Source organism: Shewanella sp. 30m-14, assembly GCF_052977125.1.
Window position 1 is genome coordinate 115,344 of record NZ_JBRILW010000009.1, and the last position, 48,446, is coordinate 163,789.

44 protein-coding genes (1 of these 44 only partly in view) are annotated in these 48,446 nt (G+C 44.9%); 26 read left to right on the forward strand and 18 right to left on the reverse strand.

The window, feature by feature from the left end; translation table 11 throughout:
- On the forward strand, positions 1–1,924 hold the 3' portion of the coding sequence (locus ACVBIU_RS08980) for an efflux RND transporter permease subunit (RefSeq protein WP_447162324.1). The gene continues 1,181 nt to the left of window position 1, outside the view; 1,924 of the gene's 3,105 nt are visible here — the last part of the coding sequence; the start codon falls outside the window, past its left edge; its stop codon occupies positions 1,922–1,924.
- A gap of 336 nt (positions 1,925–2,260) precedes the next feature.
- On the opposite strand, the gene ACVBIU_RS08985 is transcribed toward ACVBIU_RS08980, so the two are convergent.
- Entirely contained in the window at positions 2,261–3,205 is a 945-nt protein-coding gene (locus tag ACVBIU_RS08985) for a LysR family transcriptional regulator (protein WP_447163568.1), read from the reverse strand.
- A gap of 134 nt (positions 3,206–3,339) precedes the next feature.
- On the opposite strand from ACVBIU_RS08985, the gene ACVBIU_RS08990 reads away from it, so the two are divergent.
- On the forward strand, positions 3,340–4,152 hold the full coding sequence (locus ACVBIU_RS08990) for an enoyl-CoA hydratase/isomerase family protein (RefSeq protein ID WP_447163569.1): 813 nt from the start codon (positions 3,340–3,342) through the stop codon (positions 4,150–4,152).
- A gap of 133 nt (positions 4,153–4,285) precedes the next feature.
- Entirely contained in the window at positions 4,286–5,176 is an 891-nt protein-coding gene (locus ACVBIU_RS08995; RefSeq protein WP_447163570.1) for a radical SAM protein, read from the forward strand.
- Positions 5,177–5,275: 99 nt separating this feature from the next.
- Here ACVBIU_RS08995 and ACVBIU_RS09000 read toward each other — a convergent pair whose 3' ends face one another.
- From ACVBIU_RS09000 to ACVBIU_RS09020, 5 genes are all read right to left on the reverse strand, one after another.
- The gene (locus ACVBIU_RS09000; protein WP_447163571.1) at positions 5,276–5,998 is read right to left on the reverse strand and encodes a hypothetical protein; all 723 of its coding nucleotides are present in this window, start codon (positions 5,996–5,998) and stop codon (positions 5,276–5,278) included.
- Between the two features lie 156 nt (positions 5,999–6,154).
- The gene (locus ACVBIU_RS09005; protein ID WP_447163572.1) at positions 6,155–6,784 is read right to left on the reverse strand and encodes a nucleotidyltransferase family protein; all 630 of its coding nucleotides are present in this window, start codon (positions 6,782–6,784) and stop codon (positions 6,155–6,157) included.
- A 137-nt stretch (positions 6,785–6,921) separates the two neighbouring features.
- Entirely contained in the window at positions 6,922–7,320 is a 399-nt protein-coding gene (locus ACVBIU_RS09010) for a YbaY family lipoprotein (protein WP_447163573.1), read from the reverse strand.
- A gap of 30 nt (positions 7,321–7,350) precedes the next feature.
- Positions 7,351–8,217, reverse strand: coding sequence for an acyl-CoA thioesterase II (gene tesB / locus ACVBIU_RS09015; protein ID WP_447163574.1), 867 nt, complete (start codon positions 8,215–8,217; stop codon positions 7,351–7,353).
- A gap of 212 nt (positions 8,218–8,429) precedes the next feature.
- Positions 8,430–9,365, reverse strand: coding sequence for an SDR family NAD(P)-dependent oxidoreductase (locus ACVBIU_RS09020; RefSeq protein ID WP_447160522.1), 936 nt, complete (start codon positions 9,363–9,365; stop codon positions 8,430–8,432).
- Positions 9,366–9,702: 337 nt separating this feature from the next.
- Here ACVBIU_RS09020 and ACVBIU_RS09025 point away from each other — a divergent pair, with 337 nt between their 5' ends.
- Positions 9,703–10,587, forward strand: a complete 885-nt coding sequence (locus ACVBIU_RS09025; protein ID WP_447160523.1) for a 1,4-dihydroxy-2-naphthoate polyprenyltransferase — start codon at positions 9,703–9,705, stop codon at positions 10,585–10,587.
- 80 nt (positions 10,588–10,667) lie between these two features.
- On the opposite strand, the gene gndA is transcribed toward ACVBIU_RS09025, so the two are convergent.
- Together gndA and ACVBIU_RS09035 are read right to left on the reverse strand one after the other, a co-directional pair.
- On the reverse strand, positions 10,668–12,215 hold the full coding sequence (gene gndA / locus ACVBIU_RS09030) for an NADP-dependent phosphogluconate dehydrogenase (protein WP_447160524.1): 1,548 nt from the start codon (positions 12,213–12,215) through the stop codon (positions 10,668–10,670).
- Between the two features lie 388 nt (positions 12,216–12,603).
- Entirely contained in the window at positions 12,604–14,508 is a 1,905-nt protein-coding gene (locus ACVBIU_RS09035; protein ID WP_447163575.1) for a propionyl-CoA synthetase, read from the reverse strand.
- Positions 14,509–14,870: 362 nt separating this feature from the next.
- On the opposite strand from ACVBIU_RS09035, the gene ACVBIU_RS09040 reads away from it, so the two are divergent.
- From ACVBIU_RS09040 to ACVBIU_RS09085, 10 genes are all read left to right on the forward strand, one after another.
- A complete protein-coding gene (locus ACVBIU_RS09040; protein ID WP_447160526.1) occupies positions 14,871–15,269 on the forward strand; it encodes a MerR family transcriptional regulator in 399 nt (132 codons plus the stop codon).
- Positions 15,270–15,403: 134 nt separating this feature from the next.
- Positions 15,404–16,573 carry an isovaleryl-CoA dehydrogenase gene (locus ACVBIU_RS09045; protein WP_447160527.1) on the forward strand — a complete coding sequence of 390 codons (1,170 nt, stop codon included), beginning with the start codon at positions 15,404–15,406 and terminating at the stop codon, positions 16,571–16,573.
- Between the two features lie 85 nt (positions 16,574–16,658).
- Entirely contained in the window at positions 16,659–18,266 is a 1,608-nt protein-coding gene (locus ACVBIU_RS09050) for a carboxyl transferase domain-containing protein (RefSeq protein WP_447160528.1), read from the forward strand.
- A 60-nt stretch (positions 18,267–18,326) separates the two neighbouring features.
- The gene (locus ACVBIU_RS09055; RefSeq protein WP_447160529.1) at positions 18,327–19,208 is read left to right on the forward strand and encodes an enoyl-CoA hydratase-related protein; all 882 of its coding nucleotides are present in this window, start codon (positions 18,327–18,329) and stop codon (positions 19,206–19,208) included.
- A gap of 1 nt (position 19,209) precedes the next feature.
- Positions 19,210–21,315 carry an ATP-binding protein gene (locus ACVBIU_RS09060; protein ID WP_447163576.1) on the forward strand — a complete coding sequence of 702 codons (2,106 nt, stop codon included), beginning with the start codon at positions 19,210–19,212 and terminating at the stop codon, positions 21,313–21,315.
- A complete protein-coding gene (locus tag ACVBIU_RS09065) occupies positions 21,312–21,470 on the forward strand; it encodes a 3-methylcrotonyl-CoA carboxylase (RefSeq protein ID WP_447163577.1) in 159 nt (52 codons plus the stop codon). The genes ACVBIU_RS09060 and ACVBIU_RS09065 overlap by 4 nt, the downstream gene beginning before the upstream one ends.
- Positions 21,471–22,367 carry a hydroxymethylglutaryl-CoA lyase gene (locus ACVBIU_RS09070; protein WP_447163578.1) on the forward strand — a complete coding sequence of 299 codons (897 nt, stop codon included), beginning with the start codon at positions 21,471–21,473 and terminating at the stop codon, positions 22,365–22,367.
- A 91-nt stretch (positions 22,368–22,458) separates the two neighbouring features.
- Positions 22,459–23,229: a CoA transferase subunit A gene (locus ACVBIU_RS09075; protein WP_447160533.1), complete on the forward strand. Its 771-nt coding sequence runs from the start codon at positions 22,459–22,461 to the stop codon at positions 23,227–23,229.
- A 12-nt stretch (positions 23,230–23,241) separates the two neighbouring features.
- Positions 23,242–23,898 (forward strand): 3-oxoacid CoA-transferase subunit B, encoded by a 657-nt coding sequence (locus ACVBIU_RS09080; RefSeq protein ID WP_447163579.1) that lies wholly within the window; start codon positions 23,242–23,244, stop codon positions 23,896–23,898.
- Between the two features lie 172 nt (positions 23,899–24,070).
- Positions 24,071–24,334 carry a putative quinol monooxygenase gene (locus ACVBIU_RS09085; protein ID WP_447163580.1) on the forward strand — a complete coding sequence of 88 codons (264 nt, stop codon included), beginning with the start codon at positions 24,071–24,073 and terminating at the stop codon, positions 24,332–24,334.
- A 144-nt stretch (positions 24,335–24,478) separates the two neighbouring features.
- On the opposite strand, the gene ACVBIU_RS09090 is transcribed toward ACVBIU_RS09085, so the two are convergent.
- Complete coding sequence (locus ACVBIU_RS09090) at positions 24,479–24,910, reverse strand: DUF4156 domain-containing protein (RefSeq protein WP_447160536.1); 432 nt, start codon at positions 24,908–24,910, stop codon at positions 24,479–24,481.
- Positions 24,911–25,031: 121 nt separating this feature from the next.
- Positions 25,032–26,066 carry an alpha/beta hydrolase gene (locus ACVBIU_RS09095; protein ID WP_447163594.1) on the reverse strand — a complete coding sequence of 345 codons (1,035 nt, stop codon included), beginning with the start codon at positions 26,064–26,066 and terminating at the stop codon, positions 25,032–25,034.
- A 212-nt stretch (positions 26,067–26,278) separates the two neighbouring features.
- Here ACVBIU_RS09095 and ACVBIU_RS09100 point away from each other — a divergent pair, with 212 nt between their 5' ends.
- Positions 26,279–26,776 (forward strand): type II secretion system protein, encoded by a 498-nt coding sequence (locus ACVBIU_RS09100; protein ID WP_447163581.1) that lies wholly within the window; start codon positions 26,279–26,281, stop codon positions 26,774–26,776.
- A 230-nt stretch (positions 26,777–27,006) separates the two neighbouring features.
- Here the strand turns inward: ACVBIU_RS09100 and nrfA are convergent, their stop codons facing one another.
- Positions 27,007–28,392, reverse strand: a complete 1,386-nt coding sequence (nrfA, locus tag ACVBIU_RS09105; RefSeq protein WP_447160538.1) for an ammonia-forming cytochrome c nitrite reductase — start codon at positions 28,390–28,392, stop codon at positions 27,007–27,009.
- Positions 28,393–28,759: 367 nt separating this feature from the next.
- Here nrfA and ACVBIU_RS09110 point away from each other — a divergent pair, with 367 nt between their 5' ends.
- Positions 28,760–29,197, forward strand: coding sequence for a hypothetical protein (locus ACVBIU_RS09110; protein WP_447160539.1), 438 nt, complete (start codon positions 28,760–28,762; stop codon positions 29,195–29,197).
- Positions 29,198–29,286: 89 nt separating this feature from the next.
- On the opposite strand, the gene ACVBIU_RS09115 is transcribed toward ACVBIU_RS09110, so the two are convergent.
- Positions 29,287–29,634, reverse strand: a complete 348-nt coding sequence (locus ACVBIU_RS09115) for a RidA family protein (RefSeq protein ID WP_447160540.1) — start codon at positions 29,632–29,634, stop codon at positions 29,287–29,289.
- Between the two features lie 192 nt (positions 29,635–29,826).
- Between ACVBIU_RS09115 and ACVBIU_RS09120 the strand changes: the two genes are divergently transcribed.
- Complete coding sequence (locus ACVBIU_RS09120) at positions 29,827–30,324, forward strand: hypothetical protein (RefSeq protein WP_447160541.1); 498 nt, start codon at positions 29,827–29,829, stop codon at positions 30,322–30,324.
- Positions 30,325–30,424: 100 nt separating this feature from the next.
- Here ACVBIU_RS09120 and ACVBIU_RS09125 read toward each other — a convergent pair whose 3' ends face one another.
- The 5 genes from ACVBIU_RS09125 to ACVBIU_RS09145 form a co-directional block, all read right to left on the reverse strand.
- Positions 30,425–31,150, reverse strand: a complete 726-nt coding sequence (locus tag ACVBIU_RS09125; RefSeq protein WP_447163582.1) for a TorD/DmsD family molecular chaperone — start codon at positions 31,148–31,150, stop codon at positions 30,425–30,427.
- A gap of 87 nt (positions 31,151–31,237) precedes the next feature.
- Entirely contained in the window at positions 31,238–31,903 is a 666-nt protein-coding gene (locus ACVBIU_RS09130) for a DMSO/selenate family reductase complex B subunit (protein WP_447160543.1), read from the reverse strand.
- A gap of 14 nt (positions 31,904–31,917) precedes the next feature.
- The gene (locus tag ACVBIU_RS09135) at positions 31,918–34,440 is read right to left on the reverse strand and encodes a DMSO/selenate family reductase complex A subunit (protein ID WP_447163583.1); all 2,523 of its coding nucleotides are present in this window, start codon (positions 34,438–34,440) and stop codon (positions 31,918–31,920) included.
- A 39-nt stretch (positions 34,441–34,479) separates the two neighbouring features.
- Positions 34,480–36,504, reverse strand: a complete 2,025-nt coding sequence (locus tag ACVBIU_RS09140; RefSeq protein ID WP_447163584.1) for an MtrB/PioB family decaheme-associated outer membrane protein — start codon at positions 36,502–36,504, stop codon at positions 34,480–34,482.
- Positions 36,505–36,521: 17 nt separating this feature from the next.
- Complete coding sequence (locus ACVBIU_RS09145; protein ID WP_447160546.1) at positions 36,522–37,448, reverse strand: DmsE family decaheme c-type cytochrome; 927 nt, start codon at positions 37,446–37,448, stop codon at positions 36,522–36,524.
- Positions 37,449–38,186: 738 nt separating this feature from the next.
- Between ACVBIU_RS09145 and ACVBIU_RS09150 the strand changes: the two genes are divergently transcribed.
- Positions 38,187–38,600, forward strand: coding sequence for a methyltransferase family protein (locus tag ACVBIU_RS09150; RefSeq protein ID WP_447163595.1), 414 nt, complete (start codon positions 38,187–38,189; stop codon positions 38,598–38,600).
- A gap of 266 nt (positions 38,601–38,866) precedes the next feature.
- On the opposite strand, the gene ACVBIU_RS09155 is transcribed toward ACVBIU_RS09150, so the two are convergent.
- Positions 38,867–40,285, reverse strand: coding sequence for a DUF1176 domain-containing protein (locus tag ACVBIU_RS09155; protein ID WP_447163585.1), 1,419 nt, complete (start codon positions 40,283–40,285; stop codon positions 38,867–38,869).
- 241 nt (positions 40,286–40,526) lie between these two features.
- On the opposite strand from ACVBIU_RS09155, the gene ACVBIU_RS09160 reads away from it, so the two are divergent.
- The 8 genes from ACVBIU_RS09160 to ACVBIU_RS09195 all read left to right on the forward strand — a co-directional run.
- The gene (locus ACVBIU_RS09160) at positions 40,527–40,922 is read left to right on the forward strand and encodes a ribosomal maturation YjgA family protein (protein ID WP_447160548.1); all 396 of its coding nucleotides are present in this window, start codon (positions 40,527–40,529) and stop codon (positions 40,920–40,922) included.
- A gap of 561 nt (positions 40,923–41,483) precedes the next feature.
- A complete protein-coding gene (locus tag ACVBIU_RS09165) occupies positions 41,484–42,167 on the forward strand; it encodes a hypothetical protein (protein ID WP_447163586.1) in 684 nt (227 codons plus the stop codon).
- Between the two features lie 55 nt (positions 42,168–42,222).
- Positions 42,223–44,325, forward strand: coding sequence for a BRCT domain-containing protein (locus ACVBIU_RS09170; RefSeq protein WP_447164942.1), 2,103 nt, complete (start codon positions 42,223–42,225; stop codon positions 44,323–44,325).
- A gap of 114 nt (positions 44,326–44,439) precedes the next feature.
- Complete coding sequence (locus ACVBIU_RS09175; RefSeq protein WP_447164943.1) at positions 44,440–44,763, forward strand: YceK/YidQ family lipoprotein; 324 nt, start codon at positions 44,440–44,442, stop codon at positions 44,761–44,763.
- 45 nt (positions 44,764–44,808) lie between these two features.
- Positions 44,809–45,687: a hypothetical protein gene (locus ACVBIU_RS09180; RefSeq protein WP_447163588.1), complete on the forward strand. Its 879-nt coding sequence runs from the start codon at positions 44,809–44,811 to the stop codon at positions 45,685–45,687.
- Between the two features lie 30 nt (positions 45,688–45,717).
- A complete protein-coding gene (locus tag ACVBIU_RS09185) occupies positions 45,718–46,746 on the forward strand; it encodes a PA3715 family protein (protein WP_447163589.1) in 1,029 nt (342 codons plus the stop codon).
- Positions 46,747–46,819: 73 nt separating this feature from the next.
- On the forward strand, positions 46,820–47,665 hold the full coding sequence (locus tag ACVBIU_RS09190) for a PA3715 family protein (RefSeq protein WP_447163590.1): 846 nt from the start codon (positions 46,820–46,822) through the stop codon (positions 47,663–47,665).
- Between the two features lie 418 nt (positions 47,666–48,083).
- On the forward strand, positions 48,084–48,446 hold a 363-nt coding region (locus ACVBIU_RS09195), incomplete at its 3' end, for a tetratricopeptide repeat protein (protein ID WP_447163591.1).

Consider the following 48,446-nt stretch of genomic DNA (forward strand, 5'->3'; position numbering starts at 1 on the left):
GATAGGCTTAGTGGTTGATGATGCTATTGTGGTGGTGGAAAATGTAGATCGGCATATCAAAATGGGGGCAAAACCTTTAGAGGCGGCGTTGGTTGCGACCCGAGAAATCGCTGTGCCCGTTATATCCATGACCATCACTTTAGCAGCCGTCTATGCGCCGATTGCATTGATGGGTGGCGTCACGGGTTCATTATTTAAAGAGTTCGCCCTCACACTCGCAGGTGCTGTGGTCATTTCTGGCTTTGTTGCTCTGACTCTATCGCCAATGATGTGCTCAAAGATGCTCAAACCACACACCCAACCAGGAAAGTTTGAAGAAACCGTTGAACGAGTGCTCGGTGGCTTAACCAAGCGCTATCACAAGACGCTGATTGCGGTGCTTGATCATAAGGGGGCAATCGTCTTCTTTGCAATCATAGTGCTTATATCCTTACCTATAATATTTAACTTCATACCTTCTCAGCTTGCTCCAGATGAGGATCAAGGCGTTGTGGTCGTGATAGGAACCACCCCATCAACCTCTAATAATGACTATATCCAGGCTAATATGGAGCTAATTACTCAAATTATCTCCAAGCAGCCACAAGTAGAGGCATCATTAGCATTAGTTGGCGTTCCTACAACGAGTCAAGGGCTAGCCATCGCGCCGCTTGTCCCTTGGAGTGATAGAAAATTAAGCCAAAAAGAGATCTCCGCAAACGTTAATATAGAAGCCAAAAAAATCCCTGGGATTACCGCTACAGCATACCAAATGCCCTCTCTTCCTGGCGCCTCAGGAGGATTGCCTATTCAATTCGTTATCACTAGTCCTGCCAGCTTTGAAACTCTATACAGCATTGGTAATAAGCTATTAGAGAAAGCCAAAAAGAGTCCACTTCTTGTCTATACGGATTTGAATCTAAAATATGATTCGGGCTTGGTAGAACTCAAAATTGATCGCGAGGCTGCTGGTGCCTACGGCGTGACCATGCAGGAGATAGGCTCAACACTCGGTACCATGATGGGTGGTGGCTATATTAACAGGGTGAATATTGATGGTCGCTCCTATGAGGTCATTCCCCAAGTGGAGCGTGTCTATAGGGCTAATCCTAAGTTAATTGACCAGTTTTATGTCACCGCACAAAATGGTTCTGCCATCCCGCTATCAAGCCTTGTCAGTTATAGCGTCAATGGCAACGCAAAATCGTTACCTCATTTCAATCAAATGAACTCAATCTCAATTGAGGCGGTACCTGCACCGAATGTCGCAATGGGCGATGCCATTGCCTATTTCGACCAATTGGCAAAAACAGATTTACCTCCGGGCTTTACGTACACCTTTATGGGGGAAGCACGCCAATTCGTCGAAGAAGGTAGCTCTTTGTATGTCACTTTCGCCCTTGCTCTTGCCATCATCTTTTTGGTTTTAGCCAGTCAATTTGAAAGTGTACGCGACCCATTAGTGATCATGTTCACTGTGCCACTTGCTATTAGTGGTGCGTTAATCGCCCTTGGGTGGACACATATATCGGGTGAAACCTCACTCAATATCTATTCACAAGTTGGATTAATTACCTTAGTTGGACTAATAACCAAACATGGCATTTTGATGTGTGAGGTGGCCAAAGAGGAGCAAATATTTAAAGGCGCATCAAAACATGATGCCATCATTGAAGCAGCCACAGTGAGACTTCGCCCGATCCTTATGACTACCTCTGCCATGATTGCAGGGTTAATTCCATTATTGTTTGCTAGCGGAGCGGGCGCTGCTTCGCGTTACAATATTGGTTTAGTGATCGTTGCTGGACTTGCAGTAGGAACACTGTTCACACTGTTTGTTCTGCCCGTTATGTACACGTACATCGCGAGTAATCATAAACTCCATGAGGGACTTGATGAGCAGCAAAGCAATATAAGCGATGACGCTCAGCTGACACCGCATTAACACCAAGACAATTACCAAATTAACGCCCAAATAACGCAACAATAACCCAGAGCCCTTTACCATTGTGAGTAACGATAGCAATGGTAAAGGGTTTGGCGGCATACTAAAAACGCCCCTCCCCCAAAAATATAAAACACAAAAAGCCAATACAGCAAATCAATACAAAACCAATACAAAGACTTAAGTAACAAAAGCCAAGCCAGATTTTCAATCGCGACTTCGGCTTCTACAATCAAATAGCACGACAACTTGATGAGTCACTCAGTGCGTAAAACTCATCCAAAGACAGCAAACTTGCTACAGCAGAGCTAAAGATGGGGGGGGTTATCAGCTTGCTCAATGCCCATACATTTTATCGAAATTGGGGATTTTCTGTTCCCATATTGGCACCTCTTCTCCAATGATAGCTTTGAGCGTGTTAATAAATAATTTAGTTTTAATTGGGGCGTCTCGGTGCGGATACACGGCATAAAACGTACCGAGATCATTTAAATGTAGCTCAGTCATAATAGGAACAAGCTTCTGCTCTAGAATTTCGTTATCAATCATCTGCGCAGTAACAACTGCCAGCATATTGCCCGCGACAGCCGTTTTGGTGATCATTTCAACATCGTTAACTTTATAAACCACATTCAATTGCAGCTGCTTAGTTTCGCTGTTGGCATCAAGATAGGAGAACTTATCAATCAGCAGCCCAGGCGCTGCGTAAACTGCAGCGGGTAAAGTTTCTAGTTGTTCAAGCGTCTTTATTTCGCCGTGTTTTTTGATGAACTCAGGAGCCGCCACAATCAATAATCGGTTTCGTGCAATCTTTCTGGTAATAAGGTTTGAGTCTTTTGGTTTGCCGATACGAAAGCCAATATCAAACCCCTCTGCAACCATATCGATGAGTCTATCTTCTAAACGCAGTTCAATATCAACATCTGGATATTGTTGCTGAAAAACCAACACTGCTTGCTGTACATGTTGTCGACCAAACAGAGTCGAACTCGTGATCCGTAATACGCCTTTGGGTTCAGAATGATAATACTGTGCCAATCGATGCGAGTCATTTAACAGCATGCGCAATGATTTTGCTTGGGCCACCATCTCATGACCCACTGCGGTTAAAGAGAGCGATCGTGTGGTGCGATTTAGCAAATGTACGCCAAGTTCATGCTCTAGCCGGCTGATTTGTTTCGAGATAACAGATCTATCGACATTTCTTTGTTCTGCCACCTTACTAAATGAGCCCAGTTCAGCGACTTCAAGCAGTAGTAATAATCGACTTGGAAAATCCATACACCCTCTTTGTTGCATTTTTGGCACCAATAAGGTGCCAGTTTACGCATTTTTCTTAGCTTATAACAACCTTATAGTAGCTACACTTTAACGGCTTAAACAAACTGAGCCACTAAATCCATGAGGAAGACATTATGAGCAAGTTAGCAATTAGCCACAGCGAAGGCATAGCAACGGTTAGCATCAATAATCCACCATCGAATGTAATCACCAGTGATTTGATCAATGAAGTTAACGCCTTTGTTTTATCGTTAAAATATGATCGTGATACCAAAATAGTGGTGTTTAAGTCACTCCATCCACTGTTCTTTTTAGCTCACTTGGACTTGCATGTGATCAACGGTACGCCCGCAGGGCAAGCTGCATCGATTGAGTTTAATCACATGATCACCAACATTAAAGCCATGAAGCAGCTTTCAGTTGCTGTGGTGGATGGCGTCGCTCGTGGCGGTGGAGACGAATTTGTGATGGCCTGTGATTTGGCTTATGCGACAGAAAATGCTGTATTTGCTCAACCTGAAATCCATGTGAATATCCCAACGGGTGGCCAAGGCGCGGTGCAGTATGCTCGCAGAATGGGTAAAAACAAAGCACTGCAGGCCTTATTACTAGGTAATGACTTTACCGCTCAACAAGCTGAAGCGTTAAATATCATTACTCAGTACGTTCCCAAGGCCGAAATAGATGGCTTCTTAGCCCAGGTGCTTGGTGTTATTAGCCAATTAGAAATTCGTAATATTGTGATGTACAAAGAGATCATCGCGGCATCGATAATAGATGAAGATGCTGGCGCCGAGCTAGAGCTACGCTATTTTCTAGAGCGCGAAAAAGAGAATAAAACACAAGCCATCATAGATGCATTTATCAAACATGGTGGACAAACAGACCGCGAAGCAAAAGATATTCAAGGGATCTTTGTCGATACGGCTGCAGAGCTTGCCAAGTAGTTCAGCGGCTAGAAGCTCATCTGTATGGGCATCGATAAACAAACCTATGGCTGCCATATTATCTAAATTTTGAATTGCTAAAAAACGTTATTAAATAATTGGATGACCGTAAACCGGTTAAGTAAAGGTAAAAGTGAGATACGAAGGTAATATTTATCGTCCACCATTAGAGGCGGACGCTTACATACTGCAATGCACGATTGGCTGTTCCTACAATAAATGCACCTATTGCTCTATGTACAAAGACGTGCGCTACCGAGCAAGGTCTATCGATGAACTGATAGAAGATATTCAGATGGCAAAACGTGCTTTTGGCGCCAATATTAACAAGATAGAAAAAGTATTCCTAAGTGATGGTGATGCAATTTCACTGCCCACCAACATGCTATTAGACATACTGGCAGAGCTGTACGCTGCATTTCCAAACTTAAGCCATGTCAGTACTTATGCTGGCCCACAAAGTACACTGAGTAAGACTCAAGAAGAGTTAACACAATTAAGGCAAGCTGGACTCACTATGACCTATTTAGGAGTTGAATCCGGTTCAGATGAAGTACTCAGTACGATTCGTAAGGGCGTTGGCGCTGAAGAGATGCTTGTCGCAGGCCGTAATATTGTTGCTTCAGGCATCAAACTTGTCGCAATGGTAATGATTGGTATCGGAGGCCGTGGTGACATATCGCAGACTCACATAAAGGAAACTGCGAAATTAATCAATCAGATGAAACCTTATCTACTGGGCACATTAACCACTGTTGCCATTGAGGGCACTGCTTTATGTAGGCAAGTTGCCAAAGGTGAGTTCAATTTGCTCGATCCTTATGAAGTACTAGAAGAGATGAAGATGTTGCTGGAACATATTGAGTTACCAGACCTATATATTGATGGTACTCATGCATCTAATTTATTACCAATAAAAGGCATATTTAAAGATGACAAACTTGACATGCTAGCATCTATAAATAAGTACTTAATCAACAAAGATGAAAGTTTAATTGGTAAAGCTTACGTTGGCCGATTTTAACGTCAGAGATTTTAAAGACAAAGTAATACCTATTCGACATAAAAAGGGCTTTATAATCAGCCCTTTTTTGTTATTAATTCAATCACACATTAATCTCTATCAACTCGCATATTTGTGAGAAATGGGATCGGTAATCACAATGGTGTCACCTCGTAGCATGTAGTTGCCTCCATGCAAGTCCATTACCCCATGGTCATCAATAAAGCTTAGCACCTCAAACAAGGTTTTCAGTAGCTCTTCATATTCGTCAATGATGTTATCTTCAATCACCACAGGCTTGCGCTCTGCGGAATTCATATAGAAATGCGAACGTGGCTCTTGGATCTGCTCAACAAACTCATCGACGCTTTGGACCTCATCGGTAAAAGGCTTCTGTGGATCGGCAAATGGCAATGTCATTGTACGCAAGGTGCCCCAAAGCTTGCCAAAGTCATCATCGTGAAAATGGCTGGGACGGGTAGGCTCTGTACCATCATCGGTGATGTCTTCTAGTCGCTCAAGCACATAAAAGCGCACTACGCGGCCACTGCTTAATTCAACGGTATCTTCACGATGGATGGTGGGAACATGGGGATTATCTTGATTTTCTGGGCGCATACACCAGCGAGCAAACAGGTAGTAGCCATCAATCTTACTGTTGCACAGTTTGACGACTTTGTCTGGCTCTCCAGGCACTTCGTACACCTCGGCGTAGATACCGGAGGCAATTAAATCAAGGTCAGTAAACCGCTCAAGATATATCGATATATCATCAACCCGATGGATCTCCTCTGCGGTCGCTAACGCTTTAATCTCTTTAATCGCATCAAGGTAAGGTTCCATCGGTTAAGCCACCATTTACAGCAAGAAAAATTTAGAACAACGGCAATGACTAACACGCAAACACCAGCAAGCGATACCAACATCGCCCCTAGCTATGCCCTAATGTGTCAGACAATATATCAACAAAACAAATATTGAATGCTCATAAGTTCACCACTAACCATTATCTCGCAGCTTTGGGTAGGTTTGCAACCACCGCTTATTTTTCACTCGTTGTTCAAACAAAGCACGCTTTGCTTTAGAGTTGTGTTGCAACGACAGATCAAACAGGTACTCAGGTTCAAACGGGCTATGTAAACTTATTTCTGCTTGCCCTAATGAATGTGTTGATGCTGTTGATTTTGCTGCGGATATTGATGTTGATACTAATAATGATAACGGATTTGATGTTAATTGGCAGCTCACCCCAACAGCCGTTTGCTTTTCAGGCCAATAGCTCATGGCATCAAGGCTTGATGTATATCCTTTATGCTGGTTACGCAGGTGCATTCTCGCTTGGTTTTTAACTGACCATGGGTACATAGGCGCGATTCGGCTTAGCTCAGCTTCAATTGCAGTATCCTTATCAACGGATAAGTCACTGGGATCAAAATAAATCAGGTCGATATCATTGAGCGGGCTGTGTAAGCTATGTAATTTGTCCCACACCAAATTTCGGACAAAACCTGCCGCTAGCATCCAATCGTTTAGCTTAAGCTGCTCGGCAATTAGCAAAGCATTGAGCCGGTATTCATCTTCAAGTAACCAGAGCTTTATTTGCGTTTCAACGTCTATTTTAATGGTCAAAAGTTTTTCTCAACAAAAGCTTAATAACTGTCATTTCAGTGCTTCCTCCCCATTTGGGTCAATTGGTATTATTAACCGCATCAGCCTATTTTAGGCAATAAAAAAGGAGCCTTAGCTCCTTTTTCTGTGAGGTTGATTTATGGGGCTGGCACCGCTTTCATCAACACCTCGGTGGTGTACTTATTATTGTTAATCACAGGGTAACGATCGTAAGTTTGGAAAATTACCTTCCCCTGATATTGGATCATCGCAACTACGCCATAATGAATACTGTCGTCGATGGTATCTGCTGGCAGTAAAAACTTAAATGGTACAGGTGCTCTGACAATATCAAAGCTCTTTTGCGCCACAATAACACCAGGTGTATCTAGGTCTATAATCGCAATCGTAATCGAACTACCTTGCGGTAAGGCTAACTTTTCAAGATAACCTGCAGCGCCATTGACGACCACTGGCGGCTTTTCTTGAACGGTCACGCACGCGGTTAATACCAACATACACAGCAGTACGAGAATCTTCTTCATTAATGACATCATGTTACTCATCCTATGTTACTCAAATTATGCTTAGGCTTTCTTTGTCATACGGATAAGGCCTTCTTGTGTGGCTGACGCCACCAACTCACCTTGCTGATTAAAAAATTGGCCTCTTACAAAGCCTCTACCACCACTGGCATTAGGGCTGTCAATGCTATAGAGCAACCACTGACTTAAATCAAATGGGCGGTGGAACCACATAGCGTGATCTATGGTCGCCATGCGCATACCAGGCGTCAAAAATGAGACCCCATGTGGCTGGGCTGCGGTCACTAAGAAATTAAAGTCTGATGCATAAGCGAGCAGATAATCGTGGACACAGAAATTATCAGGTACGGTGCCGTTTGCACGGATCCACACATGACGAATAGGTTCAGATGCTTTAGGCGCAATCGGGTCACTTGGGTTAACTAAGCGCATCTCAATCGGAGTGTCCGCCATAAACTTTTCAAGCACTCTCGAGGGCACTTTATCGCGCAGCGTCATCGCTAATTCTTGTTGGTTAAGCAAGCCTTCAGGGCCTGCAACATCTGGCATTATCGCTTGATGTTCATAGCCCTCTTCATGAGTTTGAAACGAACATGTCATGTAAAAGATTGGCCGACCTTTTTGAATAGCTTTGACTCTGCGTGCGCTAAAACTGCCACCATCACGCATAATTTCGACATCATAAACGATGGGGAACTTTTCATCACCGGCACGCAAAAAATAAGAATGTAAAGAATGCACCTTACGATCTGAACACACAGTCTGTTTCGCGGCGCTTAAGGCTTGTCCCATAACTTGCCCACCAAAGACATGTCCAAAACCTAAATCTTGGCTTTGTCCACGAAACAACCCTTCTTCAATCTTCTCTAAAGAAAGTAATGCTAATAGATCATCTAATACTTGGCTCATTTCAACCTAAACACTCAGCTAATTATGGCCATAAGCTTAACTCAAGATCCCCTAACCTAGCCAGCTTTATGCAGTCGCTCAGCTAAACGTCGGCTAATTGGCAACCAGATGAATAACACAAGATGCATACGTAAAATACCGCATCATTCATGCCATTAACCAAAGAGGGTTCAAGTCTTGGTGTGCCCATACGATAGCTTGAGCTTTTTAGATTACTTTAATTGAATATGACGCTGATTAGCCGCAGCCTTTGCCCAAGCAAGCACTTGGGCTTCTCCACTTCGATGGGCTGCTACCGGTTGTGCCATATAAATATCAGACCAGCGCTCAGTGATCACCTCAGGGGTGCATTCTTCGGCATTAAAACGGCTCGGAGAAAACTCAACCAGTGCTGCATGGCTAATGCCGCCCGCAGCAGCCAACAAGTGCTGACCAGATGGACACTTAGAGCTACACAAGTACAACATGGTTGCTGTAACTGTAGTTTTTGAAAATAGGGGCCTTACTGTGGGCGCTAGGTGAGCCGCTGTCATTGATGTGACCGCATGGGGAATAATACTATTGACTGCGATACCGTGCTCTGCGCCCTCTAGGTGAAGGCTATTAACCAAACCCATCACCGCCATTTTGCTCGCGCTGAAACTGGTTTCATACATATCACCATATACAGCACTGGCACTACTCATGACCACACGGCCATAACTTTGGCGCTTCATCAGAGGCCAAACGGCTTTAGTCATGTAGAAGGTACCGTTAAGATCGACATCGAGCTGGTGCTTCCAGTTAGACTGACTCATCTGCTCAAAAGCACAAGGTTGATGTATACCGGCATTATTAATTAAAATATCGACTCGACCCCAGCTTTGCACCACATCATTAAGCATTGTGTCTATGTCGTCGGTACGAGTCACATCCAATATAAACGATTTAAACTCTCCACCTAGGGCTGTAATGGCTTCGCCACAGATTTTAAGCCCCGAATCAGGCTCCAAGTTTAACATCTCGCTGGAGCTAACATCCCTTGTTTGACTCGTTTCGTTATCAACCAAAACGACTCGTGCTCCTCGCTCAGCTAGGGCTATCGCATAGGCTCTTCCTAAGCCTGATGCCGCGCCTGTCACTATCGCGACTTGTCCCTCAAAACGCATAGTTTTCGACCTCTAAACAAATTTGTTCATTACAAATGTAGTCGTTGACTGCTAAGACAGCAGTATCATCTCTACAGCGAGGATTAAAGCGATAATTCTTGAGTTCACTCTAGGGATATAATATTGCATACACTCCTGCCTAACAGATGTGCGCTAGTTCAAAATTATTCAATCCTCCAAACTGAAAAAGGATAATGCTGAGCAATTTGTTAAGCTGACCACTTTTAGGCTCATAAAATCCACTTTTTACAACTTGTTAAATTTGCTATGCTATGCCAACTTTTTTTACCTTTATGTCAACTTTCTTTGACGTAAACCTCTGTAAGTAAATATAACCATGAATCCTTGGATACTTGCCATCCGCCCTCGCACCTTGCCTGCGGCGATTGGACCACTGCTGGTTGGTAACGTACTCGCATTGCAACTTGAGCAATTCAGCTTTTTCATTGCTGTTATTTCAATGCTCTGTGCTCTGCTATTACAAATTGCTGTCAACTTGGCTAATGACTATTTTGACTTTAAAAGTGGCGTCGATACTGAAGAACGTGTGGGCCCAGTTCGTGTCACCCAAAGTGGCATGTTAAGCCCAAAGGCTGTGCGCAATGCGATGACCTTATGTTTGGTACTGGCGTTACTTGTTGGCTCTGTGCTTATCTACCATGGCGGTCTACCGATTGCTTTCTTAGCGGCAGCTGCGATACTTGGCGCCCTTGGCTATAGCGGCGGCCCCTACCCACTGGCTTCCCATGGTTTAGGTGAAGTTGCCGCATTTGTATTTTTCGGCCTTGTTGCAGTTGTCGGCAGTTACTTTCTGCAAGCCGGTGAAACGGCAACCAGCGCATGGCTACTTGGCAGTGCCATCGGCTTTCTAAATGCAGCGATTATGCTAGTGAATAATACTCGCGATATGGAAACTGATCTCAAAGCAGGTAAAAAGACCCTCGCGGTTCGTATGGGTCTAGAACAATCTCGCATCTTCTACCAAAGCTTCTTGTATCTGCCATTTGCGATCATTATTGCAGGCTTCTTTATGGGAGCGCTGCCAGGTTTACCCGTACTGTTAGCTGGACTGGCATTTATTATGGCAAGAACCTTAACGCGTGACTTTAATGACGTCACTGGCGCTGCGTTAAATCCATTACTTGGGCGCACTGCTAAGCTCACTATGATTTTCAGCGCATTATTCAGTCTCGGTCTTCTGGCCGATATTTGGATGGCTTAGCTTAAAGCGTTATCGCCACAGCTAGAAACTAAAAAGCCTATCGATTGATAGGCTTTTTAGTTTCAGCGACACAGAAGCGGTTACACCTTATGCAAGCTGCGATCACCGCTCCAGTTTAAGTGGTATTTCTCACCCGCTGGCTTGTCTGTTCGTTCAAAAGTGTGAGCACCAAAATAATCTCGCTGCCCTTGCAGTAAACTCGCCGGTAAAGTTTCACTACGGTAGCTGTCGTAATAAGCAAGCGCCGAGCTGATACATGGCGCAGGAATACCACTCATCACTGCCGTCGATACAGCCAAGCGCCAATCATTTTGTTTTTCTGACAGCGCGGTTGCAAACGTCTCGGCCATTAACAGGTTCTCAAGCTCACTATCATGCTGATAGGCCTGAGTGATCGACTGCAAGAAGGTGGCACGGATAATACAGCCCGCTCGCCAAATTTTTGCAATTTCAGCAAAATCTAACTGCCAAGCTTGCTCTTTAGCCTGCATCGCCATCAACTGAAAACCTTGGGCGTAACAAGACACTTTTGCACAATAGAGCGCATTTTCAAGCTGGTCGATAAATGTCTGCTTTTCACCGCGGTTAATCGTGGCTAAAAGCACTTCGCTTGGCCCTGATAATACTTGGCTAAGTTGCTGCCTTTGCGCTTTTTGAGTACTGACTGCACGGGCATAAACCGCTTCAGCAATTGTGGGGGCTGGGCAGCCAATTTGTAAACTGCTGACCGCAGTCCAAAGACCCGTGCCTTTTTGGCCAGCCTTATCTAAAATCAAATCAACCAGCGGCGCGCCGGTTAATGGGTCTGCTTGTTTGAGCACATCGGCGCTGATCTGCATTAAGTAGCTATTTAAACTGCCTTGATCCCAGCGCTCAAACACATCCGCTACTTCACTTGGGCTTAATCCTAAACCTTGATTCAGTAATTGATATGCTTCGCAAATGAGCTGCATATCAGCATATTCAATGCCGTTATGCACCATTTTGACGTAATGACCAGAACCCGCAGGCCCAATATAAGTAGTACAAGGTTCGCCTTCTTTGACCGGGTTGCCCGGCTCAAAGCGTTCGATAGGTAAACCTGTTTTAGCATCGACTTTGGCGGCGATGGCTTGCCAAATTGGCTCTATTCTCTTCCAGGCAGTTAAGCTGCCGCTTGGCATCAATGATGGGCCAAAACGTGCACCGACTTCACCGCCAGAAACCGCGCAGCTAAAAAATTGAAAATCATTAGCGTAACGCTGCTCGCGCTCAACCGTATCGGTCCAAAGGCTATTGCCCGTATCGATAACGATATCATCGGCCTCAATACCAGCTTCAATTAATGACTGGCACACACCATCGACCGGAGCACCCGCAGGAACAGACAAAACGAGTACACGCGGCTTATCTAATTTAGATAACATTTCAGAAAGATTGTTACAGGCTTCGATACGGGGTTCAGTTATCTGCTTGAGGTATTGTTTACGTTCGAGTTCTTCTTGCTTAACAGTGTCTTGCACCTTGATATTATCAAGGTCAAATACTGCGACGCGATATTGATTATCCGCTATATTGAGCGCAAGGTTCTTACCCATTACCCCTAAGCCAATCACACCGATATCATAGAGCTGATTTTGGTTATTCATGTCGATTAATTCCGTAGGTCACAGAGGATTACCCATCTATTATTTTGTATAAGCAACAATCGCACCCATTGCTTATTGAGATGACAGGTTTAATTTTGTTGGCGATTATACAGACTTTGGTAACTTAATTACCAGATAAAGCCAAATGCGTTAACATTTATACATTAATCGTGAACAATGAATTTAGTTCAAAAACGAAAAAAACTGAAACCTAAGTTTCAGCTTTTTTCTGCATTTGCAGGTTAATGCCTATCAGTATAAGACCCATCAGCAAGCATCATTCCCCTGACGGCATAAATGCCGACCTACACAAGATCCAGCGATAGCGGCTCAATAGCTTTGTCTTCGCTTTCCTCGCTGCTAGGACTTGCTTTTCCTAGAACCTTCTTTATACATGCGCATCGGCATAGCCCATACGTGTCAGGGTGTTACGAACGATATCTAAGGTTGCAGGATCTTCTATGGTCGCCGGTACATTGTAACTTTGATTATCGGCAATATTACGCATGGTGCCACGCAAAATTTTACCGCTACGGGTTTTAGGCAGTTTTTGCACCGCACTCACTAGCCTAAACGAGGCCACAGGCCCTATCTCTTGACGCACTAAACTCATGAGCTGGTGATTTAAGTCATCATCATTAAGCGTTACACCTTTTTTAAGTACCACTAGTCCTAATGGCACTTGGCCTTTTAAGGGATCTTTAACCCCTATCACCGCCGCTTCAGCAACAGCATCATGCTGGCACAGAACCTCTTCAAAGCGCCCCGTTGACAGTCGATGCCCAGCCACATTAATAATGTCGTCGATGCGGCTCATTATATATAAGTAGCCCTCTTTATCTTTATAGCCCGCATCTCCCGTTAAGTAATAACCGGGGTACATTGACAGATAACTGTCTTTATAACGCTGCTCGTTTTGCCACAAGGTCGTTAACGTTCCCGGTGGCAGCGGCAGTTTAATCACCACATTACCGGATTCATTCGCCTCGACCTCATCGCCCATCACATCAACCACATCAATTTGATAACCGGGCACCGCTAATGCAGGAGAGCCCGCCTTGACCTCGACAGGCGCATATCCCATCAAGTTTGCCGCTACAGGCCAGCCAGTTTCCGTTTGCCACCAATGGTCAATCACAGGCTTTTTAAGCTTGTCTTCAGTCCAGTGCAAGGTATCTGGGTCGCAGCGCTCGCCCGCTAAGAACACATTTCTCAAGCAACTTAAGTCTATGCCCTGTAAATAGTCACCATTGGGGTCATCACGTTTAATCGCCCTAATCGCTGTCGGAGCTGTAAAGAAGCTTTTTACCTTGTATTTAGCAATCGTTCGCCAAAATGCACCAGGGTCCGGCGTACCAATGGGTTTACCTTCATACAAGATACTTGTCGCCCCGACTAATAATGGACCATAGACAATATAGGAGTGACCAACAACCCAGCCGACATCCGATGCGGCCCAAAAAGCATCACCTGCATTAATGTCATAGATGTGCTTCATCGACCAAGCAAGTGCCACCGCATGGCCGCCGTTGTCGCGTACCACGCCTTTTGGTTGGCCTGTGGTGCCTGATGTATACAAAATATAAAGCGGGTCGGTAGCGTCTAAGGGTTGGCAATCGATATTAGGCGCTGCAGCCACCGCTGCCTGCCAATCAATATCTCGATCAGGTTTCAACTCGGCTTCAAGCTGACCTCGGTTTAATATCAAGCAATGGTCGACTTTATGGCTGGCTTGATCTAACGCTGCATCGAGTAGCGGTTTATATGGGATAACCCCTGATGGCTCAATACCGCAAGATGCTGAAAGAATTAGTTTTGGTTTAGCATCATTAATACGGGTCGCAAGTTCATTAGCCGCAAAGCCACCAAACACTACTGAATGAATTGTGCCAATACGTGCGCAGGCTAGCATAGCAAATGCCGTTTCTGGCACCATTGGCATATAAATCACCACTCGGTCGCCCTTTTTCACACCAATAGAGTCCATGTAACCTGCGAGTCGACTCACTTGCGCCTGTAACTCTCTATAAGAGATCCCATATTCAGTGTCAGTTACAGGGCTCACATATTGCAGCGCAATTTGTGAACCTCGACCCGCTGCAACATGTCTATCTACTGCGTTATAACAAGTGTTGAGTTTGCCGCCTTTAAACCAGTGGTAAAATGGCGCCTCACTGTCATCTAGTACGCTATCCCAAGGGGAAAACCAATCGATTTGGCTGGCAGCTTCTGCCCAAAATATCTCTGGTTGGTTAATTGATTTAGCATGTAATTGCTTATTCTTATCTTTCACAATACTGACTCCAGTTTGCTAGATCTCGGTAACATATTGCATCGCTAGCGAGCGTTTTTCGTCCATTTATTACTTAACCGCATTATGCTCTGACGATTAAAAAATCCCCATTAGACCTTAGAATGAGTAGGTGAAATACGCAAAAACACTGCTAACAAAAACCACGAGAATGACACAACTCACTGTTTAAAAGGACTAAATATACAACTCCACGCGTAAAGCAATAAGCCCTATAGCGGTAAATTTAACCTAGTGGCAACCCCGATTGACATTAAAACAAGGGTATCTGACAGGTGTAAACTTTACCTTTACGTAAACTTCATATATCGTGCAATTAATGTAAACAATTATGGTGTTATTTGATGGTAGAGAAGCAGCTCCCACAAACGACATACTCAATCAGTGATCTCTCTAAAGAGTTTGATATCACGACTCGTAGTATTCGTTTTTATGAAGACCAAGGTCTTTTAAAACCAAAGCGCCGTGGTCAAACACGGATCTACAGCCTTAAAGATAGAGTGAGATTGAAGCTTATCTTACGCGGTAAACGGTTAGGCTTTTCATTGGCTGAAACCAGACGTTTATTTGAACTGTACGATGCCGACAAGAATAGCAGTAGTCAGCTACATACCATGCTAGAGCTCGTTGAAGATAAAAAGGTTTCACTTCAACAACAGATGGACGACATCAAAGTCGTACTGATGGAGCTTAATTCGGCTGAACAACAATGCCGCGATGCACTCGAACACAACGCCCAGTAATGGGCTTTTATTTTGCAATGACATTATCTGCAATTGCCATTAATAGAGTAACCCAATAATTATATTAAAATTTCCAAGTATCACGGCATAGATCAGTGAACTTGACTAAACAACATTTGACAGGACACAAGCACATGACTCAACTCTACTCATCTCTAAACTTTGGCCTCGGTGAAGAAGTCGATATGCTGCGCGACGCAGTGCAAAGCTTCGCAGCCAACGAAATCGCACCAATCGCCGCCAAAACAGATCTCGATAACGCTTTTCCTAATGAGCTTTGGCCTGTACTTGGCGATATGGGGCTGCTCGGCGTGACGGTATCTGAAGAGTATGGGGGAGCTGAAATGGGCTACTTGGCCCACGTGGTCGCTATGGAGGAGATCTCGCGCGCTTCAGCATCTATTGGTCTTAGCTACGGCGCGCACTCCAACCTATGTGTTAACCAAATTAACCGCAACGGTAATAGCGAACAAAAAGCCAAGTACTTACCCAAGCTCATCACAGGTGAACACATTGGCGCCCTTGCGATGAGTGAGCCCAATGCGGGATCTGATGTTGTATCAATGAAACTACACGCCCGCAAAGAGGGTGACAGATACATACTCAACGGCAACAAAATGTGGATCACCAACGGTCCTGATGCTCATACCTATGTTATCTATGCCAAAACCGATCTCGATAAAGGTGCCCACGGCATTACGGCATTTATTGTTGAGCGCGGCTCTAAAGGCTTTAGCACGGCGCAGAAGCTAGACAAACTCGGTATGCGCGGCTCAAACACCTGTGAATTGGTATTTGAAGATTGTGAAGTACCAGAAGAGAACATTCTTGGTGGCCTCAACAACGGCGTTAAAGTCTTGATGAGCGGACTTGATTACGAACGCGTGGTGCTGTCTGGTGGCCCGCTTGGGATCATGACAGCCTGTATGGATATCGTCGTGCCTTATATTCACGAGCGTGAGCAATTTGGTAAATCGATTGGTCAATTCCAGCTAGTACAGGGCAAGCTTGCCGATATGTACACCGGCATGAACGCTGCCAAATCTTATATCTACAACGTCGCGAAATCTTGTGATCGCGGCGAAACCACCCGTAAAGATGCAGCAGGTGCAATCCTTTATTCTGCAGAACTTGCCACCAAGATGGCCCTAGATGCCATTCAGCTTCTTGGCGGTAACGGTTATGTCAATGAATACGCCACTGGTCGCTTATTGCGTGATGCCAAGCTGTATGAAATCGGTGCGGGTACCTCTGAAATTCGCCGTATGCTAATTGGCCGTGAGCTATTTAACGAATCAAAGTAATGCTTATGCTCGATATCACGGGTTTATAGCAAAGCATAAGGGCGGTTAGCCGCCTCACTCTTCCAGCTTCAAAAGGATTGAAATTGTGACGCAACTTAGCAGTCGTATTAATACACGTAGCGATGAGTTTAAAGCTAAATTTGATGACATGGCTACAGTGGTTCAAGACTTAAAACTAAAACTACATCAGATTGAGCAAGGCGGCGGAGAAGTCGCCCGTAGCCGTCACCTTTCTCGTGGCAAACTGCTTCCGCGTCAGCGGGTAGAAAAACTGCTGGATCCGGGCTCTCCTTTTCTAGAAATTTCTCAATTTGCCGCCTTTGAGCTTTATGAAGATGTAGTGCCTGCAGCGGGTGTCATCGCAGGTATTGGCCGCGTAAGTGGCGTTGAATGCATGATTATCGCCAACGATGCCACAGTAAAGGGTGGCACCTATTACCCCGTTACCGTTAAAAAGCATCTACGCGCCCAAGATATTGCCAGTCGTTGCCACCTACCTTGTATTTATCTCGTGGACTCTGGCGGCGCGAACCTGCCCCGCCAAGATGAAGTCTTTCCAGATAGAGACCATTTCGGGCGAATTTTCTATAACCAAGCGCAGATGTCAGCCAAAGGCATTCCGCAAATCGCAGTGGTAATGGGGCTTTGCACCGCAGGCGGTGCATATGTGCCCGCCATGGCCGATGAGTCAATCATCGTTAAAGAACAAGGCACCATTTTCTTGGCAGGTCCTCCGCTAGTTAAAGCCGCAACCGGTGAAGAAGTCACAGCAGAGGAGCTAGGCGGCGCTGAAGTGCACACCAAAATTTCGGGCGTAGCGGATCATATGGCGCAAAACGATGAACACGCGCTAGAGCTTGCCCGTAAAGCGGTGACTCGCCTTAATCATCAAAAACAAATTACTGCTCAGCTTAGCCCAGTAAAACCACCTAAATTTGATATCAATGAGCTTTACGGCATCGTAGGCACTGATCTTAAAAAGCCGTTCGATGTAAAAGAGGTGATTGCTCGCCTTGTCGATGACTCAGACTTTGATGAGTTTAAAGCCAATTACGGCAATACCTTAGTGTGTGGCTTTGCCCGCATTCATGGCTATCCGGTAGGGATTGTGGCCAATAACGGCATCTTATTCTCGGAGTCTGCGCAAAAAGGCGCGCACTTTATTGAACTGTGTTGCCAACGCAAAATTCCACTCTTGTTCCTGCAAAATATCACCGGTTTTATGGTGGGTAAAAAATACGAACATGAAGGCATAGCAAAACACGGCGCAAAAATGGTGACTGCGGTGTCTTGCGCTAACGTACCTAAATTTACCGTCATTATTGGCGGTAGCTACGGCGCGGGTAATTACGGCATGTGTGGCCGTGCATTTGAGCCCACTATGATGTGGATGTGGCCCAATGCCCGCATATCCGTAATGGGTGGAGAACAAGCCGCGGGCGTATTAGCAACGGTTAAACGTGACGGGCTGGCACGTAAGGGCCTTGAGTGGTCTGATGATGAAGAACAAGCATTCCGTAAACCCATTGTTGAGCAATACGATAAAGAAGGTCATCCGTACCATGCCAGCGCCCGCTTATGGGACGATGGGATTATCGATCCGGTTCAAACCCGTGATGTAGTTGGTTTAGCGCTTTCAGCCGCGCTAAATGCTCCAATTGAAGACACTAAGTTTGGTGTATTTCGCATGTAATGGCAGTTTGCCATTTAAGCCAAAAACCATCGACTCAGACAATAAAATGGACCAACAATAATGAATACATCAGTCACCACAGACACCGAACAACTGACCGAGCAATTAGCATATGTAAACTGCTCAGTCGATGGCGGCGTGGCGCAAATGGTGCTCGACCGCAGCGATAAGCATAACGCCTTTGATGAAGTGATGATTAAGGAAATGATCACAGTACTTGAACACTTCGCCGTCAATCCAAAGTGCCAAGTATTAGTGCTTAAAGCCAACGGTAAAAACTTCAGCGCTGGCGCCGATCTTAACTGGATGCGCAAGCAAGCCAAGATGGATTTTGAGCAGAACTTAGCTGACGCCAACGAGCTGGCAAAACTGATGTCAGTACTCGATAAATTTCCTAAACCCACGATTGCACTCGTACAAGGGGCAGCCTTTGGCGGTGCACTCGGGCTTATTTGCTGCAGCGATATCGCCATTGCCAATGAGCGCGCCAGCTTTTGCTTGAGTGAAGTCAAACTGGGTTTAATTCCTGCAGTGATTAGCCCTTATGTCACTCGCGCGATGGGCCAACGCGCTGCGCGCCGTTACATGCTCACCGCTGAGCGGTTCAATGCGCAAAAAGCACTTGAGCTACAGATCATCCATGAGATTAATGACGAACTCGATGCGGCCGCCACCCCCATCATTGAATCACTACTGAGTAACAGTCCACAGGGTATGGCCTGGGCTAAGGCGCTACTTTCCACCCTAGAAAATGGCGTTATCGATCAAACAACGTTAGATCGCACTAGCGAGCGGATCGCCCGTATTCGTGTTTCAGATGAAGGGCAAGAAGGCCTTAATGCCTTCTTTGAAAAGCGCCCGCCAAAATGGCCAACAACGACCGACTTTAACGCGGCAACAAAAAATAATAACCAAACCGCCAGCGGGCAAGGAGCCAAATAATATGTTTACTAAACTGCTAATTGCCAATCGCGGCGAAATTGCCTGCCGGATCATACAAACCGCAAAATCCATGGGTTTACGCACTGTTGCTTTGTATTCAGATGCCGATATCGACGCCCGCCACGTTGCTATGGCAGATGAGGCGTTTTATTTAGGTGGCAGCGCGCCTGCGGAGTCTTATCTTAAAGGTGAGTTGATTATTGAAATCGCCAAACGCTCTGGTGCACAAGCGATTCACCCAGGTTATGGTTTTCTATCTGAAAACGCTGAATTTGCCCTAAAATGCGAGCAAGCCAATATCGCCTTTGTTGGCCCCAGTGCAGCGGCAATTGACTCCATGGGCAGTAAAAGCGCCGCCAAAGAGATCATGGGCGCAGCCAATGTACCGCTGGTCCCTGGTTATCACGGTGATGCTCAAGACGATGATTTGCTCGTCATACAAGCCAATAAGATGGGCTTTCCTCTGCTGATCAAAGCCGCCTTTGGAGGCGGTGGTAAAGGCATGCGCATTGTTGAAAACAGTAGTGAAACCCTTGAGGCTATTCACTCAGCAAGACGTGAAGCCATTAGCTCTTTTGGTAACGACAAGCTCCTGATGGAGCGCTACCTGCGTCAGCCGCGCCATGTTGAAGTACAAGTGTTTGCCGACAGCCATGGTAACTGTATCTACCTGTCTGATCGTGACTGCTCAATTCAACGTCGTCATCAAAAAGTCGTCGAAGAAGCCCCCGCTCCAGGTTTAAGTGATGCGCTCAGAATCAAAATGGGCGAAGCGGCGGTTGCCGCAGCCAAAGCGATTGATTATGAAGGCGCCGGCACCGTCGAATTCCTGCTTGATACCGACGACAGTTTCTACTTTATGGAGATGAATACTCGCCTTCAAGTAGAGCATCCGGTCACAGAGTTAGTCACAGGCCAAGACTTAGTTAAATGGCAATTAATGGTTGCCAGTGGCAGTGAGTTGCCACTTAAACAAGATGAAGTGCGAATTGAAGGCCATGCCTTTGAGGTGCGCATTTACGCCGAAGATCCGCACAATGACTTTCTACCCGCTAGCGGAAAACTCAATTTTTTACGCGAACCTAAGCAAAGCCAATTTGTGCGTATCGACTCCGGCGTGCGTGAAAACGATGTGATCAGTAACTTTTACGACCCGATGATCTCCAAGCTAATCACTTGGGATGAATCACGCCCTCGCGCGCTGCAACGTTTAGTACACGCCTTAGATGACTATCAAATCAGTGGCCTTAAACACAATATTGAATTTTTAGCCAATATTGCCAAGCACACGGCATTTAAGGATGCCAACTTTAGCACCGACTTTATCGAGCGCTATGGCGATTCACTGTTAACACCAGCAGCGGACTCTAATAACAGCAATGTAGCATTAAGTTTAGCGGCGCTTTATCAGTTATGTGCCCGTAAACAGCAAGCACAATTAGCAGCTAACGCTAGCCATGATCCCTACTCACCTTGGCATCAAAATAATGGCTTTAGGTTAAATAGTGCCAGTCAGCATCAAGTGGCGTTGTTAGATGATAACCATGAGATTAACCACCTTGATTTAATCGAGACCCAAATCGCAGGTCAGTCGCAATATCAGCTACAGCTTGATGACTGCCTAATCACCCTTACTGGCGCATTAGTCGCTGAGACGCTGCATGCTGAGATCAGCCTGCAAAAACTCGATAATGAAAACACAGAGCAAACGTTTAGTAAGAGTCGTTGCGATAAAGCTAACGGACATAAAATCAGCCTTCCAGTGAGCCAAGTAGGCGATGACTTTACCCTGTTTATCGACTCAAAAAGCTATCACTACCGCGCACTGCTATCAGAAGTCATCGAAGAACAAGATAATCTTGAAGATAAACTAAAAGCGCCAATGAACGGCACCATTGTGACTCAACTTGTCGCTGTGGGTGATAGCGTCAAAGCCGGCCAAGGCATCATGGTGATGGAAGCCATGAAGATGGAATACACAATAGAAAGCCCATTTGACGGCATCGTCAGTGCGTTTTTCTTCGAAGCAGGTGAACTGGTCAGCGATGGCATGTTACTCGCCGAAGTTGAAGCAGAAGTAAACCCTGAAAAGGAAGAGGCCGGATGAAGATGACTAATGCAATAAACGCCATTGAATCCCCGTTTGACGGCATTGTCAGCGCATTTTTCTTTGAGGCCGGTGAACTGGTTAGCGACGGTATGTTACTCGCTGAGGTTGAAGCTACCGAAGTTGAATCAGCTAAAACTGAGGAAAGTGCATAAATGGCTTCCTACCCACATCAAGTCAGTATCTTTGAAGTCGGCGCCCGCGATGGGCTGCAAAATGAAAAGCCGGTCACCACTCAAGAAAAAATAGTACTTATTGAAGATTTAGCCGCTGCGGGTATTAAACGTATCGAAGCGGCTAGCTTTGTATCACCTAAATGGGTGCCGCAGATGGCAGACTCTGGTGATGTGCTTAAGGGCATAGCACGAAAGACAGGCGTTACCTACAGCGCTCTGACACCCAATTTAAAAGGCTTGGAACTTGCGCTTGACGCTGACGCCGATGAAGTTGCCATTTTTGGCGCAGCTTCAGAAAGCTTTAGCCAAAAGAACATCAACTGTTCAATTGCTGAGTCTATCGAGCGCTTCAGGCCAGTTATGGAGCTGGCTAAAGCGAGAAACGTGCCTGTTCGCGGTTACGTATCTTGCACCTTAGGCTGCCCATATGAAGGTGATATTGCGGTTAGCGAAGTCGCACGTGTGTCTGAATTACTTTACAAAATGGGCTGCTATGAGATTTCTCTTGGCGACACCATTGGTGTTGGCACACCGCTTAATGCCCGTAGAATGGTTGCAGCGGTGGCGAAAGCCGTACCTGTAGACAAACTGGCATTACATTTCCATGATACCTACGCCCAAGCGCTAGCCAACATTCTGGCCTGCTTAGAAACCGGCGTCAGTGTGATTGATTCATCGGTCGCGGGCCTTGGCGGATGCCCTTACGCTAAGGGTGCTTCAGGTAACTTAGCCACTGAAGACTTAGTATATATGCTGCATGGGCTTGGCATAGAAACAGGAATAGACCTAACTAAACTGGTTGATGCTGGTAACAAGATAAGCCTCGCCCTTGGCCGCCAGTCTGGATCGAAAGTGGCTAGAGCGATTAGCGAATAAAAAGAAGGTTCTAGGTTCTAGGTTCTAGGTTCTAGGTTCTAGGTTCTAGGTTCTAGGTTCTAGCATCGGACAGAATAAGGAGATAACAGTAATGGCAGGACTAAATAGAGAGCTAAATCAACAGCCAAATAAAGGGCTAAATAAAGTCGTCAGCAGTTACGAAGAAGCGCTCGCTGGCCTAAGCAATGATATGACCGTAATGGTCGGCGGCTTTGGCTTATGTGGTATTCCTGAAGGCTTAATCGCACAAATGGTGAAAATGGGTGTCACTGGACTTACCGCAATCTCAAATAATGCTGGCGTAGACGACTTTGGTTTAGGCCTACTATTAAAAAGCCGTCAAATCGATACCATGATCGCCTCATATGTGGGTGAAAACGCCACCTTCGAGCAGCAGATGTTATCCGGCGAGCTTAACGTTATCTTGACGCCACAAGGCACCTTGGCTGAAAAAATTCGCGCCGGTGGTGCGGGCATTCCGGCATTCTTTACCGCTACTGGCTACGGTACACCCGTGGCCGAAGGCAAAGAGACCCGTGAAATTGATGGTCGTCACTATGTGTTAGAGCCTGCACTAAAAGCGGATTTCGCGCTTGTTCGCGCTTGGAAAGCCGACACCATGGGTAACTTAGTTTTCCGCAAAACCGCCGCTAACTTTAACCCTATGATGGCAACCGCTGGCAAGATAACAGTGGTAGAAGCTGAGCATATTGTTGAGCCTGGTGAACTTGACCCTGACCATATCCATACCCCGGGTATTTACGTCAACCGCGTTATTCAAGGTAAGTTTGAAAAACGCATTGAGCAACGCACGGTCAAACCTGACTCGGGTTCAAAAACTGAATCAGACACCAAAGCATAAGGAGGCAACACCATGGCATTATCAAGAGAACAACTGGCGCAACGTGTTGCTAAAGAGCTGCAAGATGGCTTTTACGTCAACTTAGGTATTGGGATCCCCACCTTAGTGGCCAACTATATTCCTGAGGGCATAGACGTGATGCTGCAATCAGAAAATGGTTTATTAGGTATGGGAGAGTTCCCTACCGAAGAAACCATTGATGCTGACCTTATCAACGCTGGTAAGCAAACGGTTACCGCTGTGGATGGCGCGTCATTCTTTTCATCAAGCGAAAGCTTTGCCATGATCCGCGGAGGCCATGTGGATCTCACTGTACTGGGCGCATTTGAAGTGGACGAGCAAGGCTCTATCGCCTCTTGGATGATCCCAGGAAAACTGATTAAAGGCATGGGCGGCGCGATGGATTTGGTCGCTGGCGCTGACAATATTATCGTCACCATGATGCACGCCGATAAAAAAGGTAACTCTAAGCTACTGCCTAAATGCGAGCTACCACTTACCGGCTATGGCTGCATCAAGCGGGTATTAACCGATTTAGCTTTTTTAGAAATCAAAGACGGCGCCTTTCATCTGCTAGAGCGTGCACCGGGCGTATCGGTAGAGGAAATAGTTTCTAAAACAGCAGGTAAGCTTGTGGTTCCAGAGCATGTACCAGAGATGATTTTTTAACGGCTCATTTTCTAAAAAAATGTGCTTTAAGGGCTTTTAGTCAAAAATAAGTTCGTTAAAACGGCAGCTATAACACCCATCATCAAAAAACGCAGCTCACTATAAGCTGCGTTTTTTGATGTAATGTTCAATTTAACAGTAATGGGTAAACGACAATAGATAGGGACTTGTCATGTCAAAGGTGATCTTAAAAGGGTTTATTTTAGTTCCACAGCCCGAGCTTGCAGCAATTAAAAATGAGCTCGTTAATCATAAGCGGTTGACCCTAAAGGAGGAAGGCTGCCTTCTATTTGAAGTGACACAAAGCAGGGACAACCGCTGCCGATTTGATGTCCATGAAGAGTTTGTCGATAAGTGCTCATTCGAGCATCATCAAGCAAGAGTCAGGTCATCATATTGGGGTAAGCTTACGGTCAATGTAGAGCGTCATTACTAAATTTTTGAGTAAGCTATTATTAAGTAAGCTATTGTTAAAACCCCGCCCTCACAGTGCCACTACGATCGTGGAAATGTTGAACAGCACGATAAATGGCTGAGAGATGAACTTGCAACGTTTACAAGTTCATATAAAGATACGTGCTTATTTGGCTTTGCCCTTCTCCGTAATAGGTTGATCAGCTTGCTTATCAGTTTGTGTATCTGTGATTGGTAACTGACTCAGGGCATTCGTCTCAGCCAGCTTTGACTCACACTGATAGGCATTAGCCATCATGGTTACAGAGCCCATAAAGCCTAACGGTTCGTAGAGATAAATAGTGTCAGCACCAAGCTTGGCAGCCTTAATACGCATTTCATTTAATGTGCCCCACACCATATCTTTATCGGCATGTAGCCAATAATCATAAAAATGACCTTGAGAACCAATTACAGTGCCTTTATGAGCGCAGCCAAGTAACGCATCAGTGTCATCCCACAATACTTTTACAGTGTTAGATTCATCCGTTGGAAAGGTAATACAAGCGGTAAGGCTTGAGCACATCAGTGCGATGGCGGCCAGTTTTACAAGTTTCATGGTTTACAGTCAAAATTAAAAGGGAGGCGATAATATAGACTTTACTTCCTTAAGGGAATCCCCCTTCGATGACATTTTTATACAAGGTGATCTTGCTAACAAGAGCGCTTTACTCTCCGGCTTAGCGCAAGTTATCTAACCACTGCTTGATAACGGGTCTAACGGCAGGGTTAACAACGACGCCCATATGAGTCACATCATTTAGCAAGATGACTTCAGCGCGAGTGTACTTTGAGATCTCCGGCTCAAACTGCTCGGCAAAAAATGCTTCATCCGCCGTGCCAACCACGACTAATAATGGCTGCGTTATCGAACTGAGCTCTTTCTTATAGTTACCCGGTGCATAAGCGGTATTAAGGCGATGGGTGTATGACAAGGTTTCAGTTCCGTTACGGACCTCTTGTGGCATATTGAAATCAATCGCTGTTAAGTAATCCAATCCATGAATGCCGACATTATTTAACATGCTTAGCCCAGCAATTCGTAAGGTATAAGGGAGTGCCCAACCACCAGAGTTAGGCCGCATACTTGGCGCGTTATACTTAAGATAAGGAGACAGTAAAATATAGCCATCGGCTTGCTTACCATAGCGACTTCCACCAAAGCGAATCGCGAGCCCACCTCCGGATGAATGTCCTGCCACAATGAGTGTACAGTCAGGATTATCCCTCTTAATGACCTCAATCAGATCGGCTAAGTCATCTTCAAATTGACCAATGTAATCAACATCTCCCCGCCTTCTTGGGGCTTGCCCATGGCCTCGAAGATCTGGCGTGTATACCTGGGCAATGCCTTCACCACTTATAAAGTTAGCTAAGGGAAACAGATACTGACTATGCCAGCCAGAACCATGCAAAAGAATAATGATCTTGTCAGATTGAGCTCGGTAATGACGATACGGTAATCGCTCACCATCTCTTGCTTGATAGGTTTTTAGCTTTGGCGGTTCAGCCTTGGTGGTAGCCGACTTATCAAAGGATAATTGCTCGAAAGCTGGCTCATCGGAAGCTAACCCATCAAACGCTAGCTCATCGAAAGACAGGGTGCTTTTAGGCACGTCTTGCTTGATCCACTTGCCCAAAATAATGCAGAGTAAGGCGATGGCAAAATACATCACAACGGAAATGAATATGAAGTTTACAATATTTAACAACACCGCCTCCATCTATCCTCCAAGCTTTTCAGCTAATTCATCGAAATAACAATAAAACCAACTATTAGAATGTAGTACACAAAGGTAATTTTCTCCCATGGACGCTAATCTCAAAAACCAAGTTCACTTTTACGTCATATACTTAATCAAATATGGGTTTGAAACATTAAGAGCGCCTAAAAATCGAGTTTAGCACTTACAAAAGTGAGACATAGATGAAGCACAGTACCGTTAACGGATTTACCCTCATTGAATTAGTTGTCGTAATCATCATTCTTGGCATACTCAGTGTCATTGCCCTTCCAAAATTTATCTCTTTTGAAGATGAATCTCGTGATACGGTGATGCAACAAGCTCTGGCCTCAGTTAAAAGCGCCATCAGTCTTGTTCGAGCCAAAGGCAGCGTAGCTTCAGCCAAAGACTGCAAATCTAGCAATAGCCAAGTGCGATCTTTTAAGTCAGTAGAAATCAATAATGTGCAAATCTGCGTCGACCCAAAACAAGGGTATCCCTATTTCGATCTATTTCGCTACGGAACAGATTCAGACCAAATCAATGCCATATTGGATTTAGATAATAACTTTGATCAGGTTTGGTGGTCGGGAGGGTTTTACTTATACCCTAAAGGGATCACTGACGATCAATCTATCAATTGCTATATTTTTTACGACTTTGAAACTAAGACAACTGAAATGGTAAACACTGATTGCTAGATATTCGAAGAAGACAATGGCCTCTCCACTCCCCTCTAAAGCTCACGTTGATTGTGTATAAGGCTTGCACAACCAAAGAGTCATACACACGCTGCAGATAAACCTGTTGACGCGATAAGTATGCCACTGTGACTTATATTAATATGGTTAATCACAACACAAAAAAATCCGGGAAGTTGGCTCCCGGATTTTTGAGACTGTAACTCATTTTGTGTAACGGCAGTTAAAGACTATTCACCGCCATTGGTTGCCTTGTATTCGGCTTCCCACTTAGGCACGACTTTCTCGATAAAGATGGCTTTGTCAGCATTCATCTTATCCATATCCATACCCAAGAAAGCCTGCGCTTTCGCTTCGGTCGAAATATCTGGAATAACAACAGCGGTCTTAACACCTTGAGCGGCTAATACTTTTGCAAGCTTACCGCGGGCTTCAGAGGTTTTAACTAATGAGGTCTCTAAGATTCGAAGACCCTCTTCAGGCGCATGAGCGGCAATACCATGAGAGGCAATAGCAAAATCCCAGCGCCACTGAGCATGACGGATATCGGTTAACGCCGCGGCCATTTGCTGCTCTGTCGCTCCCGCTTTCCAGGCTGCTTCAGCCTCAAAATGCGCTTTTACTAACTCCCCTTCAGCCTTAAGCTTAAGGGTATTAACCTTGTCTTTATTGGCCTGTACTAGCCCTTGTAATTGATCTTTGGTTTGTTCGTGACAATTTGCACAGGTAAATTCAAATTTATCAAACGGATTACCAACATTATGGTCGGTGTATTCCTTACCCTCTGCATCGGTTATCCGTGGCATATGACAATCAGTACAAGAGACGCCCATCTCACCATGAATTCCCTTTGCAGTAGTCTCATAGCCTGGATGTTGAGCTTTTAACATGGGTGCTTTAGATAGTTGATGGGTCCAGTCTTTAAATTTCAGCTTGTCATAGTAAGCTTCCATCTCTTCAACAGAGGTACCATCATCCCAAGGAAATTTTACCCAATTTGGTTGTTCGGCTGTTTTTTCAAAGTAGTACTCCACATGGCACTGGCCGCAGACCATATTTTGTTTTTCGCTCTTCTCTGCCTTGTCAAATGGTGTGCCTATTGCAGCGAATGCGCGTTCGGCAAAGGGTCGTGCGATTCTCAACTTAGAAGTTCCCGGCTTATGACAGTCGGCGCAACCTAATACATTAACAATTTCAGGGCCACCTTTAGCCCATTTACCCTTAAAGTACTCAGCCTCCCCCTCACCTTCAATCAATCGGGGGACATCAGGGCTTTTACAGCTCCAGCATGCCATCGGCATAGGGCCTTCATCCGCTTTCATCGGAGCTCCGGTTCTTAATGTGCTCCTGATATCTGTAATCACATACTGGTGCCCTCTAGGTGCGTTGTAATCCTTGGAGAAACCATAACCCGCCCAAAGGATAACCAAGTTAGGATCGGCAGCTAATGCATTGGTAACCTCTTTACTCTCAGCCGTTTTTTGCCAGCTTTGATATTGCTTAGGAAAGCGCTTCTCGTACTGGGCATTATCTGCAGGATTCGTTTTTGCCACCACAGCGCTGCTTAACATTCCAATGCAAACTCCTGCGATCAAGGAAACTTTGTATGCTTTCATAGGGTATCCATCCATTATGTAAGGCTATTTAGATATATAAAATGTAGTCGCTGGAACCACGTTGTCAAAAGCTACAGCAAATTAATTTCCTTTTTATTTTCAACGAAGATGTTGAAAGAAGTGCGATGAACGACACTCTTAAAAATAGCGTGAATTACCACTGTTATTTTGTATTTAAATTAGCAATGTCTGTTTAGCAAAAAGTGAAGCTCAAGTTAGGCTTTATTAAAGCTGAAATTAAACCTGCTCTTTCAATGTCTTTATATAGAATTAACACAGAGTCGTTACTGAGAGTGAAGTGAGTAAAGCGGGTTAAAGTTGAGCTAAAGTTGAGTTAAGTCGATTAAATCTGCTTAAGGAGCTAGCGTTGAAAATTGATATTTCTGGCAAACAAACCATCTCCATTTTTCAGCTGACAGCGGTTTTTAGCATGTTGTTTGCTTTGGTTGGGTTTAGTTATAACGTCTGGCGCATGGAGATCACTGAGTACAATAGTAATGTGCGTTCAGCCAGTTTTGAACTGCTGCTACAGCTTTCAGAGTTGGAATCTATCGTGTATGCGGCTCATTACGATAAAGATATAACTTTAGGTAATCCGCGAAAAGGCTGGGTAAAAGTCAATTTGATTGCCGATTTAAGCATGATAACGGAGCCAGAGCTCAGTGTTGCAGCCGAGGAGCTCAAATTCAGTTGGCAAGCAAATTGGCAGCAGTTAGCCGATGATGAAGCGAGTGCCCAAGCGGTAATAACCCAAATAGACGATACGCGCGCGCGAGTACGACAACTGCTCAAACAGTTAGAATAACGGCTAGAAATAGCAACTAACCGCTTGTCTTCACAGGTTAGCCGAACAAGTTGTATCGAAAACACCCATGTAAGGCTAACGCCTGTTAACTACTTAACTGCCGCAACAAAGGCAATTTCAAGCAAGTAACTTGGATCGGCCAGTTCTACTTTTAAACATGCGCGACTCGGGGCGCAGCCTTCTGGTAACCATGCTTGCCATGCTTGATTAAAGACAGCGACATTAGCAAAATCTGTCACATAAATCGTCACTGATAACAGACGAGACTTGTCACTGCCAATACTGGCTAATGTTGCTTCAGCTTGAGCAAAGACCTGCTGAGTTTGACTCAACATATCGCCTTCGACATCGGCTGCTATCTCAACAAAATGTGCCATGTTATTGAACACGGTAGCATCAGACCAATTTGCACATGGGTTAACTCGTTGAATATCCATTTTGAACCTATAAAAACTTCAGCGTAATAGTCGGCAGATTTTAGCAGAAATAAGCCTCAAACCTAGTAAATTTACCTCCTTAAGCCGATTCTGCTGCACCAAGCACATCTGGCTATTAAGCAAAATGCTAAACTAACCACTTAGCTTGATTTCGCCTCGACTTTGAGGCTGTTGATACGAGATTTTGATTAAATGACGTTAAGACGCTCTTTGGGTCAACAATGGAGCAAATCCATTCTTGCCCACCGCTTAGCACTCACACTGCAAAAATCAGATAAAGTTGTGCAGCTATTTGGCGGCGCCACCTCTCTTAGCACTGTGACCAACACTATTTCAGCATTGGTTTTTATCGAAGGCGAACCAGTATGGTTGCCTCCAATGGAGAGCAATGAACAAAGCCCACTCGCTAATGAGCTTGCTCTGCACTGTTTGTTTACAGCCAGCCGCTTGTTATTTGTCAAAGAGATTGAGCAAAGTGAATTAAGCCAATCGGAACATTTAGTGTTAACTATCGGCTACCAATGGAGTCAGTCATTATTTAACAGTGAACCTGCTAGCCAAGATCTCGATGCACCACTGAATGATGACGCTAAGCAGCTTTGCCAGCTACTACAGACGATTAATTCTCAGCTGGAAAAAGTGCGTAATGAAAAGCGTCAGTCGAGTCGCAATATGGGCGGTTACCGCTAAGGCTTTATGCCCAGTCGCGCCCACAATAAAGCGTTATAAAGAAAAAGCCCGTAAATCAAATTTACGGGCTTTTATTATTTAAAGTGTCACACTCAATGCATTAACGAAATAGTCGCTTATCCAGTGCTAATACTTGAAAATCTTGTTGTAGTTGCAGCAAGAAGTCCGTGGTTAACAATGCAAGCCCGCGATAGAAATCGGTTTTCGCATGAGTATTCGCAAGCTCACAGCAACGAAACGCCCAAGGCAATAAGTGCTGTTGTAATAGCACCTGAGTAAAACGAATTAGTGCTTGGTTATCGGCTTCAACCTGTAAACGGCCAAAGGTTTGATCAAGTACAGCGAAGAACAAACCAATGTGATCAATTGGCTGCTTAACATCTAATTGCAGCTCAACACCATTAACACGATAAAAATCCATCAGCTCAACCGTGGTTCTATCGTTAATCAATTGCTCTTCACTCAGGTAAACTGAGCCTTGCGGCACAGCTGTCGGCTCGCCTGGTCCGAAGAATAACTGACCATAATCAAGTTGTAAGGTAATTAATGCCTTGTCTAATTCAGCCGCTTCAGCATCAGTTGACCAAGCTTGTAAAAAACCACCGAGCAGTTCACGACCTGCGCGATTCTCTGTTCGATGACTAAACTCAGGCCAGCTGCCAGCCACATCGCACTCTTTTAGGCCATTGATAAAATCGGCTTCCGGGTAGCGAATAAGGCTGTGATGCAATATTCGCGCTAAACCTTGATACTCAACAAAATCAATGTTGCTTAAACATGATTGAGTTAGCGGTGATGGTGTTAACGGCTGCGTTTTTGAAGACATAATTTACCTTACAAGTTAAGCGGGCCTTGCAGCCCGCTCTGCTTGTGATCATTAAATACTAATGCGTGATAGCTTAAATAACTGAAATTATACTTCAGTTGGGTTAAGGATATCGCCGCTTTGTCCGCCATTCACGTTAGCCTTAATAATCAGGTTTGGTGAAGTAATAGACTCTGGTGGTAATGGAGCAATGTGGCCATCGCCGTTACCATACTTAGCGCGTAAGTTATCCATAGTGTCAAAGTCTAGTGCACGTAGCGGGCAAGACTCAACACATACAGGCTTACGGCCTTCAGCGATACGCTCGAAACAGCCATCACACTTGGTCATGACTTTACGTTCACGGTCGATTTGTGGCGCATCATATGGACATGCACGAGCACAGCTCTCACAACCGATACATAAGTCTTGTGCAACATGTACTAGACCATCTTCACGGCGTTTATGCATCGCGCCTGTTGGGCACGCCTTAACACACACAGGTTCAGAGCAGTGGTTACAGCCAATCGACATGTAGTAAGCAAATACACTTTGCTCGAAACAGCCATTTTGGCCTTCAGTCCATTGTCCACCACCGTATTCGTACACGCGGCGCCACGTTACGCCATTTAATGCAGGTACGCCGTTTTGTTCAGGATTAGTGTTGTTGCGGATCTCGTTACCTTGACGGTCTTTACAAGATACATGGCACGCTTTACAGCCAGTACACTTAGTGCTGTCGACGTAAAAACCGTATTGAGTTGCTTCAGTCATAATTAACTACTCTCTTAAATCTTTTTAATGGCAACACGAATAGTGTGCTGTGGGTTACCTTTAGCGACAGGGCTAGGCTGGTAGCGAGTTAACGAGTTAATTGCGCCGCCTTCGTCAACGATATGGCCAGTGCTGCCTCGCTTGTTGCCTGGGTTGTACCAAGCACCTTGTCCTAGGGCAAATACACCTGGAGCAACACGTGGTGTGATACGTACAGTCACTTCAATTGAACCACGCTCGTTGTACATCTCAATCTTGTCGCCAGAGCTTAAACCGTGCTTAGCGCCATCCATTGGGTTAACCCAAACAGCGTCTTCTACCGCTTCACGTAACCAAGGCACGTTATGGTAGCTAGAATGTGTACGGCCCTTAGTGTGGTAACCCGCTAGCTGAATTGGGTAATCTTCTTTAGTGCCTTCATCTTCATAACCGTCCCACGTTACTGTGTACTGTGGAATAGCAGTGATGGTGTCGCCCTTAACGTTTGTCGGGTTTTGCTCACTGTTCTCTTGATCCCAATTAGCTGCGCGCCATGCAAGTTCGGCAGAGTAGATTTCAATCTTGCCACTTGGCGTTGAAAGCGCTTTGCCGTCTTTAATAAAGTCTTGCAGTGCAACGTGGTTGTCATTCATGTTCTTACGGAAGAAGCCAATTTTTTGTGCTTCTTTGTAAGTTGCTGGGAACGCAGGAGAAACACCGATGTTGGTGCTGCTTGCTTTAGTCGTTTGATAAAGCTCTTCTAACCACTCATCTTCGTTTTTGCCGGCTCTAAAGCCTGCGCCAACGCCCATTTTGTCTGCGATCATCGCTGCTGCTTCGTACATAGACTTACAATCCCACATTGTCTCAACAGAAGAAGACATTGCAGTTAGGTAACCTAATGAGCCAGAAGCGTATGAATCGTTAACTAAGTCGTTTGATTCTAACCAGCTTGTATCAGGTAGGATGATGTCAGCGAACTTAGCGCCCGGTGTCATCCAGCAATCACAAGACACGATAAATAGATCTTCTGCATTACGGAAGATATCAGCGGTATTGTTGATTTCAGCGTGCTGGTTTAATAACGAGCTATCTGATGCAGACAGGATGAACTTAATGTTCGCGCCGAGTGGCGTATCTAAACCGTCAGTACCACGGATACCATGGCTACGAGCTGTCATGGTCTCGCCGTTGTTAATCGCTTCAGACCAAGTGAAGAAAGAGATGCTTTCTTTAACTTCATTAGTGCCCGTTGGAATACCTGCACGAGACATGCTGCTCATGTATGGTAGTTCACCGTTTGATGCACCACGTGTACCTAGCTTACCGGTTAGCACAGATAGCATGTATAGAGAACGCATGCTTTGCTCGCCGTTTGCTTGGCGGTTAACGCCTGCGCCCACAACAATGTAAGGTGCTTTAGCTGTCATTAGCTTGCCAGCGATGTAGCGGATTTTCTCTGCAGAAATACCACAGATTTTTTCAGCCCATTCAGGTGTTTTAGCATCAGTATAAATACCTTGACCTAGAATGTAGTCTTGGTAGTTTTCATCTGAGTTCATCACCTTAGCGTATTCTTGGTCAGTGGCATCGCTGCTCGCTGCAAAAATCGCTTTTTGATCTTCAATTGACTGCTTGTTGAAACCAACTGAATGCTCAAGTACAAACGGTAGAGATTGACCCGCAAAGTTAGCGTGGTTGATCATCACATAAGCAACCGCTTCAGCGAATGCCGCGTCAGTACCTGGACGAATTGGTAACCAGCTTGACTCTTTACCTAGCATAGAGTCGGTGTAGCGAGGATCGATCATCACGACTTCTAGGCCGTTGTTCTTTTGTAGTGCTTGTAGGTAATCGTAACCTTCACCAGAGCCCGACTGACGGATTTCGCTTGGGTTGTAAGCAACGCCTAGGAAAAAGTCACTGTCTTCGATAGTGATGGTTGAAGAACCGCTAGTACTACCTGTACCGAAGGTGTGCTTCGCCGCTTCCATCTGCTGCGCCCACGAATAGTTACCGTAAGCATTTAGGCAGCCACCGTTTAAGTTAAATAAACGGTTAAAACAGGCATTTGATGCAAAACCATAGTAAGCACCAGAACCGTAGCTACGAAATACTGACTTAGCGCCGTTTTCTTGTGCGTAAACTGCTGACAGTTTTTCAGCGATAATGCTAGTTGCTTCGTCCCAGCTAATAGGTACGAATTCAGCCTTACCACGCTCGCCAACACGCTTCATCGGTGTTTTTAGGCGGTCAACAGCGTAGTTTCTTTGACGTAATGAACGGCCACGAGCACAAGCACGAACTTGATGAAGACCATATTTATCTTCAACTTCGTGGTCAGTTTCAACGCGCGTCACGATACCGTCTTTAGTAAAGACCTTAATTGGACAGTTAGAACCACAGTTAACTAGGCATGATGACCAGTTAACCACTTCATCTGTCACAGGTGGTTGTGGCGGGATCACGTTGGCATCATCAGAGCTAGAATTACAGCCGGTAACTGTTGCAGCGCAGCCCAGCGCAGCACTCATTTTTAAGAAACTTCTACGTTCCATAATCTTGTTTTCCTCAAACTTATTAATGACTGACTCGACTTATTTCAGCTTGTAGCTGAAGGTCAACATCAGTTGATGGGCGTTGTAATTGTGGTTCAGGTCACCCAAGGTCACTAAACCTGGGATGCTGCCTTGGGTAACATTGGCACTGTCGGTATCAAAATAGCGTTCAAACTGGTAAGCCAGCTTGACTGCCATCTGCTCTGAAATCAGGTATTGACCATATAAGTTCACACTGTGGTTATATGAGTAATAACTGCCATAGCTATTGATGTTAGTGCTATCTGTGTTGTAGCCATTAACACCGGTATTGCTCGATGAATTAGCAAATAGGTAGTCTGTACCTAAAATTAATCTGCCATCCATTAACCCGGTGTAAGTGGCACCTAGTCCTAAGTTAATGAATTCATCATTTATCTCAGTGTGCCAAATTGATGCTTGGTCGCCGCTTTGATCTGAGTCAATCCACTGCTGTCCTGCAAATGCATACACAGATAGAGGTTGAGAGATCTGCGCATGAACGTTCATGTCATAACCGTAATCTTTAGCCTGAGTCAGGCCGATTACTGTTGCGTCATAGTCATCGTTGGCGTAGTAAGTGCTAACATCAAAAGTTAACCACTCAAGCGGCGCATAGCTTGCTCTGGCATTAACTTCGCTGCGCTTGCGATCGGCAAGGTTGTACTTGCGCATTAACGATTCAGTCTCGTCACTCGTTAACTCGTTCGCTTGGTAGTCACTACCGCCGCGCTGGCCATAGCTCACACCAAAATCTAGGGTTAACTTGTCAATCGCACGGATGTTTAGCTTGCTCCAAAACTCGTTGTCACGGGTTTCTTCACGCTCACCATAGCTGCGTTCTACTTGCTTATAGTCGTAACCGGCCTGTAGGCGGTAACCACTAGCAATACGGTAACTCGCATTGGTTTTGAAGGTTTGACGCTCAATATCCATTGGCACGTTTTGTTTAAACGCACCAGACATTGAATTGAACTCGTACTGAGCAAAGTCAAACACTGATGAACCGTTATCACGCTTGCTGTAGTCATAACTCGCACCAAGGCGTAAACGACTATTGATGCGCGTACTTGCCGCTAAATTACTACTCAAAGTATCGACTTGACCGTCCCAGTTTTGGATTGGGTTGCCACTCATCTGTATTAAGTCTTGGTCTTGGATCATACGACCGGTCACCACACGACCAGTGAACACGCTAGACGCTAAACGGTACTGACCTGAAAGTGATACCTGATGTGCTTGGTTGTCTGGTGTGGCGCTGTAGACGTCATAGGCATACGGTAGACTTAAGTCACCCATATGATTGTTATAACGTGAGCCGCTGTAGCTCAGCTCTGACAACCAGTTAGCGCCATCAAGTACAACACCAGCACTGAAGTTATCTGTCGTTTCATCGACAGCTTCAGCAAAGTTTGTTGGACGTGGACTCGTTAGGCTAGCACTGCGATGACCAGTTTTATCTTCACGGTCGAAACGTGCGTAACTGTTTAGACCTAGCCCCATGACTTCTGAGAAGTCATATTCGAAACCAATGCCGCTACGCTGTCTTTGTAACTCTAAATCCAAAACACGGGTCTGCTCACTCGGAGTCAGCATGCCGTCATTTTGCCAAAGATTAGTAGCCGCGTTGCTCGCTTGGTTAGTAGTAATGGTCTGAAAATCCACATCTAGCTTGTAATGACCGCTCTTAGCAGCCTCCATGCTAACAAAGCCGTTATCCATGCCAAGTTGATGAGCTTGAACCTTGGACTTATAACCACCTTGCTGATAGGCAAGATCGCCGTTTACACCAGCGATAGCACCATCAGTGCCGGTACCAAACTGATTCAAAACATGGTTATCATCAGCATCGATAACACCGACGCTAACACCCACGCTACCAGTGTAACCTTGTGGTTCAACACAGCGTTTGCACTGATAGCTATTGGTTTTGATGTTTGCCGTATTCGCATTTTGAATGCCAAAGTCAGCAGCCATTGCACCACTACATGTGCCTAACAACGCCAGAGTGATCAGGTTTAATGAAAAAGGGTTAATTGAACGCATAATAGTCACTCCTAGACTTAACGGGCAAAGTTGCTGCCAGCAGGATGGTTAGAACCATGGATCTTGCTGTGGCAATTAAGACAACTCTTACCAGCACTGAATGCATCTAGACCCGCCTGACTTGTCATACGGCTCGCATGGCCATCATCGGCGTGACATTGCTGACACAGCTGAGGAGTACGAGACTTAAGTAAGTTGTCATTCACACTGCCGTGCGGTGAGTGACAGCTTGAGCAGTCTTCCATTACAGGCGCGTGCTCCCACAAGAATGGACCACGCTTATCGGCATGACATTCTGCACATGTTTCATTTAAGCTTGGTTTTATCAGGGCGCTTTCTGTCATCGAACCATGAGGGTTGTGACAATCAGTACAGGTCATCTGATCCCACTTCATTGGGTGAGATGAGCGCTTGTTCATATCAGCTTTAGCGCGGGTATGGCATGAGGTACAAGTGTCATTTACCGTTAGGCGGTCAAGTGCAGGATCTTTAGCAGCATGAATATCATGACAGTCACTACAAGCTACTTCTTCTAGGTTGTGAGTACTGTTATGCCATGACATCAACTTAGGGTCGTTATGACACCCTTCACACACACTATTTTGACTTGCTGCTGATAGTTTGCTGTCTGGGCTGAAACTAATCATTGGCTCTTTACCGCCACGATTATGCTTACCAAGTGGGCCGTGACAGGCTTCACACTGGATACCGGCCATAGGCGATTTGCTATTGCTCATGTCACCATGAACGCCATCAAAAATCTCCATGACCTTAGTGTTCTTTTTGTGACACATCAGGCAAGAATCCGCCCCTTTGGGAGAATATTTACCTTCGCTGAATTTCTCTGCTAACTTTTGTTCCAATTGTGCTGAATCAAGCTTATCCCAAGGAGTCGCTTTGGCAGGAACAAGGCTGATAAAAAGAGTGAGTAAACTTGTAGCCATTAATTTGGCCACAAAATTCACTGACTTTATGGTTTTTCTGCTAGACATTAACTTACAGGCCGGTTGTATATCGAAGGGGGTATTTTATTAGTTACAGATATCTGAATTCAAGATTGTGCATATCTACTAATTACTTGAGGCGTAAGGCTTACTTTCTTAAAAATCGTCTACTAGCTCACAGTATAAAAACGTAATAAAAATACACCTTCAAAAACCAATCAACCAACAAATAGATACTATTCAATTAGATATGAATGAAATGAGAATGGTTATCATCACTGACCGTTATTTATTTTAATAAGCATTGTTAACACCCCTGTTTAGGTTAGTGTAATTTTTAGAGCTAGATCACGAAGAGTTTTGTCACGATTCAGCATTCGAGCAGGCATACCCCATAATAAGTACCCGAGTCGTGCAAAAAAACAACAAACCCTCACATAAAAACAGCCTTACTCAGCAGTATTTCATCGGTTTAACACTCAAAAAACCAAAGGTAACAAACTAAACACCTACTCATTATCGGATATAAGGCATTTTAAACTGATGCCGAATGTAACTACGCGACACGTCATTAGCGTTATCAAGACCTATTTATTGATGAGCGTTATTAGCCTATTATTTTGTTAACGTTCAGATTGACTCACAGGACAAGCTTTGCACTTTTTAAACAATCAGTTAAAAAATAAGTTGGAAAACAAGATCCCACCGCCAATCGTCACACTCGTTTTTGCATTCATTATGTGGGCTATTGCACATGTAGGCGTTAGTAACCCATCAACTGATCCTGCGCTGTTCAACATTAAGCTTATTGCCACCAGCTCCTTGTTACTGCTAGGCCTATTATCGGCAATTGCAGGCGTGATTAGTTTTAAACGCGCCAAAACGACGGTTAATCCATTAAAACCGGAAACCGCATCAGCATTAGTGACATCAGGTATGTACCGCCTAAGCCGCAATCCCATGTACCTTGGAATGGTATTCGCACTGTGCGCCTGGGCTTGTTACTTAGAATCGATTTGGAGTGTGGCGGGAATTATTGCGTATATGCTGTATATGTATCGCTTTCAAATTCGCCCTGAAGAGAGAGCGCTTAAGAGTCTCTTTGGGCAAGTATTTATCGACTATAAAAGCAGAGTCAGACCCTGGTTGTAGTCGCTATAGAGCACTCTATGTAGAGGCTCGATGTAAACACGACGTTCATCGGTGTTCGCTGGCTCGAAAGTTAAAGCTTGTTTAAGCTGCAACGTCACTTTAAGCCAGAAGAATACTAATACATGAGCGAATACATGAGCCAATACATGAGCGAATATATGAGCCAATACATGAGCCAATACCAGTACGAGTTATTCGGGCGCAAACGGCGGCTTTTATTGTAACGTTAGCCCGCTGGAATACCATTATGGATTTGCTGACAATGACTAAATCAGCGACGCTTTCAATAACTGAAGCTGTTTCAGTCGCTTCTCGGTGAGATCAAGCTTGCAGCCAACCATCAGTGGTAAACCCATTGAACCATCGGCTTGAGTCAGTCTAGTCACTTTACACACATCGTTACGATAGGTTAGCCAAGAGTGCTGCGCCTGACTTAATGCTGCCTTTAAGTCATTATCCTTCATTACATATTGAAGACTGCTAATTTCTTCGATGAGTTCAGTGAGCTGCAGTTCTACACTCGCCAGCATTCGCTGTGTGCATCTAACCATCCGTTCAGTGCTATAAGCTTGCTTTGATTGACAATCTATCCCAGCAGCTGGGTCATCGCCCACAATAACAGTGCTCACAGTTGTCGGTAGATACCAAGCGCCACCAGGGGCAATCTCACGACAAGGCCCTGTAGAGTAGGAGTCAGCTAAAATAAAGTCACGACCATTCCACATATAGCGCCTTGCCGAAACGCAGTCGCCGACACCGCGCCCCAACATAAATTCGTTAATCGTGCCGTCAGCGTAATTTATCGCACTATCGGTAATCAACAGAGGTTCGATTTTAGGGTTGTCATCTACAAGCCACACACCTTCACCATAGTTATAGGCTGCAAACCAACAAGGCGTTGTTACCACGAGTTGAGTTTTTGTCAGCCTTGCCACATCAAGCTTTAAGTATCCATTTGCTGAAGGGGCAATATCACATGCTTCAACAGCACGCTTCATCCTTGCTATAAACTCAGGGGTCTTGGCTAAAGCGCGATCGTTATCCGTTGTCAGTGGCCTTTGGTCGCCAGCGGGTATAGAGATAACTGGCGCTTGTTTAGGCTCTACAATATTGCTGGTGCGCTGACCTTTTTTGACTATGGCGTAAGGGGTATCGACTAGACCTTGGAAATCATCCATTTTAAGCAACACAGCAGTAGAGCCACTGGTTGATAAATGCCACTCTTTGCCACTGCTGCTAGTAAATGTTATTGAGACGCTACCCTTCATGGTGAGTGCGTTAAGTAATTGGCTAGTTTGCTCTTTTGTAAGTTCTCGCTCGCCGCTAAAACCGACTCCCATCACTTCATAGGCAGGCATTTCTGCCCCTAACTGGCTCTGGTAAACATCGTTAATGTTCAGTGTAATTGTTACATCATGGACTTGAGTCGCATCGATAGCAGTTAAGCTTTCAGCAAATTTTACTTTAGCTTTGATCTGAGTATTCGCGCCCGCTTCTCTTTCGAATATGACCGAAACTGGGGCATTGCCAGTATCTTGATTGTGATAGCCAACCGCACGACAAGTATGGGTATTGTCACAGACGACTTGCCAGTCACCATGCCCAAAACTTAAGCCGTCAACCGCCGATGCCGATGCCGACATTAACAATGATAAAATTCCGACAATTTGTATATAACGCTGCATTATAAAAATGATCCCAAAATAACGACTAAATAAAATGGTCTACGATGCAAAATGCATATTTAGCGACAATAAACCTGCTGGAATTGATTTACGCGATTGTTTATCATGCCGTACTCAAACTATAAAGCGCCCTGCCTCAATATATAAGCACCAAATACAAGTAAAAACCAGAGTTCAAACTTCATATCTACCTGTTTTAACAGGGCATAGTCACACAACCAACAACAAGGCATAAGACAACATGCTCACATTTAAGCCGCAATACTTTGTCTACAGCAACCTATTATTACTGCTATTAATCTTTATAGCCTTGTTTGTTAACGATGGATTCATTCGTCCTTTTATCGGTGATCTGCTGGTTGTTATATGGATGTTTTTGTTACTCGCTTCATTTATTAATCTGTCGCCAATTAAACTATCGGTAAGTGTTTTAATATTGGCTTATAGCATTGAAATAGCACAATACTTTAAACTAGTTAACCTACTTGGTCTCCAAAATAACTCATTTGCTCGAACCGTTATCGGCTCAACATTCGATTGGCTCGACTTTTTGGCCTACAGCTTAGGTTGGCTGGCTATTGTTACTGGACTCGCAATAAAAAATCACATCATACCCATCAAGTCTGAATATCAATAATAGTAACGCCTGAGAATGCGACATAAACAGACTTTGTGAGTCACTTCACAAACATCTGACAACTTTAGCGGTTTCCACTCTATAGAGTTGCAATCATAAACGTTCTATCGATAAGCTGCTGTATTTATTATTTAAAACATACAAAGTAGCAATGTTTCATCTGTACAGTCTATTGACGCCGCCATTACTAGGTCAAATAACAACATGCCAAACGCTATCTCCACATTGATGCAAACTCAGCTCGGTAAGTATTTGTTTGTTATGGCTATCCCATTGCTGCAATTTATAGGTCCCAACTTTCTTATTGGTGCCGTTCGAGTCGACCATGAAGGCGTAGGAACGGGCCTATTATTTATCTTTAAATGTCTACTGTGGGTCTTTGGGTTGGTTATTTCCAGCCTGATTTTTTCCAAAATTTATTATAAAACTATCCGCTACGGTCTTGGGGCAAACTTACCTTTAGCAATCTATTTGGTTTACCAATTAAGCCAAATTTACCCCTACCTTTTATCCTAAAACTGCACTCAGCACATACCGCTATAACGAATGCCAAGGAACTGCATGAGTAATATATTCGCGCCAAAAACCACCAGAACGCAAAAAGTGCTGGGGTATTTTTTTATGCTGTTATTAGCCTTGATGATGGTTGCGGTGTTTAGCGATACCTTAGTTAATGATGTGCTGTACGAGCAACTCAACTTATTTGCTGCAGCGCTATCGCTGCTTTTGTTAATAGCCATGTTTTGGGGAGTAAAGCAAAAAAACTCATGGCTAAGAGTCAATCTTGATAATCAGCCTCGTAGCCCTGTAAAGATTATCTTATCTGTCATTATCGGCATTCCCATTTTATTACACTTTGCACTCGCTAAAGGCTTGCCTGTAGTGCTACATAGTTTTATTGCCGATAAAGCCGTTGTTATTGCCACAATTGATGATAAACGTTTTAGCTATTACAGCCGCACCTGCGATGGGGGCTTATACCTTGGAGGTTATCGTTTTTGGGGCAACGATTATATTTGTGGCATTAACAAACAAGATTGGGATAGTTACCAAGCTGGCGACAAGCTCGCGCTATACGGCGATAACTCGCTATTTGGGTTTACCTACCAAAAATACACTCTGCTCACAGATGAGTTATTACAACAGATAATCGCAGAATCAGCCGCCTTAAGAGCACAAACCATAACGGGTAATAAAGGCATGAACCTTGAGCAAGCGCGCAAGTTTATTTCTCAAGGTCAATAAAAATAATCAGCCCAACATGAGTGGTTGGGCTAACTCTAAACATAAGAGCAATAAGATGAGCTTCAACAGCACCTTGTACCTTAAAGATAACGACCTGCCGCTGGACAGCATTATTAAGCCAAAGGTAACCAAACTCCACTATCAACTGACTCGTAACCATCCCGAGTGGTCTGCATTGGCACGTGCGTTTCCTAATCTAATTGACTTGGAGCTTTCTCATTCAGGCAATGTTCCCTGCCGAGTACCTGATGCTGCGTTATTTAGCTGCTTTGATAAACTAGAGTGCCTACGTGGTTTGGGTCTGCACCTATTTCCTAAGAGCGGACACTTAGAAAAAGCTGCAACATTAAGCCACTTAATCCTAGTCAACTCAGAGGGTGAAACACTCCCACCTTGGTTAAAAACGATAAAAAACATCAGTGGATTAACGCTCGTTAGACCCAGCACGGCGTCCCTTGACGATCTTAATGAATTGCCTTTTCTGTCTACAGTCAAGCTAGAACTGCATCATTACGACCACCCCTATGACTTGCCTATTCCAAGCTTCGCGTGTTTGCTTAAGGCTCCCGCCCTAAGCAAACTTGAGGTCGAACTTAGCCCACAAGCTCAAGATACGGCCTATCTGGCCCCTCTAGCCTGCTTGGTCGATTTACCTCAGCACATAGATCTAAAACTTAATGTTTATAATCGTATCGCACGCAGTGATGAGCTGAACAAGCTACTGGGAATTTTGCAAAATGCAGAGCTGACTGGCGAACAACGACGTCGCTACTGGCTGCTATTGTTGGCAGCCCCTAAACCCAAAAACCTACAATCTGAAAAACTGGATGCTCGCTTCCATCTGACCTTTATGGAAGCCAAGTTCAATCCAGTAAAAGTATTAGCACAAGCTTGGCTACGTAACCGCGCACAAACCGATGCACAGCGCCGACCTTTAGGCTCTGATAGCGTGTTGTTTATCTGTGGAAAAAGCGGTTTTAAGGCGACAGAACTCAAAGAAAAAGCTGCTGAGCTGGGCTTTAGCCTCAGTAAGAAGCTCGATAGCAAGGTGACCCATATTCTATTAGGCAGTAACCCTAAGCAAACCGTTGCCATCGATGTTGACCAGCACTTGATTATTGACGATACGGCACTGAGCCAATGGTTCAGCACCGATGCACCTAAGTTTTTGCAACAGACAAGCGCCGCGCCAATGCTGGGCAATGTGCTGAATTTGCTACATTCACCGGACGAAACCAGTCACCTAGTCGCAGTCACTATGCTAGAGCAAGGTGGGATTACATCTGAGATGCAGTTGCCGCTATTTTTAATACTTAAAACCACCGATAACAAAGCATTACGCAAGCAAATTCAGACGTTACTTGCAGGTCTCGGTGATAATGCATTCCAACTGGCGGTGCAAGATAAGGTGATGTTTGATGGCAAGATGCGCGAATTGGATAAGCATGGTGACCCAATCGGTGAAGGCGCGGTCTACAAAAAACTCAAAGGTCTAACCAAGCGCTGGGGCAAAGCCTTGTGTGACGAATTTTCATTACGGTATTTCAACCGCTTCGGCGAAGGGTTGTTGTGGCTATTGAGTCAAAAAGAAGAGTTAGCCCTCCGTCAACAAGCCATTGAAGCTCTGATTGAGGCAGAGCGGCTGAACTGGCATAAAGGCTGTGGCTTTGAACGTATGTTGACACAAGGCGATGACGAGCATCGAGTTAACTGTCATCTCAAACCACACATCTTTCTATGTCGTGATGTGCTTTATAATGTCACAGTGCCATTGCCAACAAAACTGCCAAGTAAAACACGCATTACAGAGCTGGATCTGCATAACTGCTTACTCGGGGAGTTACCAGCCAATATCGTGCACTATGAAGATGTCACTAAGCTTAATTTACACTTCAATCATTTAAGTTCGCTGCCAGCAACATTAGCCACTCTGAGTAAAATAGAAGACTTGGATCTCTCCTATAACCATTTCGATGAATTTCCGGCCGTGCTGTTTAAGCTAACCAAGCTGAAACTACTCGATCTGCGCCACGCTCGCCAACCCGCTGGACGTATATTTAGCTACCACTATGACACAAGCCAAGGTTATCAGCCTATTCGCGCACCACAAGCTTTTCGCGAGGCCTTTCCTGAGTGTGAAATTTTAGAAGATGCATAACCGCAACGAATAGCAACTTAGATCACAACAGTAAACCGATATGGTGGTCCTTAAATGAGATCACCATACTGGCATTTTTAATTCGAGAATAATGAAGTATTTTATGGTTATTGTATGAAAGTAATGTTTGTAACTTTATTGGCGATATTTATCAGCGGTTGCTCAACGGTTGTTTCTAAGATTCCATCTAATAGCGCCATGGGGATACCATACTCCGGCACTAAATATGCGTTGGTTAATACGTTCAATTGTAATTTACTTGTTTTAAAAGAGTCTCCGCCATTACTCATACTTTCAATCCCTCTGTCTGTGGTAGACCTAGGCAGCTCAGTGGTGGCCGATACGGTATTATTACCGATAGATTTATTACCTCTCGATAATAATGAAAATTATAAACAGAAAAATAGTGTGTGTACCTTCCATCTTGATTGGCGTTAACGACCGTTACCCTTAATAACCAAGCCTAACTAATAAGAATAAATTATGATTCTAAAAAGACTCACGCCAACCCCGTTGCGAACGATAACATTAACTATTGCTGCGGGTGTACTGTCTGGTTGTAGCCTTATGCCAAACAGCAGTAGCAATGACATCGAGACCCTGATGCTCGACTTAGGCAGCTGTCAGTTCGATGACAATGATCGCAAAGCCATGTATCAAGCGGCAAGTGCAGGTAACCGACTGCCCTTCCCGCTTCTGCTTTGTGAAGGCAAACGCAGTAAGTCTTTTAAGCAGCGCTGGTTGCAAAGTCGTCGCAGCGTTGATTACAAGGTCCTTGGTAGTTATTTTGAGGGCAGCTCTGGTGCTAATGATGCTGGTTTCGGCGCCGCGCTTATCGAGATCACCATGCCTGACTGGGGCGCCGTATGCATCGATTTGGGTTATGACGATACAACCTGTGATCATTTAGTTTATGGCATTAATGCGCCGCATATCGATAAAGTGTCCGAGCAGAAATCCCTGCAGCTACAGCTTTATCAAAATAAAATGGCGTTGGTAACAAGCATTCCACTTATCAAAGACACCATATTAATGCCGCTCAAACATAATGCAGCTGGTCAGTTAATCGCTAATTGGGTAGAAGACGGCGGCGCGCACAAGGCCAATAAAGCGCTAGCCGATAAACTTGGCGAAGTGGTTAGCAATAACGGTAGGCCATTACCTATCAGCAGTTATAACCTGCAATATGATTTGCTACAGCAGCAAGATTTACCCGCCGAGTATCAAGGCGTGTTCTATTACGCGACGCCGCAATATATCGATTACAGTCCACGCCCTTTACCTGAGTACTCAATTCCACTTAGAAATGGCGTACAGGTACGCGGCTATAAAACCACTATTTATCGCGCCTACCCATATTAATAAGATGGTTAACACAACTAAAGAGTACTTATGAAGCAAACCCCGAAACAACTGTTAATTGTTGCAGCATTTCTGCCGATGATGACCTTTAGTGCCAGTAGCTATGCTCAGGCCAGTCTTGAGCAAGAAAACGGTGAGCAAGAAAACTTTGAACCTGAAAAGAATCAACAGCAAGATTGCAGCTTAAATCAGTTAAGCAGCGTACTCGATTTTGATGCCGCCCTAGTAACCAGAAAGTACGGGCTAAGTTTAGCGATAGACAATACAGTCTGCAGGGTGTTGCCCCATAACAAAGAGCAAGCATTACTGTCTTACTTTCAATACTATCAATCAGATGAAGATGGCTATTTTAGTAATCTGTGGCGAGTACTATTGGTCAATCGCTACAGTAACAAAGTCGAAGCCAGCTATACGGGTGTGATCCAAGAAAGTAGCACTATAAAAAGTCACTCTGACAGTAATAGTATTGATAGCCGCCAATACGCTCTGAGCGAAAATACTCAAGCATTTGGGCTGATCCTCGATCTTGCTAACTACGACACCTCACCACAGGAACAAGCGTACCGCGCATTTAAAACTAGTCGCTTTCTCACCCTGTTTGTACAAGAGGGCGACAAGCTGCGCCCGGTGCTCAAACATCTACCGTTAGATTACGAAATAGAAGCTGCTGATACAGGCGGTAGTAATGGCGGAGTTTACCTGCATTATGGCGTACAAGGCACTGTTGAGCTGTTACCAACCACCAGCCATGGCTACCATGATTTGAAGTTAGTGACTCAGGGGCAGCAGTACCGCACTGACGGTGAATATGACCAAACCGAAGTCATCAGTTTTAGCACTGAGCTTAACTATAATGGCAGCCGCTATCCGGTGATCACCGAGCAGTTACCCGCCCCCGAGTTTTGGCAAATAAACCAAAACCAAGTAAACCAAAACCAAGTAAACCAACTTGGGGTGAACTTTTTAGGCGAGAGCAACGATGAGAGCGAGAGCAGCCATGAAAGTGCTTCGCAAACCAATCCAAACAGCAGTCAAGCGGAGAGCCAAAATGCTAACTAATAAGCCTTCTTTCACCCCATTCGGCTACAGATTATCCGCTCTATTTAGCACAGCAGTTTTGAGTTGCGCGCTTTTGACTTGCACGCTAGCGTTCTCGCCAGCAAGCTACGCCAAGCAAGCATGCAGCACTGATGCCCTTGAAGCGATGGAAAATGACAGTGGTTATTTTCAAGGGCTCACAGCAGCAGTGTGTAAGCAGCTACCTCATCAAGAGCAATTTACCATGGGCGCGTATTTACAATGGACTGACGGTAGCTTTGTTGGCGAAAGGCGTTATACGCTGCGCACCGTGATTATGGACACGCAGACTCATGAGATTATCGCCCGTCATACAGCAAATTTAAGCGAGCGCCCAGGATTAACGATTGTTGCCAATCCCCAAACAGACAATGCTACAGAGAATGCTAATGGTACGCATAGTGCCGACAAGAAAGAGCAAAGCACGCCTGCACTGTGGATTGATACCGCCAACTATAAACTTAACAATGACACACGCGCATTAGGCGTGCGAATGATGGCGCAGCAGCGTCCAGAGGGTTCTGCGCAATATGAGGCCGACTACCTCAGTTTATTTGTTCACCAAGGGCATTTTTTAATTCCATTGGTCAACAACCTGCCTTTATATTATTGGAAAATGTGGCAAGGCGATCCTAAGGCCGAAGATATGACTAATTTCATCATTGAGTCAGGCAAAGGCGCACTGCATATTGAGCCTAAGCAAAACAAAGGCTTTGCCGATTTAAAGCTAATTGTAAAGACCAAGCTATCAGGCGCTTTACCTCAGGCCACAGATACAACACAGAGCCGCACCATTATGACCCGATTACGATTTGATGGTGAGCGCTACTACATTATCGACTCGGAGTTTGGCGACGCGCGAGATTGGCAAAGCACAGAGCAATGGTGGAAGCGTTGGTAGACCTCAGCGCGAGGCCTTGTCGCTTTTTTAACTAAAGCAATCAAGCTGCGCTTGATAAACGTCGTGGCGCTTCGCCCCTTTCTGTTGTTAAGAGTCGAGCCAAGTATATATTAAGAGAGTATATATTAAGAGAGTATATATTAAGCCACCCATTATAAATCAACAAGATAATGCTGGTTTTCACGTTTTGATTTCAAGAGGTGATAAATTAGCGGATCACACTTTTATGGGGCGCTAAAAGCGACAAAAAGTACGAATAAGTAGAGCATCTTAAGTGTGTGTCATGGTTTAAGCTCCTAAGGCACTGAAGTTCAATTGAACACACTAACGATAAGCTGCATGTTCAACGTATAAAAGACGACTGAAAATCGTCAAATAAGCCAATTTTGTCAGAGACCTGTGTTGTAAGAGAGTGGATATGAGAGTTTCAATTTTATTAATAGTTTTCTTGTTGGGCGGGTGTGTAAGCTCTGATAGGAGTACTGAGAGGAGCCCAGATTCTGCCATTGAGTGGCATCGAAAAGCGGCAGAGCAAGGCGTTGCAGAGGCACAATACACACTCGGGACTATGTATGATTATGGGATTGGCATATTGAAGAACAGACAAGCTGCTATTAAATGGTATCGCAAAGCGGCTGAGCAAGGCGTTGCAGACGCGCAATATACACTCGGGACCATATATGATTATGGAATTGATGTACCGCAGAACAGACAAGCTGCTATTAAATGGTATCGCAAAGCGGCTGAGCAAGGCGTTGCAGACGCGCAATATACACTCGGG

Bases quoted from the DNA above. Each gene is read 5' to 3' on its own strand.
- ACVBIU_RS08985 (WP_447163568.1), bottom strand. From the start codon at position 3,205: ATGGATTTTCCAAGTCGATTATTACTACTGCTTGAAGTCGCTGAACTG.
- ACVBIU_RS08990 (WP_447163569.1), top strand. From the start codon at position 3,340: ATGAGCAAGTTAGCAATTAGCCACAGCGAAGGCATAGCAACGGTTAGC.
- ACVBIU_RS09000 (WP_447163571.1), bottom strand. From the start codon at position 5,998: ATGGAACCTTACCTTGATGCGATTAAAGAGATTAAAGCGTTAGCGACC.
- ACVBIU_RS09010 (WP_447163573.1), bottom strand. From the start codon at position 7,320: ATGATGTCATTAATGAAGAAGATTCTCGTACTGCTGTGTATGTTGGTA.
- tesB (WP_447163574.1), bottom strand. From the start codon at position 8,217: ATGAGCCAAGTATTAGATGATCTATTAGCATTACTTTCTTTAGAGAAG.
- ACVBIU_RS09020 (WP_447160522.1), bottom strand. From the start codon at position 9,365: ATGCGTTTTGAGGGACAAGTCGCGATAGTGACAGGCGCGGCATCAGGC.
- ACVBIU_RS09025 (WP_447160523.1), top strand. From the start codon at position 9,703: ATGAATCCTTGGATACTTGCCATCCGCCCTCGCACCTTGCCTGCGGCG.
- gndA (WP_447160524.1), bottom strand. From the start codon at position 12,215: ATGAATAACCAAAATCAGCTCTATGATATCGGTGTGATTGGCTTAGGG.
- ACVBIU_RS09040 (WP_447160526.1), top strand. From the start codon at position 14,871: ATGGTAGAGAAGCAGCTCCCACAAACGACATACTCAATCAGTGATCTC.
- ACVBIU_RS09045 (WP_447160527.1), top strand. From the start codon at position 15,404: ATGACTCAACTCTACTCATCTCTAAACTTTGGCCTCGGTGAAGAAGTC.
- ACVBIU_RS09055 (WP_447160529.1), top strand. From the start codon at position 18,327: ATGAATACATCAGTCACCACAGACACCGAACAACTGACCGAGCAATTA.
- ACVBIU_RS09060 (WP_447163576.1), top strand. From the start codon at position 19,210: ATGTTTACTAAACTGCTAATTGCCAATCGCGGCGAAATTGCCTGCCGG.
- ACVBIU_RS09065 (WP_447163577.1), top strand. From the start codon at position 21,312: ATGAAGATGACTAATGCAATAAACGCCATTGAATCCCCGTTTGACGGC.
- ACVBIU_RS09070 (WP_447163578.1), top strand. From the start codon at position 21,471: ATGGCTTCCTACCCACATCAAGTCAGTATCTTTGAAGTCGGCGCCCGC.
- ACVBIU_RS09075 (WP_447160533.1), top strand. From the start codon at position 22,459: ATGGCAGGACTAAATAGAGAGCTAAATCAACAGCCAAATAAAGGGCTA.
- ACVBIU_RS09080 (WP_447163579.1), top strand. From the start codon at position 23,242: ATGGCATTATCAAGAGAACAACTGGCGCAACGTGTTGCTAAAGAGCTG.
- ACVBIU_RS09085 (WP_447163580.1), top strand. From the start codon at position 24,071: ATGTCAAAGGTGATCTTAAAAGGGTTTATTTTAGTTCCACAGCCCGAG.
- ACVBIU_RS09090 (WP_447160536.1), bottom strand. From the start codon at position 24,910: ATGAAACTTGTAAAACTGGCCGCCATCGCACTGATGTGCTCAAGCCTT.
- ACVBIU_RS09100 (WP_447163581.1), top strand. From the start codon at position 26,279: ATGAAGCACAGTACCGTTAACGGATTTACCCTCATTGAATTAGTTGTC.
- nrfA (WP_447160538.1), bottom strand. From the start codon at position 28,392: ATGAAAGCATACAAAGTTTCCTTGATCGCAGGAGTTTGCATTGGAATG.
- ACVBIU_RS09115 (WP_447160540.1), bottom strand. From the start codon at position 29,634: ATGGATATTCAACGAGTTAACCCATGTGCAAATTGGTCTGATGCTACC.
- ACVBIU_RS09120 (WP_447160541.1), top strand. From the start codon at position 29,827: ATGACGTTAAGACGCTCTTTGGGTCAACAATGGAGCAAATCCATTCTT.
- ACVBIU_RS09125 (WP_447163582.1), bottom strand. From the start codon at position 31,150: ATGTCTTCAAAAACGCAGCCGTTAACACCATCACCGCTAACTCAATCA.
- ACVBIU_RS09130 (WP_447160543.1), bottom strand. From the start codon at position 31,903: ATGACTGAAGCAACTCAATACGGTTTTTACGTCGACAGCACTAAGTGT.
- ACVBIU_RS09135 (WP_447163583.1), bottom strand. From the start codon at position 34,440: ATGGAACGTAGAAGTTTCTTAAAAATGAGTGCTGCGCTGGGCTGCGCT.
- ACVBIU_RS09140 (WP_447163584.1), bottom strand. From the start codon at position 36,504: ATGCGTTCAATTAACCCTTTTTCATTAAACCTGATCACTCTGGCGTTG.
- ACVBIU_RS09145 (WP_447160546.1), bottom strand. From the start codon at position 37,448: ATGGCTACAAGTTTACTCACTCTTTTTATCAGCCTTGTTCCTGCCAAA.
- ACVBIU_RS09150 (WP_447163595.1), top strand. From the start codon at position 38,187: ATGTGGGCTATTGCACATGTAGGCGTTAGTAACCCATCAACTGATCCT.
- ACVBIU_RS09155 (WP_447163585.1), bottom strand. From the start codon at position 40,285: ATGCAGCGTTATATACAAATTGTCGGAATTTTATCATTGTTAATGTCG.
- ACVBIU_RS09160 (WP_447160548.1), top strand. From the start codon at position 40,527: ATGCTCACATTTAAGCCGCAATACTTTGTCTACAGCAACCTATTATTA.
- ACVBIU_RS09165 (WP_447163586.1), top strand. From the start codon at position 41,484: ATGAGTAATATATTCGCGCCAAAAACCACCAGAACGCAAAAAGTGCTG.
- ACVBIU_RS09170 (WP_447164942.1), top strand. From the start codon at position 42,223: ATGAGCTTCAACAGCACCTTGTACCTTAAAGATAACGACCTGCCGCTG.
- ACVBIU_RS09175 (WP_447164943.1), top strand. From the start codon at position 44,440: ATGAAAGTAATGTTTGTAACTTTATTGGCGATATTTATCAGCGGTTGC.
- ACVBIU_RS09180 (WP_447163588.1), top strand. From the start codon at position 44,809: ATGATTCTAAAAAGACTCACGCCAACCCCGTTGCGAACGATAACATTA.
- ACVBIU_RS09185 (WP_447163589.1), top strand. From the start codon at position 45,718: ATGAAGCAAACCCCGAAACAACTGTTAATTGTTGCAGCATTTCTGCCG.